Origin of the sequence: Streptomyces sparsogenes (assembly GCF_001704635.1) — a bacterium.
GTDB classification, from domain to species: Bacteria; Actinomycetota; Actinomycetes; order Streptomycetales; family Streptomycetaceae; genus Streptomyces; species Streptomyces sparsogenes.
Window position 1 is genome coordinate 1 of record NZ_MAXF01000030.1, and the last position, 57,671, is coordinate 57,671.

Sequence of the window (57,671 nt, forward strand, 5' to 3'; positions counted from 1 at the left end):
AGCGCCGTGAACAGCAGGGCGAGCAGCAGTGTGAGCCGCGGGCGGGCGGTCACCGCTCTGGTCCAGCCTCCCGCCCGGCCCTCCTGCGGCCGGTTGACAACGGTCATAGCGCGGTGTCCCCTTCACCTGTGGCCATGCGCCCGCGGCCGCGCCCGGTCGGCGTTTAGGCAGGCAGCATGGGTCGCTGATTGCCCAAGGAGCGGCAAACACGAGCGACCGCTCGCGTTTCTCCAGAATGCGAGCGAGCACTCGTGTTTGTCAATGGATCACGAGAGCTGGGGATTGACGCGTGACCGAGACCAAGGCAGACCAGCCCGCCGGCGAGGCGAAGCCGCGCCGCAGGCAGGCGCGCGGGGAGCGCCGCATCCAGCAGCTGCTCGACGCGGCGGCCAGCGTGTTCTGCCGGGCGGGCTACGCGGGGGCGAGCACCAACGCGATCGCCCGCGAGGCCGGGGTCTCCCCCGGGACGCTGTACCAGTTCTTCCCGAACAAGGAGGCCATCGCCGTCGAGCTCGGGGAGCGGCTCACCCACCGGATGCGGGAGGCCCACGGCGTGCTCTTCACCCCCGAGTACGCCTCGCTCCCGCTCGACCGGATGCTGGACGCGGTCGTCGATCCGATGGTCGAGTTCAACTGCCAGAACCCCGTCTTCCTCACTCTCATCCATTCGGGTGACATCCCCGGCCTGATGACCGAGGACCACGACGCGCTGCACGTCGCCCTGCAGGCCCGGCTCGAGGAGCTGATCGGGTTCATCCAGCCCGCACTGCCCCCCGAGCGCCGCACCCGCACCGCGACGATGGTGTTCTCCCTGTTCAAAGCGGGCCTCGAACTCGTACTCGCCCACGAGGGCGGGGAGCGGGCCGCGTACATCGAGGAGCTGAAGGCGTCCCTCCACGGCTATCTCGCCCCGATCATCGGCGCCGAGACCCCGTCCCGGACCCCCTGATACCCCCTAGGGGTATTATGCTTGTCATCATCAGGGGGCACCGGGGAACCCGCGCCCCCTGGGCACCCGAGGACTCAGCCGTGTCCGCCCGCTCACCCGAGGAGAAGCCATGAGCTCAGAGGCCACCACCGCGTCCGGCGTCACCACCGTCTACCAGGTCACCGGCATGACCTGCGGCCACTGCGAAGGCGCCGTCTCCCAGGAGATCTCCGCCCTCGACGGCGTCAGCTCCGTCCAGGCCGTCGCCGCCACCGGCCAGGTCACCGTCGTCTCGGCCGCCCCGCTGGACGACGAGGCGGTGCGCGCCGCCGTGGACGAGGCCGGTTACGAGCTGACCGGCCGGGCCTGACGCCACCCCCGCCGGGCCGCGCGGCCCCGCCCACCCGGCCCGGCCCTCCTCCCAGGAGCCCCAGGAGCCCGAGATGACCAGCACGGCCCCACGCGCCGCGAAGGAGAAGACACCCACAGCGGAGCAGACCTCGCCGGCGACCCCGGCCTCCCAGGTGGAGCTCACCATCGGCGGCATGACCTGCGCCTCCTGCGCGGCGCGCGTCGAGAAGAAGCTCAACCGCATGGACGGCGTCACCGCCACGGTCAACTACGCCACCGAAAAGGCGAAGGTGACCTACGAGGGCGGCGTCGAGATCGCCGACCTGATCGACACCGTCGTCAGGACCGGCTACACCGCCGAGCCGCCGCGGCCCCCGGCACCCGAGCCGGAGTCCGAGCCCGCGGCCCCGTCCCCGTCCACACCCACGGACGCCTCCACGAGCGGGTCCACGGGCGGGCCCACGGGCGCGTCCACGGGCGCGTCCACGGACGCCGGACGCGCCGGCGGGAAGCCCGCGGCGGGTGAGCCCGGTGATGCCCGTACGGACGCGCTGCGCCGCCGGCTCCTGATCTCACTGGCCCTGTCCACGCCCGTGGTCCTCCTGGCGATGGTGCCGTCGCTGCAGTTCACGTACTGGCAGTGGCTGTCCCTCGCCCTCGCCGCGCCCGTCGTCGTCTGGGGCGGCCTGCCCTTCCACAAGGCCGCCTGGACGAACGCCCGGCACGGCGCGGCCACCATGGACACCCTGGTCTCCCTCGGCACCCTCGCCGCCTTCGGCTGGTCCCTGTGGGCCCTGTTCCTCGGCGACGCGGGCATGCCCGGCATGCGGCACGGCTTCGACCTCACCGTCGCCCGCGGCGGCGGCTCCTCCTCGATCTACCTGGAGGCCGCGGCCGGGGTGACCACCTTCATCCTCCTCGGCCGCTACCTGGAGGCCCGCTCCAAGCGCCGGGCGGGCGCGGCGCTGCGCGCGCTGATGGACCTGGGCGCCAAGGACGTGGCCGTGCTGCGCGAGGGCCGTGAGGTCCGGATCCCGGTCTCCCGGCTGGCCGTCGGCGACCGCTTCGTGGTGCGCCCCGGCGAGAAGATCGCCACCGACGGCACGGTCGTCGAGGGCGCCTCGGCCGTGGACGCCTCCATGCTGACCGGCGAGTCCGTGCCCGTGGACGTCGCCGTGGGCGACACCGTGGCGGGCGCGACCGTCAACGCGGCGGGCCGCCTGGTCGTCGAGGCCACCCGCGTGGGCGCCGACACCCAGCTGTCCCGCATGGCCGCCCTGGTCGAGGAGGCGCAGCACGGCAAGGCGGAGGTGCAGCGGCTCGCGGACCGGCTCTCCGGGGTCTTCGTGCCCGTCGTCGTCCTCATCGCCGTCGGCACCCTGCTGGGCTGGCTGCTGCTGACCGGCGACGCGACCGCCGCGTTCACCGCCGCCGTGGCCGTACTGATCATCGCCTGCCCGTGTGCGCTGGGCCTGGCCACCCCGACCGCCCTCATGGTCGGCACCGGCCGCGGCGCCCAGCTCGGCATCCTCATCAAGGGCCCGGAGGTCCTGGAGAACACCCGCCGGGTGGACACCGTCGTCCTCGACAAGACCGGCACGGTGACGACGGGCCGGATGCGGCTGCACGGCGCCCACACCGCTCCCGGGGTCACCGAGGACCGGCTCCTGCGGCTGGCCGGCGCCCTCGAGCACGCCTCGGAGCACCCGGTGGCCCGCGCCGTGGCCGACGCGGCGGCCTCCCGGGCCGGCGCCCTCCCGGCGGTCCAGGGCTTCGAGTCCGTGCCCGGACTGGGCGTCCAGGGCGTCGTGGAGGGACACACGGTCCTCGTCGGCCGCGAGAAGCTGCTCGCGGCCCACGGGGCCGGGCTGACCGAGGAGCTGGCGGCCGCGAAGGCGGCGGCCGAGGCGGAAGGGCGCACGGCGGTGGCCGTCGCCTGGGACGGGCGCGCCCGCGGCGTGCTCGTGGTCGCCGACGCGGTCAAGGACACCAGCGCCGAGGCCGTGGCCCGGCTGCGCGGGCTCGGTCTGACCCCGGTGCTGCTGACGGGTGACAACCGGCTGGTCGCCGAGTCGGTGGCCCGCCAGGTGGGCATCGACGAGGTCATCGCCGAAGTGCTGCCGCAGGACAAGGTGGACGTGGTGCGGCGGCTGCGGGCGGAGGGCCGTACGGTCGCGATGGTGGGCGACGGCGTCAACGACGCGGCCGCCCTGGCCACCGCCGACCTGGGCCTGGCGATGGGCACCGGGACGGACGCCGCCATCGAGGCGGGGGACCTGACGCTGGTGCGGGGCGATCTGCGGGTGGCCGCGGACGCGATCCGGCTGGCGCGCCGGACCCTGGCCGTCATCAAGGGCAATCTCTTCTGGGCCTTCGGCTACAACGTCGCCGCGCTGCCGCTCGCCGCGGCGGGGATGCTCAACCCGATGATCGCGGGCGCCGCGATGGCGTTCTCCTCGGTTTTCGTGGTCACCAACAGCCTGCGACTGCGGACCTTCACCGAATCTCCATAGATTCACCAAGTCCCCATAAGCCGCACAACACCCATACACGAGAGCCTCGATCTTCAAATCGAGGCTCTTGCCCTTTTACGCCCCCATATGGCAAGAGACGCAGATCACAGGCGACCGAACGTAACCATCGCGGGGGGTGGGGAGTCTAATGGGGCGGTGAGGGTTCGTCTTGGGGGACGGATCCCGCTACGCGTGGCCGGGGCGACGTACTCGGGGAGCTTTGAGCGGCCCTCCCGTTGCGTACGCGTCCCGGCAGATCGCGTACAGGTGAGGGCTTCTGCGGCCAGCAGACCCCCGGCCGGATCCCGTGGGGGGAATCCGTAACCGGGAATGGAAGCGCCCCGCTCCGACCCGTGGGGGGATCGGCAGCGGGGCGCTTCTGCCTCTTCTATGGCGTGGCTCGCCTGACACTCAGTGTCAGCGCTGCTCCACCGGGACGAAGTCGCGCTCGACGATACCCGTGTAGATCTGGCGCGGACGGCCGATGCGGGAGCCCGGCTCCTTGATCATCTCGTGCCACTGGGCGATCCAGCCCGGCAGCCGGCCGAGGGCGAACAGCACCGTGAACATCTCGGTCGGGAAGCCCATCGCCCGGTAGATCAGACCCGTGTAGAAGTCCACGTTCGGGTAGAGCTTGCGCTCGACGAAGTAGTCGTCGGCGAGCGCGTGCTCCTCGAGCTTGAGGGCGATGTCGAGCAGCTCGTCGGACTTGCCGAGGGCCGAGAGGACATCGTGCGCCGCCGACTTGATGATCTTCGCCCGGGGGTCGAAGTTCTTGTAGACGCGGTGCCCGAAGCCCATGAGCTTCACGCCGTCTTCCTTGTTCTTCACCTTGCGGATGAAGGAGTCGACGTCGCCGCCGGAGGCCTGGATGCCCTCCAGCATCTCCAGCACCGACTGGTTGGCACCGCCGTGCAGGGGACCCCACAGCGCGTTGATGCCCGCCGAGATGGACGCGAACATGTTGGCCTGCGAGGAGCCGACCAGCCGCACCGTGGAGGTCGAACAGTTCTGCTCGTGGTCGGCGTGCAGGATCAGCAGCTTGTCCAGGGCGCTGACCACGATCGGGTCGAGCTGGTACTCCTGCGCCGGGACCGAGAAGGTCATCCGCAGGAAGTTCTCGACGTAGCCCAGGTCGTTACGCGGGTAGACGAACGGGTGGCCGACGGACTTCTTGTACGCGTACGCCGCGATCGTGGGGAGCTTGGCCAGCAGCCGGATCGTGGAGAGGTGACGCTGCTTCTCGTCGAACGGGTTGTGGCTGTCCTGGTAGAACGTCGACAGCGCGCTGACCACGGAGGACAGCATCGCCATCGGGTGGGCGTCGCGCGGGAAGCCGTCGTAGAACCGCTTGACGTCCTCGTGCAGCAGCGTGTGCGTCGTGATCTGGTCGCGGAAGTCGGCCAGCTCGTCGACGGTGGGCAGCTCCCCGTTGATCAGCAGGAAGGCCGTCTCGAGGAACGAGGCGCGCTCGGCCAGCTGTTCGATGGGGTAGCCGCGGTAGCGCAGGATCCCCTGCTCACCGTCGAGATAGGTGATCGCGGATTTGTAGGCGGCGGTGTTGCCGTAACCGGAGTCCAGGGTCACCAGACCGGTCTGGGCGCGAAGCTTGCCGATATCAAAGCCCTTGTCGCCGACGGTGCTGTCGACCACCGGGTAGGTGTATTCGCCGTCCCCGTACCGCAGTACTACAGAGTTGTCACTCACGTCATCCCTCACCGACGTCTGCTTCTCTTCTTCGAGGTGCCCTGACTCCCCCCACCTTCCCCCATCCGGACGATGAACGTGCACTCGGGGTCGGCCGAAGGGCCATTTGGCGGCACTGAGTGCCGTATCCACGCCCATCCTGCCCCGTTCGTGACGGTCCGGAAACCCTCCCGACACGTTCACCTTTGAACGAGCCGATGGTCCAGCGCGGTGCAGCGCCGACCCGCCGAGACCGTACGCACCGCCTGCCCGAGGGCCCGGCGCGAGCCGACGAGCACCACCAGGCGCTTGGCGCGGGTCACCGCCGTGTACAGCAGATTGCGCTGGAGCATCATCCAGGCGCCGGTGGTCACGGGGATGACCACGGCCGGGTACTCGCTGCCCTGGGAGCGGTGGATGGTCACCGCGTAGGCGTGGGCCAGCTCGTCCAGCTCGTCGAAGTCGTACGCCACCTCCTCGTCCTCGTCGGTCAGCACGGTCAGGCGCTGCTCGTCCTGGTCGAGGGAGGTGACAACGCCCACTGTGCCGTTGAAGACCCCGTTGGCCCCCTTCTCATAATTGTTGCGGATCTGGGTGACCTTGTCGCCGACGCGGAAGATCCGGCCACCGAAGCGCCGCTCGGGCAGATCCGGCCGGGCGGGGGTGATGGCCTGCTGAAGCAGGCCGTTGAGCGTCCCCGCGCCGGCCGGGCCGCGGTGCATGGGGGCCAGGACCTGCACGTCCCGGCGCGGGTCAAGGCCGAATTTGGCCGGGATCCGACGGGACGCCACGTCCACCGTGAGCTTTCCGGCGGCCTCGGTGTCCTCCTCCGCGAACAGGAAGAAGTCGGGCATTCCGTGGGTGATCGGCGGGACGCCGGAGTTGATGCGGTGGGCGTTGGTGACCACCCCGGACTGCTGGGCCTGCCGGAAGATCCGGGTCAGCCGCACCGCCGGGACCGGGCTGCCCTCGGACAGCAGATCGCGCAGCACCTCGCCGGCGCCGACGCTCGGCAGCTGGTCCACATCCCCGACGAAGAGCAGATGGGCGCCCGGCGGGACCGCCTTGACCAGCTTGTTGGCCAGCAGCAGATCGAGCATGGACGCCTCGTCCACCACCACCAGGTCGGCGTCCAGCGGCCGGTCCCGGTCGTAGGCCGCGTCCCCGCCGGGCCTGAGCTCCAGCAGCCGGTGGACCGTGGACGCCTCGGCGCCGGTCAGCTCGGCCAGCCGCTTGGCGGCCCGGCCCGTGGGGGCGGCCAGCACCACCTTAGCCTTCTTGGCGCGCGCCAGCTCCACCACGGACCGCACGGTGAAGGACTTGCCGCAGCCCGGGCCGCCGGTCAGCACCGCGACCTTCTCGGTCAGCGCGAGCCTGACGGCCTGGCTCTGCTCGGGGGCCAGATCGGCGCCGGTGCGCCGGGCGAGCCAGGCCAGCGCCTTGTCCCAGTCCACGTCCCGGAAGGCGGGCATCCGGTCCTCCCCGCCGCGCAGCAGCCGCAGCACCTGGCCGGCCAGGGAGATCTCGGCGCGGTGGAAGGGCACCAGATACACGGCGGTGACCGGCTCGCCGCCGTCCGGCCCGGGCACGGTCTCGCGCACCACGCCCTCCTCGTCCGCCAGCTCGGCGAGACACTCGATGACCAGGCCCGTGTCGACCTGGAGCAACTTCACCGAGTCCGCGATCAGTTGCTCCTCGGGGAGGAAGCAGTGGCCGCTGTCCGTCGACTGGGACAGCGCGTACTGCAGGCCGGCCTTCACCCGCTCGGGGCTGTCGTGCGGGATGCCGACGGACTGGGCGATCTTGTCGGCGGTCAGGAAGCCGATGCCCCACACATCGGCGGCCAGGCGGTACGGCTCGTTCTTCACGACGGAGATCGAGGCGTCCCCGTACTTCTTGTAGATCCGCACCGCGATCGAGGTGGAGACCCCGACGCCCTGGAGGAAGACCATGACCTCCTTGATGGCCTTCTGCTCCTCCCAGGCCGCCCCGATCATCTTGGTGCGCTTGGGGCCGAGGCCGGGCACCTCGATCAGCCGCTCGGGCCGGTGCTCGATGACCTCCAGGGTGTCCACGCCGAAGTGCTCGGTGATCCGGTCGGCGATCCGCGGGCCGATGCCCTTGATCAGGCCGGAGCCCAGATAGCGCCGGATGCCCTGGACGGTGGCGGGCAGCACGGTGGTGTAGTTCTCGACGGTGAACTGCTTGCCGTACTGCGGGTGGGAGCCCCAGCGGCCCTCCATGCGCAGCGACTCGCCGGGCTGGGCGCCCAGCAGGGAGCCCACGACGGTGAGCAGATCGCCCGAGCCGCGGCCGGTGTCGACCCGGGCGACCGTGTAGCCGTTCTCCTCATTGGCGTAGGTGATCCGCTCCAGGACCCCTTCGACCACCGCGAGTTTGAGCATGACCCGACGGTACCGCCGGGCGCCGACACGCCCGGGGGGCCTGTGCACAACCCTCACGGCGACCGCGCGAACGCCCCCTGAGGGGCGGGGCGCGAGTCGGACGCAATCCGGACACGCCCGCCGGAGTATTACGATCCGGTTTCGGCCGCCCGGAGGCCCTTGCCCAGCTCCCGTGTAATCGATTCCAATCCTCCGTGTAATCGATTCCACGAGGAGGTGGAATGGCGAGCATCAAGGACGTGGCGCACCACGCCGGAGTGTCCGTGGCGACGGTCTCCCGCGTGCTCAACGACCATCCGTCCGTTCGCGCGGACACCCGCGACCGGGTGCTCTCCGCCGTCGCCGAGCTCGGCTACCGCCCCAACGCCGTGGCCCGCTCGCTGCGCACCGACCAGACCCGCACCCTCGGGCTGGTGATCAGCGACGTGCTCAACCCGTTCTTCACCGAGCTGGCCCGCTCGGTCGAGGACGAGGCCCGCGCACTGGGCTACAGCGTGATCATCGGGAACGCCGACGAACGCCCCGACCTCCAGGACCACCATGTGCGCTCCCTGATGGACCGTCGCATCGACGGCCTGCTGGTCAGCCCCACCGACGGCGGCTCCCCGCTGATGCTGGACGCGGCCCGGTCCGGCACCCCGATGGTCTTCGTGGACCGCTGGATCGGAGGTGTGGACGTGCCCGTGGTGCGCACGGACGGCCGGGGCGCGGTGCGCGACCTGGTGGCGCATCTGCACGCGCTCGGCCACCGCCGGCTCGCCATCATCTCGGGCCCCGCCGCCACCACCACCGGACGCGAGCGCGTGCAGGCCTTCCGGTCCGCGCTGGCCGAGTTCGGCCTGGCCCTGCCGGCCGACCACATAGGGCAGGGCGACTTCCAGGCGGACAGCGGACGGCGGGTGACCGCCCGCTTCCTCGACCTGCCCGAGCCCCCCGACGTCATCTTCGCCACGGACAACCTCATGGTGCTCGGCGCGATGGACGAGATCCGCGCGCGCGGCCTGCGGGTGCCCGACGACGTGGCGCTCGCCGCGTTCGACGACGTCCCCTGGTTCGTCCACACCGATCCCCCGATCACCGCCATCGCCCAGCCGACGGGCGAACTCGGCCGCGCCGCCGTGCGCGCGCTGATCGACCTCGTCGAGGGGCGGACCGCCGAGTCGGTGATCCTGTCCGCCCGCCTGGTCACCCGCCGCTCGTGCGGCGAGCCCGAAGGGAGCAAGCCATGAGCACGCAGAGCGCGACGAAGCCGCTGAGCGTGAAGAGCGCGAGCGAACTGCTGCGCATGGAAGGGGTCCGCAAGACCTTCCCCGGAGTGGTCGCGCTCGACGGCGTCGACTTCGACCTGCGCCGCGGCGAGGTGCACGTCCTGCTGGGCGAGAACGGCGCGGGCAAGAGCACGCTGATCAAGATGCTCTCCGGCGCCCACCGCCCGGACGGCGGCCGGATCCTCGTCGACGGCTCCCCGGTGCGCATCCACGGCGCCCAGGACGCCGAGCGGCTCGGGATCGCCACCATCTACCAGGAGTTCAACCTGGTCCCCGACCTCAGCGTCGCCGAGAACATCTTCCTGGGCCGCCAGCCGCGCCGCCTGGGGCTGATCGACCGGAAGACGATGAACGCGCGGGCCGCCGAGCTGCTGGCCCGCGTCGGGGTGGACGTCTCCCCCACCGACCGGGTCCGCGAGCTGGGCATCGCCCGGCTCCAGATGGTGGAGATCGCCAAGGCGCTGTCCCTGGACGCCCGCGTGCTGATCATGGACGAGCCGACCGCGGTGCTCACCACCGAGGAGGTCGACAAGCTCTTCCGGATCGTGCGCGCCCTGCGCGCGGACGGCGTCGGCATCGTCTTCATCACCCACCACCTGGAGGAGATAGCCGCCCTGGGCGACCGCGTCACCGTCCTGCGCGACGGCCGCAGCGTCACCCAGGTCCCGGCCGCCACCGAGCAGGACGAGCTGGTCCGGCTGATGGTGGGCCGCTCCATCGAGCAGCAGTACCCGCGCGAGCGCACCGCCCCCGCGGCCGGCACCGCGGCGGCGGTGCCGCTGCTGAAGGTCGAGGGGCTCACCCGCCGCGGCAGCTTCCAGGACATCAGCTTCGAGGTGCGGGCCGGTGAGGTCGTGGGCCTGGCGGGGCTGGTCGGCGCCGGCCGCACCGAGGTGGTCCGCGCGGTCTTCGGCGCCGACCCCTACGACTCCGGGACCGTACGGGTGCTCGGCAAGCGGCTGCCCGGCCGGGACGTCAACGCGGCGATGGACGCCGGAATCGGCCTCGTGCCGGAGGACCGCAAGGGCCAGGGGCTGGTGCTCGACGCGTCGGTGCACGAGAACCTGGGCCTGGTGACGCTGCGGCGCGCCACTCGCGCCGGGCTCGTGGACCGGGCCGGGCAGCGCCGCGCGGCGGCCCGGATCTCCGAGCAGCTCGCGGTCCGCATGGCCGGCCTCGACCAGCGCGTCCGCACCCTCTCGGGCGGCAACCAGCAGAAGGTCGTCATCGGCAAGTGGCTGCTCGCCGACAGCAAGGTGCTCATCCTCGACGAGCCCACCCGGGGCATCGACGTGGGCGCGAAGGTCGAGATCTACCAGCTCATCAACGAACTCACCGCCTCCGGACACGCGGTGCTGATGATCTCCAGCGACCTCCCCGAGGTGCTGGGCATGAGCGACCGGGTCCTGGTCATGGCCCAGGGCCGGATCGCCGGCGAGCTCGGCGCACAGGAAGCGACCCAGGACGCCGTGATGGCCCTGGCCGTGAAGGACATCAAGGGCGTCACGGAAGACGTCAAGGAAATGGAGGGCTCCCGTGGCCACTGACACGCTCAAGACCAGTAACGCCCATCAGAGTCCCAAGGCCCCGGGCGGCTCCGCGGTGCTGCGTCGTGTGCTGCTCGACAACGGCGCGCTCAGTGCCCTGGTGGTCCTCGTCGGGGTCATGTCGCTGATGTCCGGCGACTTCCTCACCACCCAGAACCTGCTGAACGTCGGCGTCCAGGCGGCGGTCACCGCGATCCTCGCCTTCGGCGTCACCTTCGTGATCGTCTCCGCCGGGATCGACCTCTCGGTCGGTTCGGTGGCCGCCCTGTCGGCCACCGTGCTGGCCTGGTCGGCGACCTCACAGGGGCTGCCGGTATGGCTGGCCGTCATCCTCGCCGTCGGCACCGGCATCCTGTGCGGGCTGGTCAGCGGGGCGCTGATCTCCTTCGGCAAGCTGCCTCCGTTCATCGCCACCCTGGCGATGCTCTCGATCGGCCGCGGGCTGGCCCTGGTCATCTCCCAGGGCAGCCCCATCGAGATCCCCGAGTCGGTGGCCCGGCTCGGCGACACCCTCGGCGGCTGGCTGCCGGTCCCGGTGATCGTGATGATCGCCATGGGCCTGATCACCGGCGCCGTGCTGGCCCGTACGTACTCGGGCCGTGCCATGTACGCGATCGGCGGCAACGAGGAGGCCGCCCGGCTCTCCGGGATCCGCGTCAAGCGCCAGAAGCTCGTCATCTACGCGCTCTCCGGCGGCTTCGCGGCCATCGCGGGCATCGTGCTCGCCTCCCGCCTGGCCTCCGCCCAGCCCCAGGCCGCCGTCGGCTACGAGCTGGACGCCATCGCCGCGGTCGTCATCGGTGGCGCGAGCCTGTCCGGCGGCGTCGGCAAGGCCTCGGGCACGCTCATCGGCGCCCTGATCCTCGCCGTCCTGCGCAACGGCCTCAACCTGCTGTCGGTCTCCGCCTTCTGGCAGCAGGTCGTCATCGGCGTCGTCATCGCCCTGGCGGTCCTCGTGGACAGTCTCCGCCGCCGCGCGTGACCCGCTACTCCTCCTCATCCACCCGCACCCCGTCCCTCGGGCAAACCTGAAGGAAACCACCATGAACCCGAAGAAGATCGTCGCCGCCGCGGCCGTGGTCGCCTCCCTCGCCCTGACCACCACCGCCTGCAACAGCTCGTCCGGCTCCTCCGACATCAAGGTGGGCCTGTCCGTCTCCACCCTCAACAACCCCTTCTTCGTGCAGATGAAGGAGGGTGCCCAGGCCGAGGCCAAGGCCGCCGGTGTCGACCTGACCGTCACCGACGCCCAGAACGACGCCTCCCAGCAGGCCAACCAGATGCAGAACTTCCTCAGCCAGAACGTGAAGTCGATCATCATCAACCCGGTCGACTCGGACGCCGCGAGCCCGTCGGTCAAGAGCGCCAACAAGGCCGACGTCCCGGTCGTCGCCGCCGACCGCGGTGTCACCAGGGGCGACATAGCCACCACCGTGGCCTCGGACAACGTCGCGGGCGGCAAGCTCGCCGCCAAGACCCTGGCCCAGCAGCTCGGCGGCAAGGGCACCATCCTGGTGCTCCAGGGCACGGCGGGCACCTCCGCCTCGCGCGAGCGCGGCCAGGGCTTCGCCGAGGGCCTGAAGGCGTACCCGGACATCAAGGTCGTCGCCAAGCAGCCCGCGGACTTCGACCGCGCCAAGGGCCTGGACGTGACCACCAACCTGCTCCAGGCCCACTCCAAGATCACCGGGATCTTCGCCGAGAACGACGAGATGGCGCTCGGCGCGATCAAGGCCCTCGGCTCCAAGGCCGGCAAGTCGGTCAAGGTCGTCGGCTTCGACGGCACGCCGGACGGCCTCAAGGCGGTCGAGGCCGGCACCCTCGCCGCGACCGTCGCCCAGCAGCCGAAGGAGTTGGGCAAGCTGGCCGTCAAGAACGCGGTGGCCCTGGCCAAGGGCAAGAAGGTCGACCCGATGGTCAAGGTGCCGGTGAAGGTCGTCACCGGGAAGTGACCGCCGCGCGGGCGGGATCGTCACTCCCGCCCGCCCCTTCCCGCGACCGGGGCCCTGGGGCGGAGGCCCGGGCCGGGGAGGGGCGGGCGAGAAGATCCCGCCGCGGGCGCGTCCGGTAACCCAGCCAGTCTGAAGGGACGTACACGCATGCACGACCACGACCTCCTGGTCGTAGGGTCGGCCAACGCCGATCTGGTGATCGGAGTCGAACGCCGCCCGGCCGCCGGGGAGACCGTCCTCGGCTCCGACCTCGCCGTCCACCCCGGCGGCAAGGGCGCCAACCAGGCCGTCGCCGCCGCCCGGCTGGGCGCCCGTACGGCCCTGCTGGCCCGCGTCGGTGACGACGCGCACGGCCGCCTGCTGCTGGAGTCGCAGCGGGCGGCGGGCGTGGACACCGCGGGCGTCCTGGTCGGCGGCGCGCCCACCGGCGTCGCGCTGATCACCGTCGACCCGTCCGGGGACAACAGCATCGTGGTGTCCCTCGGCGCCAACGCCCGGCTGAGCCCCGACGACGTACGGGCCGCCGCGGACCTGCTGGCCTCGGCCCGCGTGGTCTCGGTCCAGCTGGAGATCCCGCTGGAGACCGTCGCGGCGGTCGCCGAGGCGGTCGGCACGGCGGGCGGGGAGGCGGGCCCGCGCCTGGTCCTCAACCCCTCGCCGCCCGCCGCCCTCCCCGCCGAGGTGCTGGCCGCCTGCGATCCGCTGGTGCTCAACGAGCACGAGGCGCGCTTCCTGCTGGGCGAGGACCCGGCGGGCCGGGAGGAGGCCCCCGAGGCCTGGGCGGCCGCCCTGCTGGCGCGCGGCCCGCGCTCGGTGGTGGTGACCCTGGGCGCCGGCGGCGCGCTCGTCGCCGACCGCGACCGTACGGTCCTGGTCCCCAGCCTCCCGGTCGAGGCCGTGGACACCACCGGCGCCGGGGACGCCTTCACCGGCGCGCTCGGCTGGCGCCTGGGCGTCGGCGACGACCTGGAGACGGCCGTGCGGTTCGCCGTACGGGTCGGCGCGGCGGCGGTCACCCGCGCCGGCGCGCAGGAGTCCTTCCCCACGGCCGAGGAGGTCGCGGCGCGATGAAGCGGTCAGGGATCTTCAACCGCCGGCTGAGCGGGGCCCTCGCCGAGCTGGGCCACACCGACACGGTGATGGTCTGCGACGCCGGGCTCCCCATCCCCGCCGGGCCCGCCGGGCCGCCGGTGGTCGATCTCGCCTTCGTGGCGGGGGTGCCGTCCTTCGAGCAGGTGCTCAGGGGGCTGCTCGACGAGCTGGTGATCGAGGGCGCCACGGCGGCCCTCGAGGTGCGGGAGCACAACCCGTCGGCGACCGCGCTGCTCGACGGCCTCTTCCCCGGGGCGGGGCTGGAGCTGGTGCCGCACGAGGCGCTCAAGGGGCGGACGGCGGCGGCGCGGCTGGTGGTGCGCACCGGTGAGGTGCGGCCGTACGCCAACGTGCTGCTGCGCTGCGGCGTGCCGTTCTGAATCACTGGTCAGGGCGACGTTCCGAAGCAGGGCGACGTTCTGAGCAGGGCGACAGCGAGATATTTCGAGGGGCCCGGTCCATCGGCCGGGCCCCTCGCTTCCCCCTCCGCGAGGCTTCCTCTTCTCCCCCGGATTCCCTCGAAATCCCCCCGGATTTCTCCCCCGGAATCCTCCCCCAGGAAGCCTGGTGCCCGGTACGACCCACGGCGGGCCGGAAGGGTTGCACGCTTGTCGCGAGTTATCGATCCGTGATCCGGCGGCGGTTCCACGCCATACCGCTTGATCGGCGCGCCGCGCCGCATAGGGTCGGGGCAGTGGTGATCACCCCGAGAGGCGGGAGCGGCGGATGCGGGTGATGACGTGGAACGTGTGGTGGCGGTTCGGCCCGTGGGAGCGGCGCCGGGAGGCGATCCTCGCGGTCCTGCGCGCGGTGCGGCCCGATGTGGTCGGTCTGCAGGAGGTGTGGGCGGACGGCGAGGAGAACCTGGCGGGCTGGCTCGCGGAACGGCTCGACATGCACTGGACCTGGGCCGCCTCCGACTCCCCCCAGAAGTGGCAGCGCCGCATCGGGGACCCGACCATCGACTTCGGCAACGCCGTGCTCAGCCGCTGGCCCATCGCCGAGCGGTCCGTGGCCCGGCTGCCCGCCGGGGGCGGCGCGGACGACGGGCGGCTGGCGCTGTACGCCCTGGTGGACGCCCCCGGACACCGGGTGCCGTTCTTCACCACCCACCTCAACGCCGACCCTCACGAGTCGGCGGTGCGCTGCGCGCAGGTCGCCGCCCTGGCCCGCTTCATCGCGGACCACCGCGGCGGCACCCCCTTCCCTCCGGTGGCCACCGGCGACTACAACGCCTGGCCCGACTCCGACGAGATACGGCTGCTCGGCGGCTACCGCACGGCCCCCGCCGTCCCCGGGCAGGTCCTCTACGACGCCTGGGAGTACGCCGACCCGGCCGCGCCCTGGGCCACCTGGGACACCGCGAACCCGCACGTCGCCAAGACCTTCGAGCCGAGCACCCGCATCGACTACATCCACGTCGGCCCGCCCGGCCCCGACGGCCTCGGCCATGTCCGTTCCGTACGCCGCGCGGGCGACGGCCCCGTGGACGGCGTCTGGCCCTCCGACCACGCGGCGGTGGTCGCCGAGCTGGCGACGGGCACCTGGTAGACCGCCCCTCGCCGTCCGGGCCCGCGCGGCGGTGTCCCCCGGCGTCCGGGTCCGCGTCCGCGTTCGCGCGGCGGGTGTCCCCCGGCGTCCGGGACACCCGCCGCGCACCCCTGTGACCAGGCCGGACAGCGCCGGCCGGACCCGGACGGCGGCGGACTGTCCGGGACGCCGCGGATCCATTGTTACCCCCGGCCCGCCTTGGTAGGCATTTTGTTGTCGGCAATCGCCCGACATCACCGCCTGCCCTGCTCGGTCTCGACGAGCCGGAAAACGGGGAGAACAAAAATGTCGGCCACAAAAACAGCCATGAAAATCGAGTGGGCAGCGGAACCGCGTCTGCTCTTCAGGGTGCTCGGCCCCATGGAAGTCCTCGGCGGAACCGAACCGGCCTCGCCGCTGCGGCGAGCGATTCTCACCGCCCTCCTGCTCCGCGCCGGGCAGGCCATCACCGTCGCGGAATTCACCGAATTGCTGTGGGACGATCCGCCCGCCTCCGCCGCGGCGAACATCCGCAGCCACCTCACGGCGCTGCGGCGTGACCTCGACGGCATCGAGCCGGGTCTGAGCCGGCGGGTGCGGACCTGCCGCGGCAGCCGGAGCGGCTACGCGCTGGAGGTCGCCCCCGAGGAGTTCGACGTGCCGATGTTCATGGTGTCCGCGCGGCACGGGCGGAGCCTGCTGCTGCGCGGTGACGCGGACCGGGCGGTCGCGGCACTGGAGAAGACGGTGGCGCTGTGGCGCGGCCCGTTCGGCCCGAGCCTGCCGCCCACCCGGTGGTTCGCCGCCCATGCCGCCGGGCTCAACAGCGCGCGCTTCGACGCGTACCAGGACCTGTTCACCGCCGCCGTCCTGGCCGACCGCACCGAGACGCTCGCCTACCGGATCGAGAGCGCCATCGCCGAGGCGCCCTACCGGCAGCGCTTTTGGGAGCTGCTGTCCGCGGTGCACTGCATCAACGGCGACGCGGCCGGCGCCCTGGACGTCATCGGGCGCTGCCGGCGGCTGTTCGCCGACGACCTGGGGCTCGACCTGCCGCCGAACGTCGCGGCGATGCGGGCCGCGGCGCTGAACTGGGACCGCCAGGAGGCCCGCCGCCTCGTCGCGGCGCAGGCGCCGGCGCCGGCGCCCGCGTCCACGTCCACGTCCGCGTCCGCCGCCTGAGCCCTGACGCCCGAGACCGGCCGCCTGAGCCCTGACGCCGGCGGGCCGACGCCGGATGTGCGGGCCGTATGCACGGCCTGTGCGCGAACCCCGCTCTTCGCGGTGCGGCCGGCCAACAACGGTTTCCCAGAATGAATTCACGGGACGCCGGAACAACGGGGCTGTCGGCACCCGCATGCAACCGAACCAAGGAGAGAAGATGAACTCGGAATTCGAGGGAGACCTTTCCCTCGTGGAAGAACTCGCGGAGCAGGACTTCCACGACGTCGCGCAGCACGGCGGCACGATCGACCTCGCTCACCGCATCAGCCAGTACTTCGGGGGTGGGGGGTACGGAATTTTCTGCACCCTCACCAAGGAATGCCAGCCGAACTGCAACTGATGTATTACCAGGGAAAGGGATAGTCATGCAGAAGGACACGGACGTTCTCGGCGCGTGGGACGAGGCCGAGCTCGTCGAACTGAGCGAGGCGGACGTCCACGGCGGCACCGGACCCGTCTGCGCCGCGATCGGCCTCACCGCCGCCGTCACCAGCATCGCCGTCGGGGTCTCCGCGGCGGTCTGCCCGACCACCAAGTGCACCAGCAGGTGCTGAGCGCCGGGCGGCGGGTCCGGTGAGCGCGTAGCGCGGCGCGGTGGAACGGGGGCCCTCGTACGGGCCCCCGGTTCCGCCCCGCCCACCGGACTCCGCCGCGTCCCCATGGAGATGGAGTAACACGAGTCGTGAAGACCTCAGCCCCGTACTATCCGGAACTGAGCGCAGCTCAGATCGCGGACCTCATCGCGCCGCTGGCGCGATTCGACGCCCAGACCCTCGGAGTGTTCCGAGGCCGGAAGGGCCCCCGGGCCGCCGTATCCGCCGACGCTGCCGGGTCCACCGGCGCCACCACCCACGCCACGGTGGCTCAGTGGTGCGCGGCCCCCGAGCACTATCCGTTCCAGAAGATCATCAGGAACGCCGCCGCGACGCTCGCCGACCCCGACCCGGTCGCGCCGTTCGCGCCGCTGTTCGCCGATCCCCGGGCCGCGCTGTGGCAATTACTGGCACGTGCCGAGGCCCGACTGCGCGAGGTGTACACCAGGCCGCTGGTCGCCGCGGTCAACCACGCCCGCCGCCAGGGCCGGCTCGTGGGCGCGGACCCGGCCGAGCGGTACCGGTATTTCGTCGACCAGTCGTTCCGTCATTCCTTCGAGGCACTGAGCGGGCTGTCGTTCCCCGTGCTGCGTGATGTCACGCGCGTCGTACTGGCCTACGAGGCCCACAACTTCCGGGAGCTGTGCCTGCGGCTCTCGGCCGACCGGGAGGCGATCGCCGCCGCCTTCGGCATCGGCCCGGCGGACCCGGTCGTCTCCTGCGGGTTCGCCGACGGCGACGCCCACCACCAGGGCCGCAGCGTGTCCGTCCTGGAGTTCGGGTCCGGTAGGAAGCTGGCCTACAAGCCGCGGGACGTGTCCTGCGAGGCCGCGTACGCCGTCATCGCCCGCGAGGCCAACGACTGGCTGGGCACCTCGCTCGTCGCCGCCGAGGTCCTGGAGCGGCCCGGCTACGGATATGTGGAGTACGTGGCGGCGGAGGACGTCGCCGACATCTCCGCGCGGTTCATGGCGGCCAGCGGCGAGCTCGCCGCCGTGCTGTACCTGCTCAACGCGCAGGACATGCACTTCGAGAACGTCGTGGCCACGCGCCGCGGCCCGGTGCCGATCGACCTGGAGACGATCCTCCAGCCCGCCCGGCTCCACCCCGGCGCCCCCGAGGAGACGCCGGACAACGCCCATCACAGGCTCACACAGTCGGTCTACGGCATCGGGATCCTGCCCCTCCTCATGGCCGGCCGGGACGAGGACTCCGGCTATGTGGACCTCGGCTTCCTCGGCGAGCAGGGCGGCGGCGAGTCGCCGTTCACGTCCGTGCGGTTCGAGGCTCCGTTCACCGACGAGGTGCGTCTGACGCTGGGCAGGCAGGCGGCGGAGGAGCGGCGGACGGTCGTGGGGACGCTGAGCCAGGACGAGGTCCACGCGCTGGGCGAGCGGATGGCGTCCGGATTCGTCCGGGTGTGCCGCGCGGTGATGTCGGACAGGGAGCGCTGGACGGCGCTGGTGCGCGGGGCGGCGGCCGGCGCGTGCGTGCGCTACCTCCACAACCCGACGGCGGTGTACGCGCAGACGCTGCGCACGGCCTCGAGCGCCCGGGCCATGAACGACCGCGCGTCCTATCTGGCGGCGCTGAAGCGGGTGGCCATGGCCAGCCGGCCCGCCGCGCGCGCGATCGTCCGTTCCGAGCTGCGGCAGCTCGCGGGGCGGGACGTCCCCTACTTCACCGTCGGCGCGTCGGACGTGGCCCTCATGGACGGCGAGGGGACCGAGGTCGGGGCCGTGCTGCCGGTCTCCCCGATCGACGCGGCCGCGGCGAAGGTCGCCGCCCTGACCGAGTTCGAGCTGGGCGAGCAGCTCAGGCTCATCCACTCCGCCTTCTCCTGCCGCTTCCCCGACGACCACCTGGCCTCGGCGGACGGCATCGGCCTCCCGCTGTCCGGCGGCGCGGCGAGCGGGCGGCGTACGAGCGGGCGGCGTAGCGGGGCGGCGGGCGACACGCTCGCCGGGGTGGTGACCCGGCTGTGCGACACCATGGTCGCCTCGGCCCTGCCCGACCGGTACGCCCACCTCCCCCACACCTGGATCGGTCCGCTGGCCTCCGCGCAGGCCAACCGGCCGTGGCCGCCCGCGGTGCTCGGATACGACCTGTACACCGGGAGGGTCGGCCCGGCGCTGGCCCTGGCGGCGGCCGGCCGCGTCCTGGACCACCCCGCCTACCGTGACCTGGCCGGACAGATCTTCTCGGCCATCGCGGAGGGCCTGTCCGAGCCCCCGTCCGAGCCGCCGTCCGCGTCCCTGTCCGAGTCCCCGTCCGGTCCCCTGTCCGGCACCGCGGACACGCGGCGGGCGGCGCCCTTCTCCGCGTACTCCGGATCGGCCGGCACGCTGTTCGCTCTGGCGACGGCGGGCAGGCTGCTCGGACAGCCCGGTTGGGTCCGCGCCGCCCAGCAGGCGATACCCGACGTGCTCGACCCCGTGAACGGCCGACCGGCGGCCGACCTGCCCCTGGACGTCATCAGCGGGCTCGCGGGCGTCCTGTCCTGTGTGACGGCGATCGGCGGCCCGTACGCCGACGAGTCGGCCGCCGCGCTGACGGACATGCTCACGGACGCCCTGCGGCCGGGCGCCCACCACCCCGTACTCGACCAGTCCGGCTTCGGACACGGGGTCAGCGGCGTCATCCACGCGCTGAGCCGGGTCCACCCGCGCCTGTCCGGGCGTCCGCGAAGGGCCGTCGAGGCCGCGCTGTCCCGCCTGATCGGCCGGTTGCGGGACTTCTACGACCCCGCCGAGGGCGACTGGTACTCCAACGTGGCCACCCCCTGGTCCTTCCCCACCGGCTGGTGCCACGGCTCGGCCGGCATCGCCCTCGCCCTCACGGCGTACGGCGCGGTGTCCGGAGACGAGTCGGCGGAGCCCATGCGGAAGGTGGCCGTGGGCAACATGATCCGCCGTGGCTTCGGGCGGAACCTGACCTGGTGCCACGGCGACCTCGGCAACCACGACATCCTCCGCGCCGTCGCGAGCGCCGACCACTCGCTGCGCGCCGAGGTCGAGGAGGTCGAGCGGACGTGGCTGCGCGCCGAGGTGTTCACCCGCAAGGCCGGTGACACCCGGAGCCGGTACGCGCACACCAACAGCCTCCTGGTCGGGACCGCCGGGATGGTGATCCACCTCGTCAACCGCCTGGATCCGTCCGTTCGGCTGTCCCCCGTCGCGCTGTCCCCCGTCGCGCTGTCCCCCGTAGCTCCGTACCGACCCGGTCCGACAGCGGAGGGCCGATGACATGACGTGGAACCTCATCAACCGTCGGTCCGCCCAACCCCGGCGGGTACCGACGATCACGCAGGTGGCCCAGACCGAATGCGGCCTGTGCTGCTGTGTCGCGGTCCTGCGCTACCACGGGCGCGCGGAGGAGATCTCCACCGCGCGGCAGGTCATGGAGGCCGGCCGGGACGGCCTCAGCGCCACTCAGCTCGCCCGCTTCCTGCGGGAGCGCGGCATGGAGGCGAAGCTCTTCCGCGTCAAGGACGTGGCGGCCCTCGCGAAGTTCACCTCACCGGTGATCCTCTACTGGGAGGACTACCACTTCGTGGTCCTCGAGCGGTTCGACGGCCACACCGCGGTCATCATGGACCCGGCGCTCGGGCGGCGGCGCCTCGGCAGGAAGGAGCTGGAGGCCTCCTTCAGCGGCATCGCGGTGTCCGCCGAGCCCGGCCCGGACTTCGAGCGGACGCCCCGGAAGTTCATGGCGGACTGGCGCGGCATCCCGCTCTTCGCGAAGGGCTCGCGCAGGCGCATCGCGCTGGTCGGTCTTCTGTCGCTCGGCGGATACGGGGGCACCCTCGGCATACCGATGCTGACGGAATGGGCGGTCGACCGGTACGTCCGCTGGGGCGGCCTGGACGACCTGGCCACGGTCCTTTCCGTCATCGTCGCCGTGGCCATCGGCTACTTCGCGCTGTATCTGCTCAGAGTCGCCGTCCTCTCGTCCGTGGTGGCGATGATGGGCGAGCACCTGATGATCCAGACGTTCTCCAAGCTGCTCTCCCTCCCGTACAAGTTCTTCACGACGCGACAACCCGGCGAGCTTCTGTTCCGGCTCAACAGCGTCAACGTGATCAGGGATCTGCTGTCCTCGCGTGTGGCTCAGGGCGTGCTGGACGTCGGGACGCTGTTGTGCGTGAGCGGTTATCTGCTGATCGCCGAATGGCGCCTCGGCCTGATAGCGGCGGCCCTTTCCCTGGCCAACGCCCTGTATCTGGTGAAGACCCGCATCCGGGTGCTGGAGTCCGTGGACGCGGAGATGACCCACCTGAGCAAGAGCCAGTCGGCCCAGCTGGACGCGATCGTCTCGGTGCCCACCATCAAAATGGGCGGATATGCCGCCGAGTTCCTCGCGAGCTGGAGCAAGGTGTACGCCTCGTCGCTCCAGGCGATGAAGGACCGCATGCGGCTGCAACAGGGCCGCATCACGGGCCTGACCGCCACCACCCAGATGTTCGGCCCGCTGATCCTGCTGCTGTCGAGCCTGTATCTCGTCGGCCACGGGCAGATCTCCCTGGGCCAGGCCATGGCGGTGCAGACGGTGTCCGGCACCTATTTCGCGCTGTCGACCTCGGTGTTCCAGACCTGCACCGAATTCGCGGAGGCGTCCCGCTACATGGCGCGCCTCAACGACATCGCCGAGACGCCCTCGGAGGACCGCGGCGGCGACCTCAAGCAGCTGCCCTCGACCTCCATCCGCCTGACCGACGTCGGCTTCCAGTACACCCGCCACAGCGAACCGGTCCTCAGCGACGTCTCGATCGACATTCCGGCCGGGGCCAAGGTCGCCCTCGTCGGCCCCTCGGGATCCGGCAAGTCCACCCTGGGCCGGATCATCTGCGGGCTGTACGAACCGACGCGGGGCACCATCGAGTTCGGCGGGCGGGACATGAGCGAATACGACAAGGACTCGCTGCGCCGCTCCATCGGATACATCCCCCAGGAAGTGCATCTGCACAACCGCACGATCCTCGAGAACCTGACGATGGGGCAGGACATCCCCGAGGAACAGGTGCGTGAATTCTGCGAGAGCGTGGGAATCCTCGACTTCCTCGAGGACCTTCCCATGGGGCTCAACACGCTGATCTCGGAAATGGGCGCGAACTTCTCCGGCGGTCAGCGGCAGCGGCTCGCCATCGTCCGGACCCTGCTCCAGCGGCCCTCGATCCTCGTCCTCGACGAGGCGACGGCCTCGCTGGACACCATCAACGAGCGGCGCGTCACGGACATCATCCAGGACATCGGGGCGACACAGATCATCATCGCCCACCGACTGGCGACCATCAAAGCGGCCGACCGCATTTACGTGCTCGACGGTGGACGCGTCGTCGAGCAGGGCAGTCACGAGGAATTGCTGAACGGAGGTTCGGTCTACATGAAGCTCTACGCGGACGGTGACCCCGATGCCCTGGTGGCGGGGCGGGAGAAGGCGGCCTGGGAGAACGCGATCGGCCCGGAGGGCCCGATCTGTGACCCGGACGTCGCCCTCCCCGCCTTCCTCCCGTTCTATCAGCACCTCGTGCCCAGGAGTTCCGTGGTCGCGGCGCTGCGGGAGGTGATGGCCCCGGCCACGCGCCCCGAACGCCACGAGGCGGTGGTGGACACCATCTGGGGCGAGCTGCTGACCGCCGTCGAGGGCCACTCCTTCCGGACGCTGATCGGCGAGTTCCACACCTTCCGCGAGGGCCTCGGGCTGCCCATGACGGCCGACGGCGACGAGGCGCTGCAACGGTTCCGGAGGCATCTCGGCGCGCCCGGCACCTGCCGGCGCATCGCCGACGCCTACCCGGTGCTGCGGCAGCGGCTGTCCACCCTGCTGGACAACTCGCTCGACGCGTACACCGACATGTTCTGCGCGTACACGGCGGACCAGGAGGCGCTGCGCGCCGCCGGTCTGACGCCGCGCACGGCGGCGGCCGGGGAGCTGATCGAGGACGTCTTCCTCACCGGCTCCGACCCGCACAACGACAACCGCCAGGTGGTCGGGGTGCGGCTGACCAGCGGCACCAAGCTGGTCTTCAAGCCGCGGGCCCTGGCGACGGACGGTTTCGTACGGGACCTGTACGCGGCCGCCGACCCGTACCTCAGCTTCTCGCTGCGCGAGTGCCTGCCCGTCTCGGTGACCTCGGGGTCCCACGGCTGGCAGCAGTTCGTCCCGTCGGAGCCGATGACCTCGCCGGACCAGCCGGCCCGGTACTTCTACCGGTTCGGCGCGCTGTGCGCGATCCTCTCCGCCATCGGGGCCTCCGACCTCCACGACGAGAACCTGCTGGCCCGCGGCGAGAATCCGTGCGTCATCGACACCGAGACCATCCTGCGGCCGGACGCGGGCGTGGAGAACGACACGCTTCCGCACCTGCTGATCAATCACACCAAGCTGTCGGTCGTCTCCACGATGCTCGTCCCCTCGATGAGCCCGGCCTCCCCCGTCGACTTCCTCATGGCGGGGGTGGGCGTGGCCGGCGACCAGCCCTCCAAGATGACCAAGACGGTGGTGCGCGACCCCGGCACCGACGGCATGTCCGTCGGACGGGATCCCATCACCTACCGGCAGGACGCCAACCTGCCGCGTCTCGGGGACGCGCCGCTGTCCGCGACCGACTATTTCTCGGATGTGCTGGCCGGCTACACCGACGCCCTCGAGTTCGTGCGCGGCGGCGCGATCCCGGCGCTGCTCGACACCCACCGGGACATGCCCGTCCGGTATGTGCTGCGGGCGACGCTGGTCTACAGCCGCTTCATGGACGCCTCGACGCACCCCTCCTACCTCGCCCGGCCCGAGGAGGCCGAGCGGCTGTTCGGGCTGCTCGGGAACTCGGGCCAGTTCACCGCCGAGCTGGCCCAGCGGATCGCCGCCGAGGAGCGCGCCGGCATGCACACGGGGAACGTGCCCTACTTCAGTTCACGGGCGGACTCCACCGACCTGGCCACCTCGCGGGCGCGCTTCCCCGAGGCGTTCACGACCTCGTCGCTGGACCACGCCCGGCGCGGCGTCGCCCTGAACGCCGCCCGGCCCGACCACTACCACCACTTCCTCCTCGAGGAGTGCTTCAGCGAGGTGTTCGGCGAGGACAGCCCCGCCGGCCTGTCCCGGCACAGCGTGTTCGCCGGGCCGCTGCGGCACGCCCGCGCGGGGGCGTGGTGGCCGGAGATCGCGCGGCGGATCGCCGACCTCGGCGTGACCCTCCACACCCCGGACGGTCCGCGGACCGGCTGGCTGGGCGGCATCGGCCCCGGGCGGGACGCGGCGACCATCACCCCGGGCAACTTCGTCTCGTTCCACGACATGGGCGGCATCACGGCCTTCCTCAACCGGGCCAACCGCCTCGACGACGGCTTCCGGACCGTCCACCACCGCGCCGACCGGGGGCTCGACGATCTGCTGGCGGAGTACGGCGAGGGCCTGCGGCAGACCCCGGAGTCCGTGTTCTCCGGCGCCGCCTCCCTGCTGCTCACCCGGCCGCAGGCGACGCCGACCGACTGGCTCGGGCCCGTCCTCGACGAGGTCGACACGCGGGCCGCGGCGGGCCACCTGGAGACCGACCTGAGCAACGGCCCGGCCGGCCTGCTGATGGTCCTCCTGTCCCGCCTGGAGGCCGGGGACGACCCCGCCGCCCTGTGCGGCGAACCCCGGCTCGCCCGGCTGCGCGATCTGGCCCTGGGCCATCTCCGGGCCCCCAGGACCGCGCCGTGGTTCGACCTGGCCCACGGCGAACTCGGGCTCCAGTGGGCCCGCGCCCGCGTCGGCCGGGTCCTCGGCGACGAGGCGCTGGCCCGGGCGTCCGCGGACTGGCTGACCGTACGGGCCGGCTCCGGCACGGGAGGCTCGTTCGCCGGGTGGTGCAACGGCGCCGCCGGCCTGCTGCTGGCCTCCGCCGAGATCCTGTTCTCCGCCGGCCGCCCGGACGAGCTGTCCGGACGGCGGCTGACGACCCTCGTCGAGGCCGCGACCCGGCTGCGCCCCGGCCGCCCGGTGGACCTGTCGGTCTGCCACGGCAGCAGCGGCGTGATCCAGTCGCTGATCGCCACGGCCCGCGTCCTCGGCGACGACTCGCTGCTCACTCGGGCCCACGAGTACCAGGAACTCGTCCTGACCAGGGCCCGCGAGAACGGCTTCTTCACGGGCTCCCCCGGCCGGACCTCCCTGCTGGGCTACATGCTCGGCTGGGCCGGCATCGGCGACACCGACGCCCTGCTGCACGCCACGGAGCAGAGCCACGACGACGGCTTCTTCCGCGTCCCGGTCGCGATGACCTCGGGCTTCGCCCGGCTGGCCCAGCCGGTGGGGTGACCCGGGCCCGGGCCCCGGCCGCCGCCGGCGGCCGGGGCCGGGGATCCGCGGTGAGTATGGGACACCGACACGCCGTGGCGTCGGCGTGTCGGTGTCCCATACTCACCACAAAGGCAGTTCCTCACCACAAAGGCCGCTTCCTCACCGCAAAGGCAGCGCGGGGAGGTTCAGCCCTTCGCCGCCAGGCCACCCGAGGCCGTATCGATCACCTCGTCCAGGACCGCGCGCGAGCGCTGGAGGTCCTCGATCATGCGGTCGATGCGGTCCCGCTCCGCCGTGAGGTCCGTGACCAGGCGCTCGTCGGCGATCTCGGACGGGCCGCCGTCGGCGTCCCTCATGCACGGGAGCAACTGCCCGATCCGGGAGCTGGACAGCCCCGCGGCGTACAACTCCTGGATCCGCAGCACCCGGTCGACGGCGCCCTCCCCGTACTCCCGGTGGCCGCCGGGAGTACGGCGCGCCACCAGCAGCCCCTGCTGCTCGTAGTAGCGCAGCGACCTCTCGCTCACGCCCGTACGCCGGGCCAACTCACCGATCCGCATGACGCACCTCACACCGGGCGGGCTTGAATCTGACATCAATGGCAAGTTCTACGGTACCCGCATGACGAACACAGCCACCACATCCCGCCTCTTCACCCCCACCCGCCTCGGCCCCCTCGACCTCCCGAACCGCCTGGTCATGGCCCCGCTGACGCGCAACCGGGCCGCCGCCGACGGCAGCCCCACACCGCTGATGGCCGAGTACTACGCCCAGCGCGCCTCCGCGGGGCTGATCATCGCCGAGGCGTCCACCCCCAACGCGGTCGGCCAGACCTACCCCAACATCACCGCCATCCACACCGACGCCCATGTGGCCGGCTGGCGGCAGGTCACCGAGGCGGTGGCCGCCGCGGGAGGCGGCCCGATGTTCCTCCAGATCCAGCACGGCGGCCGGAACGGCCACCCCGACACCAGCGGCCTCGTCCCCGTCGCCCCGTCCCCGATCCCGCTGCCGGAGACGATCCACACCCCGACCGGCCGCCAGGAGGCGGTTACCCCCCGCGAGATGACGCTCGACGACATCCGTACCACCATCGGCGACTTCGCCACCGCGGCCCGGCGCGCGCTCGACGCGGGCTTCGCCGGAGTCGAGGTGCACAGCGCCAACGGCCACCTCCTCCACCAGTTCCTCTCCCCCGTCACCAACCGGCGCGCCGACGCGTACGGCGGCAGCGTGGACAACCGCGTCCGGTTCGTGGTCGAGGTCGTCGAGGCCGTCGCCGAGGCGGTCGGCCCCGAGCGGGTCGGCCTGCGCATCTCGCCGGGCACCGTGACCTTCAACGGCATCGCCGACCCCGACGCCGACGTGCTCTACCCGGCGCTCCTCGCCCGGGTGGCGGACAAGAACCTGGCCTATCTCCACATCGCCTTCGCCCACCCCGACAACGCCCTCTTCCAGCGCCTCCGTGCGGACTGGCCCGGCACCCTGATGGGCAACCCGGTCCTGCCCCAGGAGCAGATCCCCGCCGACGGCGGACGAGAGGCGGCCGAACGGATGCTGGCCGCGGGAGCCGACCTGATCGCCCTCGGCCGGCCCTTCCTCGCCAACCCCGACCTGGTCGAGCGGCTGCGCACCGGAGCACCCGTCAACCCGGTCCGTGACCGGTACCTGATGTACGTGGGCGGCCCCACCGGCTACACCGACTACCCCACCCTCGACAAGGTCGTAGCCTGAGGGGATGTCGGCCAGTTACGAAGGCGAAGGCAGCACCGGCGAGGACCCGGGGGCGGCCGCGGCCCGCCTCACCGGGCGCCGGGTGAGCGGTCAGCGCCCGCCCTCGGGCGGGCCCGCCCACGTCGTGCTCGACGGCGGGCAGGTGGTGATGGTCAAGCGCGGCTCCGACCCCGGCGCCACGCGCGCCGAGGCGGCGGGACTGCTCTGGCTGGCCGAGGCCGACGCGGTCCGGGTCCCTGCCGTGCTCGGCCACGACGCGCACTGGCTGGTGACCGAACAGGTCCCCACCGGCGCCCCGAGCGCCCGCGCCGCGGCCCGCTTCGGCCGCGACCTGGCCGCCCTCCACGCCGCCGGCGCCCCCGCCTTCGGCGCGCCCCCACCCGGCGGCCCCGAGGACGCGTACATCGGCCTCGCCCCGATGCGCAACACCCCCGGCCCCGACTGGCCCCACTGGTACGCCGAGCACCGCGTGCTCCCGTATCTGCGCCGCGCGGTCGACGAGGGCACGCTGCACCCCACCGAGGCCCCCCTCATCGAACACGTCTGCGAACTCCTCCCCGCCCTGTCCGGCCCCGCCGAGCCGCCCGCCCGGCTCCACGGCGACCTGTGGAACGGCAATGTGCTGTGGGGCGCCGACGGCCAGGCCTGGCTCATCGACCCCGCCGCCCACGGCGGCCACCGCGAGACCGACCTGGCCATGCTCCACCTCTTCGGCTGCCCCCACCTCCACGACATCCTCGACGCCTACCACCGGACCACCCCCCTCGCCGACGGCTGGCCCGACCGCATCGCCCTCCACCAGCTCTTCCCCCTCCTGGTCCACGCGGTCCTCTTCGGCCGCCCCTACGCCGACCAGGCCCTGGCGGCGGCCCGGACGGCCCTGGCGGCGTGACTCGCGGGAGGCCCCGCCCCGGGGTGCGTTCGGCGGCACCGCCGAACACTCCCCGCGCGGTCGTCACAGCACCAGCGTCCGGTACCGGTCGACGACCTCCGCCAGCACCTCCGCGCCGTCCCGCGCCCACAGGGCCGGGTTGAAGATCTCCACCTCGATCGGCCCGGTGAAGCCCGTCGCGTCGACCCGCTCCCGGAACCAGCGGAAATCGACCGAGCCGTCGCCGAGTTGGCCGCGGCCGAGGAGGACGCCCTCGGGGAGGGGGGTGATCCAGTCGGCGAGTTGGAAGGAGGCGAGGCGGCCGCCGGCGCCGGCGCGGGTGATCTGGGTGGAGACGGTGTCGTCCCACCAGAGGTGGTAGGTGTCGACGACGACGCCCACCTGCTCGGCGGGGAAGCGCTCGGCCAGGTCGAGGGCCTGGGCGAGGGTGGAGACGACGCAGCGGTCGGAGGCGTACATGGGGTGCAGCGGCTCGATGGCGAGGCGGACGCCTCGGTCGGCGGCGTAGGGGGCGAGTTCGGCGAGGGCGTCGGCGATGCGCTCGCGGGCGGCGAAGAGGTCGCGGCTGCCGGGTGGGAGGCCGCCGGAGACGAGGATGAGGGTGTCGGTGCCGAGGGTGGCGGCCTCGTCGATGGCGGCGCGGTTGTCGGCGAGGGCGGCGGCCCGTTCGGCCGGGTCGATGGCGGTGAAGAAGCCGCCCCGGCACAGGGAGGTGACCGTCAGGCCCGCGTCGCGGATCAGCCGGGCGGCCGCCTCCACGCCGTACTCCTGGACGGGGGCGCGCCACAGGCCCACGCCGGGGACGCCGGCCTTGACGCAGCCCTCGGCCAGCTCGGGCAGCGACCACTGCTTGATCGTTTCCTGGTTGAGGCTCAGTCGGGTGAGGTCCCCGTGCACACCGGTCATCGCGCCACTCCGTACACCGTCAGCAGGGTCTTCATCCTCGACTCGGCCAGCGCCGGGTCGGGGAAGAGGCCGAGCCCGTCGGCCAGTTCGTACGCCCGCGCCAGGTGCGGCAGGGAGCGGGCGGACTGGAGGCCGCCGACCATCGTGAAGTGGGACTGGTGGCCGGCCAGCCAGGCCAGGAAGACGACGCCGGTCTTGTAGAAGCGGGTCGGGGCCTGGAAGAGGTGGCGGGACAGCTCGACGGTGGGGTCGAGCAGCGCGCGGAAGGCGGCCGTGTCGCCGGTGTCCAGCCTGCGCACCGCCTCGGCGGCCAGCGGGCCCAGGGGGTCGAAGATGCCGAGGAGGGCGTGGCTGAAGCCGCGGTCGTCGCCCGCGATCAGCTCGGGGTAGTTGAAGTCGTCGCCGGTGTAGCAGCGCACGCCGTCCGGGAGGAGGCGGCGCAGCTCGACCTCGCGCCGGGCGTCGAGGAGGGAGACCTTGATGCCGTCGACCTTGTCGGGGTGGGCGGCGATCACGTCGAGGAAGGTGCGGGTGGCGGCGTCCAGGTCGGTGGAGCCCCAGTAGCCCTCCAGGGCCGGGTCGAACATCGGCCCGAGCCAGTGCAGGATGACGGGCTCGGCCGTCTGGCGCAGCAGGTGGCCGTAGACCTCCAGGTAGTCCTCGGGGCCCTTGGCCACGGCGGTCAGGGCCCGGGAGGCCATGAGGATGGCCTGGGCGCCCGCCGTCTCGACGACCGCGAGCTGCTCCTCGTACGCGGCCCTGACCTGGCCGAGGCCGTACGGATAGCCGATCCCGGTGGCGGCCAGCTGGTCGGTGCCGACGCCGCAGGCGATGCGGCCGCCGACCGCCTTGGCCTCGGCCGCCGAGCGGCGGATCAGCTCGGCGGCTCCGGCCCAGTCCAGGCCCATGCCGCGCTGGGCGGTGTCCATGGCCTCGGCGACGCCGAGCCCGTGGGACCACAGGTGGCGGCGGAAGGCGAGGGTGGCGTCCCAGTCGACGGCGGCGGGGCTGTCGGGGGTGACGTCGGCGTACGGGTCGGCGACGACGTGGGCGGCGGAGAAGACCGTGCGGGAGGCGAGCGGCGCGCCGCCGGGGGCGAAGGCCGCGGGTTCGGTGCGGGGCTCGTACGGGCGGGTGGAGCCGTCGGCGGCGGGCAGGTGGAGGGTCACAGGCTCAGCTCCGGCACGTCCAGGCGGCGGCCCTCGGCCGACGACCTGAGGCCCAGCTCGGCGAGTTGCACTCCGCGCGCGCCGGCGAGCAGGTCCCAGTGCCAGGGCTCGTCGAGGACGACATGGCGCAGGAACAGCTCCCACTGCGCCTTGAAGCCGTTGTCGAACTCCTCGTTGTCGGGGACCTCCTGCCACTGGTCGCGGAAGGACTCGGTCAGCGGGAGGTCGGGGTTCCAGACGGGCTTGGGGGTGGCGGAGCGGTGCTGGGCGCGGCAGCGGCGCAGCCCCGCGACGGCCGAGCCCTCGGTGCCGTCGACCTGGAACTCGACCAGCTCGTCGCGGTTGACGCGGACCGCCCAGGAGGAGTTGATCTGGGCGACGGCGCCGCCTTCGAGCTGGAAGATGCCGTAGGCCGCGTCGTCGGCGGTGGCGTCGTACGGCTTGCCCTGCTCGTCCCAGCGGTGCGGGATGTGGGTGGCGGCGTGCGCCTGGACGGTCCGTACGGGGCCGAACAGCTCGTGCAGCACGTACTCCCAGTGGGGGAACATGTCGACGACGATGCCGCCGCCGTCCTCGGCGCGGTAGTTCCACGAGGGGCGCTGGGCGCTCTGCCAGTCGCCCTCGAAGACCCAGTAGCCGAACTCGCCGCGCACGGACAGGATCCGGCCGAAGAAGCCCCCGTCGATGAGCCGCTTCAGCTTGAGCAGGCCGGGGAGGAAGATCTTGTCCTGGACCACGCCGTGCTTCACGCCGGCCGCCTCGGCGAGCCGGGCCAGCTCCAGCGCGCCCTCCAGGCCGGTGGCGGTGGGCTTCTCGGTGTAGATGTGCTTGCCGGCCGCGACGGCCTTCTTGATGGCCTCCTCGCGGGCGGCGGTGACCTGGGCGTCGAAGTAGATGTCGATCGAGTCGTCGGCCAGGACGGCGTCCAGGTCGGTGGACCAGTGCTCCAGGCCGTGGCGCTCGGCCAGGGCCTTCAGGGCGTGCTCCCGGCGGCCGACCAGGACCGGTTCGGGCCACAGCACGCCGCCGTCGCCGAGGTCGAGGCCGCCTTGTTCGCGGATGGCGAGGAGGGAGCGGACGAGGTGCTGGCGGTAGCCCATGCGGCCCGTCACGCCGTTCATAGCGATCCGCACTGTCTTGCGTGTCACGGTTTTCTTCTCCTCACCGAGGTCCTCATCAGACGTCGCCAGAGTCATAGCAAGCGCTTTCTACACCTCACACGCTAGCCGCCCCGGGCCGCCCATGTACAGAGGAGTGAGGGGCCAGAGGAGTGAGGGGCCAGAGGAGTGAGGGGTCGGAGAGCGGACGCGGGGCGGTCGGCGCTTCAGCGCAGGGTCAGGCGGTAATTGAACGGCGCCGTGCACCGAGGCCAGCAGGCGCAGGCTGCGGCGGCCCGGGCCTTGCCCTGGTCTCTCAGCTCGGCGATGGCGGCGGCGCGGCCGGCCAAAACCTCGGCCACCCGGCCGTCCGCCGCCTTGGTGAGGACGACCAGGAAGTCCTTGTCCGGCTCCTTGGGCAGGCCGTGCCCGGGCCGGGTGGCGGATGCCGGTGCCGCGACGGACTCGGGCGCGGCGGCGAGCAGCCCGCCGACGGCGGCGGTCCCGGCGAGGAAGTGGCGGCGGTGCAGGGGCATCAGGGGTGCTCCGTGGTGGTTCGGGAGTACGCAGAGGCGGCGGGGACGGCCGGGGTGGTGGCAGAGGTGGCCGCGGTGGCGGGGACGGCCAGGGCAGCCGGGGCGGCGTCGTCGGCCGGGACGGCCGGGGCGGCCGCGGCGGCCGGGGCCGTGGTCCCCGCGTGGTCTACGGCCCGCGCGGCCAGGGCCAGCGGGCCGGGGACGAGGAGGGCCAGCGGCGGGTAGGCCCAGGCGCAGACCGCGGCGGTGGCCACGGCCAGCAGCAGGACCGCGCTGCCGCGCGGCGCGCGCACCGTCTCGTACGCCGCCGCGCGCGCCGCCTCGCGCCAGCCGGTGGCCGACTCCGGGCGGGCGCAGGCGCGCAGCAGGACGACGGCCAGCAGGGCGCCGGCGACCAGCAGGGCGGGGCGGAAGACCGCCGCGCCCGGCAGGCCGGCCCCGGCCACCAGCGCGTTGAACAGCAGCAGCGCGCCGCCCGCGACGACGGCGGCCCCGGCCGCCAGGTCGCCGGTGCGCAGCCGGGCGCGCAGGGCCCGGAAGTAGCCCCCGACGGTGATCGTCCGGTCGTGGCGGACCCGCCGGTCCAGCACGGCGCAGGCGGTGGACATCGCGGCGGGCGCGGTGAGCACCGGCAGGCAGGCGACGGTGGTGGCGAGGCCCAGCAGCAGCACGTCGGAGAAGAGGGCGAAGCGGGGGCCGACGAGTTCCCCCGGCTCCCGGGTGGTGGCCTGCGGCACGGCGGGTCAGCCCTTCAGTCCGGAGTTGGCCATGCCCTCCACCAGGAACCGCTGGAAGGCGAGGAAGAACAGCACGATCGGCAGCAGCGCGAAGACCGACATGGCGAACATCGGGCCGAAGGCCGACTGGCTGGAGGCGTCCACGAAGGACCGCAGGGCCAGGGTGAGGGTGAACTTCTCCGGCTCGAAGAGATAGATGAGCTGCGTGAAGAAGTCGTTCCAGGTCCAGATGAAGGTGAAGATCGCCGTGGTGATCAGGGCGGGCCTGGTCAGCGGCAGGATGACGCTGAAGAAGGAGCGGAAGGGGCCGCAGCCGTCGATCCGCGCCGCCTCCTCCAGCTCGCGCGGCAGCGAGCGCATGAACTGCACGATGAGGAAGACGAAGAAGGCGTCGGTGGCCAGGAACTTCGGCAGGATCATCGGCCAGTACGTGTTCACCATGCCGAGCTGGTTGAAGACGATGTACTGCGGGATCAGCACCGCGTGGTGCGGCAGCATGATCGTCGCGATCATGAAGGCGAACAGCGGGCCGCGCATCCGGAACCGCAGCCGCGCGAAGGCGTACGCGGCGAGTGAGCAGCTGATGACGTTGCCGAGCACCGCGCCGCCCGCGATGAGCAGCGAGTTCCACAGCAGCCGGCCGACGCTGACCTCGTTCACGCCGTCCAGCGCGGTGGAGTAGTTGCTCCACTCGAGGTGGCTGGGCAGCAGCTTGAGGCTGGCGATCACCTCGTCGGCCGGCTTGAAGGAGGTCGCGATCAGCCAGGCCAGCGGGTAGAGCATCACCAGCAGCACGGCGATCAGGACGGCGTGCAGGGCGATCCGGGCGGGGCGCGGGCGTCGACCGCCCGCCGCGCGGCCGGTCGCCACCGCGCGGGTGGTGTCCACGGTGGTCATCGGGCCCCCTCGTTGTCGTCGTTGGCGTAGAAGACCCAGGAGCGGGAGGTGCGGAAGAGCACCGCGGTGACGATGCCGATGGCCACCAGCAGCACCCAGGCCATGGCCGAGGCGTAGCCCATGTGGGAGGCGGTGAAGCCGCGGTCGTAGAGGTAGAGGGTGTAGAAGAGGGTGGAGTCCGCGGGTCCGCCCTTGCCCCCGCTGACCGCGAAGGCCGGGGTGAAGACCTGGAACGCCTGGATGGTCTGCAGCACCAGGTTGAAGAAGAGCACCGGGGACAGCATCGGCAGGGTGATGGAGCGGAACTGCCGCCACCACCCGGCCCCGTCCATGGCCGCCGCCTCGTACAGCTCGCCGGGTATCTGCTGCAGCCCGGCCAGGAAGATCACCATGGGGGCGCCGAACTGCCACACCGTGAGCAGCGCGACCGCCACCAGCGCCCAGCCGGGCTTGTTGACCCAGCCGCCGATGTCCAGGCCGAACCAGGACAGCAGATTGTCCACGGTGCCGCCGTCGTTGAAGATCGCCCGCCAGACCAGGGCGACGCTCATGGACGCGCCGAGCAGCGAGGGGGCGTAGAACGCGGAGCGGTAGAAGCCCTTGCCGCGCTTGACGGACTTCAGCGCGATCGCGACCGCGAGGGCCAGCGCGAGCTGGAGCGGGACCGCGATCACGACGTAGGTGAGGGTCGAGGTGACCGACCGCCAGAAGCGGGGGTCCTCGGTGAACATCTGGACGTAGTTGCGGAAGCCGACCCAGCTGGGGTCGTTGAACATGTCGTAGTTGGTGAACGACAGGTACAGCGAGACGGCCATGGGCAGCAGCGTCAGCACGCAGGCGCCGAGCACCCACGGGGACAGGAACACCCAGGCGGCGCCCTCGCGCTCGCGCTTCGGGGGGCGCTTGCCGGTCCGGCCGGCGCTCGCGGGGGCCGGCTGGGGGCGGGTCGCGGTCGCGGTCATTGCCTCAGCTCCGCCTTCGCCTCGGTGACGTAGTTCTCGGCCGCCTCACGCGGCGACATCCGCTCGAAGGACACCTGGTCGTAGTCGCGGCTGAAGGTGGTCTGCAGGGACGCGTCGCCCTTCGGCGGCGCGGGCGGCGGGTCCTTGAGCTTGCCCTCGAACTGCTTCTGGTAGGTGGACACCACCACGTCGAACCCCTCCAGCTTGGGGGTGACGGCCTTGCGGATGGAGTCGTTGGCGGGGATGCCGCGGGTGTTGCCGAGGATGGCTCCCGCCTCCGGGTCGTTCAGCAGGAAGTCGATGAACCGGGCGGCCTCCTTGGGGTGGCCGGTCTTCGCGGACGCCCCGAAGAACATCGACGGCTTGTAGTACTGGCCGGGTGTGCCGTCCTCGCCGGCCGGCATCGGCGCGAGCTTGACGCCCTCCCCGACGATGGCCGGGAAGCCGCTGGCGGGGGCGTCCCAGTTGAAGTCGGAGACGGCCTTCAGCCGGCCGAGCGGGGTGTTCTCCACCGAGCCGTCCATCTGGGTGGTCTGCTCGGCGGGGCTGACCGCGCCCTCCTTGCGGAGCCCGGAGCACCACTCCCAGTAGCGCGCCAGGTCGTCCGCCGTGAAGCCGAGCCGGTAGTCGTCGGTGTAGAGGACCTTGCCCTGGCCGCGCAGCCAGATCTCGAAGACGTCCTCGCTCTGGCCCGGGTCGGTGCCGCCCACCCGCCCGGCGTCCTCGACGGCCTTGGACCGGGACAGCTTGCGCATGGCGTCCGCCCAGTCGTCCCAGGTCCAGCCGAGCTTCGGCTCGGGCACGCCCGCCTTGCGCCACAGGACGGAGTCGTACACCACGGTCTCCGAGCCACGCGCCACCGGGATCGCGTACTGCCTGTCGTTCACCACGCCGGTGGCCAGCAGCCCCTTGTCCATCTCGGAGGTGCGCAGCTCCTTGTGCCGGCCCAGGTCGAGCAGCACCCCGCCGTCCGCGTACTGGTTGATCATCCGGTAGTCGAGCTGCATCACATCGGGCGCGTCGCCGCCCGCCGCCTGGGTGGCGAGCTTCTGCTTGTACGCGTCGAAGCCGGCGAAGGAGGTGCTGATGCGGATGGCCGGGTTCTTCTTCTCGAAGAGCTTGATGGCCGCTTCCGTGCGGGCCGCCCGGTCCGGGTTGCCCCACCAGGTGAAGCGCAGGGTGACCTTGCCGCCCGAGCCGCCTCCTTCACCTCCGCCGCACCCGGTGAGGGCCGCGCAGAGGGTGAAGGTGAGGGCCAGGGCGCAGGACACCCTCGTCCTGTTTCGAAGCATGCTGTGGCCAGCCTCCCTTCTGGTCTTTCCGAAATGTGGTGGCCGGCGGTTCGGTCACGCGCCTGTTCGCCGTGGTGGGGATGTCGGGGGTGGTCGCGGTGGTGGTGGCGTCGGTAGTGGGGGCGTCATTCGCCGTAGTAGGGCACGGTGACGCCGGGGAGTTCGTACTCCTCGCGGCGGCCGCACATGCCGAAGCCGCCGTGCCGGGTGGGCCCGGCGGCGCGGACGCGGGCCCGGGCCAGATGGGCCGGGTCGCCGGCCGCGAGGGCCGCCAGGTGCTCACCGGTGCGCTCGGCCGCGGCGAGCGCACCGGCCCGCCAGCGCGGCTCCCACGCGGCGACCTTGGGCCCGACCAGCCGCACCGCGGCCTCGTGGAAGGCGCGCAGCGGGCCGTCGTCGCCCCGCTCCAGGGCCGCGCGCAGCTCCAGATAGCCGGTGACCGCCAGGTCCCGGCGGCGCCGCGCGGCGGCCTCGGCCTCGGGCCCCTCCCTGGCGGGCAGGGCGGCGGCCGCGGCGTACGCCTCGGGGTCGGCCAGCACCTGAGCGGGGAAGGTGAACACGGCGTCGCCCGCCTCGGGCAGCCCGCTGTTCTGCATCAGCACGGTCACCTTCAGCCCGCCGCCCTGCACCATGCGGTGCACCGTGCCGGGCGAGAACCACACCACCGCGCCCGGCTCCAGCGGCGTTTCGGCGTAGCCGTCCTCGACGGTCAGGGTCTGCACGGCGCCGCGCCCGCCCGTGACCACGTACGCCTCGGTGCAGGCCAGGTGGAGGTGGGGGCTGCCGCCGCACACGCCGTCGGCGGCCTCCCACTCGTACGCGCTGATGTGGGACAGCCCCACCCCGCCCGGCAGCGGGTCGGTGATGCCGCTCATCGCCCGCTCACCACCCGTGGGACTTGAGGTAGGTCTCGGCGCGGTCCCGGTCCCAGGCGCCGTCCGCGACCACCACGCGGTAGCGGTACGCGAAGCTCTCGCCCGGGGGCAGCGCGAACTCCTCGAAGAACGCCCAGGAGAACGCGACCGAGGGGATGGGCTCGGAGCGCACGAACCAGTGGGAGGCGTGCACCGCGTCGGTGTTCTCCGGGGCGTGGGCGAACAGCAGGGTCGAGTGGCCGTCCACGTCGTCGTGCTCGGCGGTGAAGGCGATCCAGGGCGCCTCGGCGGCCGGGGTGCCCATCAGGTCGGAGGCGCCCGCCTCGCCCCGGCCGCCGCGCCCGCCCGGGCCGAACACGTCGCCGCCGGTGAAGTCGCGGGGGCCGCGCCAGTTCAGCCCCGTGTAGCCGGCCATCTCGCGGCCCGCGGTGGTCGGGGAGCCGAAGCGCAGCTCCTCGCCGCGGATGTTGGTGAGGCGGATGGACCAGTCGAGGGCCCAGGTGCCCTCGGCGGGCTCCACGGAGTGCACCTCGACGGTGCGCAGCTCCCGCGCCCACTCCTGGCAACTGCTGTGTTGTTCGGAGGGATGCGGGACCCAGGTCAGCTTCTCGGTGAAGCGCAGCCGGTCGGCGGTGACCGTGAACTCCTCGAAGCCGTCGTGGCGCATCGAGCCGACCCGCTCCTCGACCCGCTGGTAGCCCTGCTCGAGGCCGAGGTAGCTGTTGCCGCCCCAGAAGTTCTGCCCGGACAGATGGCTCGCGGTCATCTGGAGGCCCTTGTGCCAGCGGTGGTCGTTGGGGCGGTAGCCGGAGACCTGGTTGCCGGCCAGGGTGCGCAGCGGGTGGGTGTAGGGCTTGAGCGACTCGAACGGGTCGGCGTCCGGCTGGTAGACGTAAGCCAGCAGCTCGACTCCGCCGGAGGCGACCGTGACGCGCTCGCCGTGGGTATGGGTGACGGTGATCGGCTCAGTCATTCTCACTGCTCCTTGGCGGACGTGGCGGCGGTGGCAGTAGCGGGGGTGGCGGCGGTGACGGTGGCGGGCGCCCAGTCGGGGTGGCCGCCGTGCATGGCCTCGTAGTACGGGTCGCCGGGCGCTATCTCGCCCGCGTGGACGGGCCGCCCGGTGAAGGCCGACTTGTACAGCGCGGCGATGAACTCGAGGGTGCGGCGGGCGTCCGGCCCGCTGCCCGGGGGGCGTGCGCCGTCCCGCATCGCGTCGAGGAGCACGCTCAGCTGGGCCGCGTGCGAGCTGGGCAGGTCGGCGGCGGGGGTGCGCCAGTGGGCGACGCGGTCGGCGGCCTCGCGGGTGTGCGGGGCGGGGGTGTAGACCCAGTCGTCATTGGTGTGCCCGTACAGATGGGTCAGTTCGACGGTGGCGTCGGCGCAGTCGACGCGGATCCGGCTGACCTCGTCCGGGGACAGCACGCTGTTGACGACGGTGGCCATGGCGCCGTTCGCGAAGCGGACGAGCGCGGTGGAGACGTCCTCGCTCTCCACGTCGTGGACCAGCCGCCCGGCCATGCCCCGGATCTCGGTCCAGTCACCGAGGAGGTGGAGCAGCAGGTCCATCTGGTGGATGCCGTGGCCCATGGAGGGGCCGCCGCCCTCGCTGGCCCAGCGGCCGCGCCAGGGCACCGCGTAGTAGGCGGTGTCGCGGTACCAGGTGGTCTGGCAGTGGGCGACCAGGGGCGCGCCCAGCGCTCCGCCGGTCAGCAGGTCGCGGGCGTGGACGGCGCCCGAGCCGTAGCGGTGCTGGAAGACGACGGACGCGTACGGGCCGCCGTCGGGGTTCTCGGCCGCCGCGATCTCGTCGTACTCGGCGAGCGTGAGGCACAGCGGCTTCTCGCAGAGCACCCAGGCGCCGGCGCGCAGGGCCGCCACGGTCTGGTCCCGGTGGAGGGAGGGCGGGGTGCCGATGAGGACCAGGTCGGGGCGCTCGGCGTCGAGCATGGCCGCCAGGTCGGTGTAGCCGGACACGGTGAATCCGGGGCCCGTCTCGTCCGGCTCGGCGGCCAGGGCGCGGAAGGCCGCCAGGCGCTCCTCGTCCACGTCGACCGCCGCGACCAGCTCCACGCGGTCGGACGACGCGCGCAGCGCGGGCAGATGGCTGCCGGAGACGATGGCACCGGTGCCGACGACTGCGGCACGGAAACGGGTGGGGGCTGCGGCCATGGGCGGGGCTCCTCGCCGACGGAAAGCGCTTGCTGACCAGGACCCTAGACATGGTCCTGATGACCGGACAAGACCTGGGAGAGCACAATCGCATCCGTCTCCCGCACCGTCTCCGGCACCCTCTCCGACCAGTGAGAGCATGGGCGTGGACCGAACGGCGCACGCGGCGCAGCACCAGGTGACCATCCGACGGAGGAAACATGGCAGTGACCCTGGCCGATGTGGCGGCACGGGCACGGGTCTCGGCGGCCACGGTGTCGCGCGTCCTGAGCGGCAACTACCCGGTCGCGGAGTCGACCCGGGCCCGGGTGCTGCGCGCGGTGGACGAGCTGGAGTACGTGGTCAACGGCCCGGCGAGCGCGCTCGCCGCCGCCACCTCCGATCTGGTCGGCGTCCTCGTCAACGACATCGCCGACCCGTTCTTCGGGATCATCGCCGGTGCCGTGCAGTCCGAGATGGGGGCGCCGGCCGCCGGCGCGGAGCCCGGGCGGGGCGGCGAGAAGCTCGCCGTCATCTGCAACACCGGCGGCTCCCCGGAGCGCGAGCTCACCTACCTCACCCTGCTGCAGCGGCAGCGCGCCGCCGCGGTCGTGCTCACCGGCGGCGCGGTCGAACACCCCGACCACATGGCCGCCGTGGCCGCCAAGGCGTCCCGCCTGGCCGCGTCGGGCACCCGTGTCGTGCTGTGCGGCCGGCCCCCGATCGAGGACGCGGTCACCCTCACCTTCGACAACCGCGGCGGCGCCCGGCGGCTGACCGAGCACCTGCTGACCCTCGGCCACCGCCGGATCGGCTATGTGGCGGGCCCCGCGGAGCGCACCACGACCCGCGACCGGCTGGACGGCCACCGCGCGGCCCTGTCCGCGGCGGGCCTCGGGGAGGGGGCGGACCGGCTGACCGTCCACGGGCTGTACGACCGCTCCTCCGGCTACGACGCCACGCTGGAACTGCTGCGCCGCGACGACTCCCTGACGGCGGTCGTGGCCGCCAACGACACCATCGCGCTCGGCGTCTGCGCGGCGCTGCGCGACCAGGGGCTGCGGATCCCCGAGGACGTCTCGGTCGCGGGCTTCGACGACCTGCCGTTCAGCGCGGACGCGGTCCCGGCGCTCACCACGGTCCGGCTGCCCCTCCACGAGGCCGGTGCCCGCGCCGGGCGCCTGGCCCTCGGACGCGAGCCGCAGCCGCCGGGCGGGGTGGCGATGGTGCGGTCCGAGCTGATGGCCCGGGCGTCCACCGCCCCGCCGCGCACCGGGGCCCCGGGGTAAGCGGCTCCGCACCATCGGGCGACGGTGCCAGGTGCGCGGGGGCCGGGGCGCGACGGGATCCGGACGTTCTCCGGGCCGGGGCGCCCCACCTCTTTCGCCATCGCTTGATCTGGAGCAAGTATTGGGTCAAGCGATCTCAGGAGGCCCCATGGCTGACGACCTCGACTCCACCGTGGACGAAGTGCGCGCCTTCAACCGGCTGTACACCCGCCTCATCGGCGTCCTGGACTACCCGGGCCAGCTGCGCACCCCGTACACGCTCAGCGAGGCCCGGATCCTGTACGAACTCGCCCACCGCGAGCGAGCCCACGTGTCCGCGCTGCGCGAGGATCTGGGGCTGACCGCGGCCCATGTGAGCCGCACGCTCACCCGCTTCGAGGAGCAGGGGCTGATCACACGGGAGCGCGACGCCCGGGACGCGCGGTACCAGCAGGTGGCGCTCACCGCCGAGGGCCGGGCCGCGGCGGCCGAGCTGGACCGGAAGTCGCGGGAGTCGGTCGGGCGGCTGCTGGCCAGGCTGGGGCGGCCCGAGCTGCGGCGGCTGCGCGAGGCGCTGGCGACGGCCCGCGGCGTGTTCTCCGGGGAGCCGGACCGGGTGCGGGTGCGCGGCCCGGAGCCCGGCGACCTGGGCTGGATCGTGCAGCGGCACGGCGCCGTGTACGGCCGGGAGTACGGGTTCAACGCCGAGTTCGAGGCCCTGGTGGCGCGGATCGTCGGCGACTTCGGCGTGGCCGGCCCCGCGCACGAGCGGACGTGGATCGCGGAGCTGGGCGGCCGCCCGGTCGGTTCGGTGATGTGCGTACGGGACGAGGCGCCGGAGACGGCCCGGCTGCGGCTGCTGCTGGTCGAGCCGGAGGCCCGGGGACTGGGGATCGGCGACCGGCTGGTGCGGGCGTGCGTGGACTTCGCACGCGAGGCGGGCTACCGGCAGCTGGTGCTGTGGACCAACGACATCCTGGCCGCCGCCCGCCGTATCTACCAGCGGGCGGGGTTCGAGCTGGTCGCCGAGAAGCGGCACCACAGCTACGGGGTGGATCTGGTCGGCCAGGACTGGCGGCTCACCCTCCGGGAAACATGACGTCGCCGGGGTGGGGCGTCATCCGGCCGAAAACCGCTCGCGCCGAGGGCCTTGAGAGGGTAGTGATCGACAGCCGGAACCGACACAGAGCACGAGGTACCCCTCCTGAGTACGCATCAGGTCATCGCCTGGACCGAAGCCGGGCGGGAGCACGAGGCCCGCTGGCGCTCCGAGAGCGGGGCGCCCGCGCCCCGGCGGGTGGCCACCGCCGACGACCGCATGAGCGCCGACGCCGCCTACCGCCTCGCGTGCGAGGGCACCGCGCTGCTGTGGCGCGGCGACTACCAGGGCGCCCGCCAGCTGCTGGGCGCGATGGCCCGCCGCGCCGACCGGGGCCCGCGCCGGCCGCGCGGGCGGCGCCCGCCCGCCGCCTCCCCCGCCGAGGCCTTCCACCAGCACCGCCAGGCCCAGAACCGGCGCGCCCGGGTGCTGGGCATGCTGCTCGTCCCGCTGGACGCCGACTACCGCGTGCCGCTGCGCCGCGCGCCCGACGTACGGCAGGCCTGCGAGGAGGCGTACGGGCCGGCCGAGGGGCCCTCGGTGACCTCCCTGCGGGAGCTGCTCGGCCTGATCGGCGCGCACGAGTGGCGCAGGAAGGGCGTCGCGGTACCGGCCCTGGGCGGCGACCGGATCCATCCGCACTACGGCGTCTTCTCGCCGGTGCGCGGCGAGTACGTCGACCTGGTCGCCCGGGCGCCGCTGCCCGACGACCGGGGCACGGCGTACGACATCGGCACCGGGACCGGCGTGCTGGCGGCCGTGCTCGCCCGCCGGGGCGTGGGGCGCGTCATGGCCACGGACCAGGACCCGCGCGCGCTGGCGTGCGCGCGGGAGAACGTGGCCCGGCTGGGCCTGGCCGGGCGGGTGGAGGTCGTCGAGGCGGACCTCTTCCCGCCGGGCCGCGCCCCGCTGGTGGTCTGCAACCCGCCCTGGGTGCCCGCCCGCCCCACCTCGCCGGTGGAGTACGCGGTGTACGACCCGGGCGGCCGGATGCTGCGCGGCTTCCTCGACGGCCTGGCCGGCCATCTCGCCCCGGGCGGCGAGGGCTGGCTGATCCTCTCCGACCTCGCCGAACACCTCGGGCTGCGGCCGCGCGAGGAGTTGCTCGGCGCGTTCGACGCGGCGGGTCTGCGGGTGGTGGACCGGCTGGACACCCGGCCCGTCCACCCGCGCGCCACCGATCCGGACGACCCGCTGCACACGGCCCGCGCGGCCGAGGTGACCTCGCTGTGGCGGCTGGCCGCCGGGTAACGTCCACGTGGCAAGGTGGAATGACTCGTCCCTGCCCCGACGGACTCACGGAGCACGCATGCAGCTCGCCTTCTCGACCCTCGGCGTTCCCGGCCTGCCGATCCCTGACGTGGTGCGGCTCGCCGCCGAGACCGGCTACCACGGCGTCGAGCTGCGGGCGCACCAGGAGGAACCGGTGCACCCGGGGATCGGCGCCGACGAACGGGCCCGGGTGGTGGCCGAGTTCAAGGCCGCCGGGGTGGAGGTGCTGACGGTCGCCGGATACGTACGGTCCGCCGCCGCCGGGCCGGACGAGCCCGCGCTGCACGACCTGCGGGAACTGCTGCGGCTCGCCCATGACCTGGGGGCGGCCAACGTCCGGGTGTTCCCCGGCGGCGGGGACCTCGCCGCCGCCGAGGCCGACGCGATCGCCGCCCGCCGGCTGGGGGCCGCCGCGCCGTACGCCACCGACCTGGGCGTACGGCTGCTCCTGGAGACCCATGACTCGCACCGCACCGGGGCCGATGTGGCCCGGGTCGTCGGGCCGGTCGGCCACATCGGCGTGGGCGCCATCTGGGATGTGATGCACCCGTGGCTGGGCGGCGAGGACCCGTCCGCCACCTATGCCGCGCTCGCCCCGTACCTGGGCTATGTGCAGGTCAAGGACATCGCCTCGGCCGAGGACACCACCCCGCTGCCGCTGGGCGAGGGCGTGCTGCCGCTGGCCGAGTGCGTGGAGCTGCTCAGCCGCGAGGGCTGGGACGGCTGGCTGTGCTGGGAGTACGAGAAGCGGTGGTACCCGCGGGCGGCGGAACTCCCGGGGCTGCTCGCCCCGGGCCGGGACCATCTGCTGCGGCTGCTCTCCGAGGCCGCCTGACGGAGAGGGAGGTCAGGGCCGCGCCGGCCGGCGCGGCGGGCCGATGCCCCGTCCGGGCCGCGCCCGGACGGCGGACGGCGCACCCGCCACTCGGCGCAACCCCGGCGTGCCCACCGCCGCGCGCGCCGCCACCGGTGCCACGATGGCCGCATGCGCCCTGCCACTCACCGCTTCGGTACGGCCGCGCCCCTGGCGGAATCTCCCCGGGGCGCGGGCCGTCCAAGGGGGTGTCTTGTGGATCAGGCTGGATCAGCGAGCGGCGTCTGGTGCGTCCAGCCGCAAGGCGGAGGAGGAGAGCGCAGCGGCGCTGCGTGCGACGACGACAACGCAGTGGATGGGCGTGCCAGGCGTCGGGAGCCCAGCATGGTCCACAAGACACCCCCTGGCGGCGTGGTGCCGGTGGGGCTCCGCAGGGCGGTGTCGGTCTCGCTGCTGGCCGCGTCGCTGGTCACCCTCTCCGCTGCCTGCGGCCGGCAGCATCCCGCCGCCGGCGCGTCGCCCTCCCACCGCGCCGACGGCGGGGTCCCCAGCTCCCCGGCCGGCACCCCGTACCGTCAGGCCCGTGTGGACGACAGGCTCGTGTTCTTCACGAGCGGGACGGGCGCGGTCCGCCAGGTGCGGGCGGTGCTGCGCGGGCCGGACGAGCTGAGCGCCTTCGCCCGGCTGTTCCGCGGGCAGGCACCGGAGATCATGGCCAGGGCCGAGGACACCGACTTCACCCGGAGCGCCCTGGTGGGCTGGTCCACGACCACCGGCTGCGCGAAGTGGCCGTCCGCGAGCCTCCACCGCACCGATGACACGCTGAGCCTGGTGGCGGGCCCGCATCCGAAGGCGCCGCCGGAGTGCTTCGCGCCCTTCCATGTGATCTCCGTCTTCGAGGTGTCCAAGGAGCGGCTGCCCGAGCGGCCGCGGTTCGCCGACTGACCGTCCCCCGTCACGACACGGCACCTGACGGACATCATCCGAGCGGACCCGTACGCCGGTTGACCGATGCGGCCTCCCTTGTTGACCGTGAGGCATACGAATTGACCTGGCATCGGTTTTTCCCTACCGTCCGCATATTCCTTTCACACGGCAGCCACCCCCTCTCCAACCGGAAGGAGCGCGGGTGCACGACCCTGCATTCCCTCAGACGGCCTCCCGCCGCGCCCTGCTGGCCGCCGCCCTGGCGGCCACGGCCACCGCCTGCACCTCGCAGCGGCCGCCCGCCACCGCCGGGGAGGTCGCGCCGACCCGCCGCGCCGCCGCCCCGGCCCCCGCGCGCGGCGGCTCCGACCTGCGCGCCCGCGACCGGCGGCGGATCGAGGCGCTCCTGGGCGGGATGACGCTCGACGAGAAGATCGGGCAGCTCTTCGTGGCCCGCGTCTACGGCCATTCGGCCACCGCCCCCGACCCCGCGGACGCCGCGCGCAACCGCGCGGAGACCGGCGTCGCCACCGCCGCCGAGCTGATCGCGAAGTACCACGTGGGCGGCATCATGTACGCGGGGTGGGCGAACAACATCCGCGATCCGCACCAGGTCGCCGCGCTCTCCAACGGCATCCAGAAGGCCGCCCTCGCGGGCGACACACCCGTCCCCGTGCTGCTGTCCACGGACCAGGAGCACGGCATCGTCGCGCGGATCGGCGCGCCCGCCACCCCGCTGCCGGGCGCGATGGCGCTCGGCGCCGGCGGCAGCGCGGCGGACGCCCGCGACGCCGCCCGGATCGCCGGGGCCGAGCTGGCCGCGCTCGGCATCCGGCAGAACTACGCGCCCGTCGCGGACGTCAACGTCAACCCGGCCAACCCGGTCATCGGCGTACGCTCCTTCGGCGCCGACCCGGACGCCGTGGCCCATCTGGTCACGGCGCAGATCGGGGGCTACCAGAGCGCCGGGGTCGCGGCCACCGTCAAGCACTTCCCCGGGCACGGCGACACGGACGTGGACAGCCATGTCGGCCTCCCCGTCATCACCCACTCCCGCGCGGAGTGGAAGCGGCTGGACGCGCCGCCGTTCCGGGCCGCCATCTCGGCCGGGGTCGACGCGATCATGACCGCGCATCTGCTGTTCCCCGCGCTCGACCCCGTCGACGACCCCGCCACGCTCTCCCGCGCCATCATCACCGGGGTGCTGCGCCATGAGCTCGGCTTCGACGGGGTGGTGGTGACGGACTCGCTCGGCATGGCGGGGGTGCGGAAGAAGTACGGCGACGACCGGGTGCCGGTGCTGGCCCTCAAGGCGGGCGCGGACCAGCTGCTGAACCCGCCCGACCTGCCGACCGCCCGGGACGGTGTCCGCCGGGCCGTACGGGACGGCGAGCTGACCGAGGCCCGCCTCGACCAGTCCGTCCGGCGCGTCCTGGAACTCAAGGCGCGTCGGGGGCTGTTGGACGACCCGTACACGAGCGACCGCGCCGTGAACCGCGCGGTCGGCGCGCGCGAGCACCGCGAGACCGCGGACCGGATCGCCGAGCGCACCACCACCCTGCTCGTCAACGACGGCCACCTGCTGCCGCTGTCCCCCCACAGCCACCGCGAGCTGCTGGTCGTGGGCCCGGACCCGGCCGCCCCGTCCGGCACCGGCGGCCCGCCGACGGCCGTCCTCGCCCGCGCCCTGACCGCCCTGGGCTTCACCGCGGAGGCCCTGTCCACGGGCGCCGGCTTCGGCGCCGAGACCGCGCCCGACCCGACGCCGGAGCGGATCGCGGCGGCGGTGGCGGCGGCCCGGGGGCAGGACGCGGTGATCGTGGCGACGTACAACGTCGGCCGGGACTCCCGCCAGCGCACCCTGGTCTCCGCGCTCGCCGCCACGGGCGTGCCGCTGGTCCATGTGGCCCTCCGCAACCCGTACGACATCGCGCGGCTGACCGGCCCCTCCGGCAAGGCCCCCGCGGCCTCGCTGGCCACCTACTCGTGGACCGACGTCGAGCTGCGGGCCGCCGCGCGGGTCATCGCGGGGCGGGCCGACCCGCGCGGCAGGCTGCCCGTCCCGGTGCGCCGCGCGGACGCGCCGCGCCGGGTGCTGTACCCGATGGGCCACGGCTTGTCGTACTGAGCCCGGCCACCGGGGCCCGGTGCGGGTCAGGACAGCAGCAAGGGCATGTCCCAGCCGGACGGGGTGGCTCCCGTCGCGTAGGAGTCGAGGGCCAGGGCGACGCCCGCGGCACCGTCCAGGTAGCCCGAGACGTCGGAGCCGTAGCGCACCGCCGTCATGGTGAAGCGGTGGCCGAACGGCAGGTCCGGGTCGAAGGCGCTGGTCAGCTCGGTGGCCAGCCGGTCCCGGAGCGCCTCGATCCGCGGGTCCCCGAAGTGTTCGTTGAGGCGGCCGAGTTGGTGCAGGGCGCCTGCCCAGCCGTGGCACAGGGCGTGGTCGTGGATGCCCCAGTCGGGCAGGGGCAGGGTCAGCAGCCGCTCCACCGAGGCCCGCGACAGGTCCGTCCAGTCCTGGCGGCCCAGTGCCAGTCCGGCCAGTTGGAGGGCGCGCGAGACGCCGGGGGCGCCGTAGCACCACGACGGCCATCCGGCGGGTTCGCCGTACTCCTCCGGGCCGGCCAGCCACTGGGCGAGGGTGAGGTGAGGGGGCCAGAAGACGCCGTGCCCGTCCTTGACCGACCACCGGAGCAGCAGGTCCGCCATGGACTCGATGGCCTCCCGCTGATCCGGGAGCCTCACGCCCTGCCGCCAGGCGAGCGACATCAGCGCGAGGGGGCCCGCGACACCGTGGGAGATGCCGAGGTTGAGGTGGCCGCCGGGAAACGCGGCCTCCGAGCCGATGCGTGGCGCGTCCAGGGCCCACCACCGGGGCACGCGGTGCCCACGGTGCCCGACGGTCCCGCGCGCCAGGCGTATCAGGTGGCCGAGGACGCTTTCGAGCGCCTCACCGCAGCTCTCGACGCGGGCGAGCAGGTAGCGGCCGACTCCGGTGAGACCGCGGACCACCTCGTAGTGGCCGATGGTGGCAAGGGGGGCGTCGTCCACGGCGGGTGGCAGTACGGTGCGCACCAGGTCGCGCTGGTAGGCGTCGAGACGCTGGAGCGCGGTGAGGTAGCCGCCGGTGGCGCGGTGGGCGATCAGCACCGCGAAGGCCAGTGCTCCCGGCCCCTTGAAGATGCCGCTGGGCGCGACGGTCCCGGAGGCCACCGCCCGGGTCGCCACGCCGAGATAGGCGTGCGCCCGGGGCACCTGCTCGGCCGCCCGGTGGTTGACCCCGCTGAACGCGATGGACAGGCCGGGGCTTCCGCTGCCGAGGGTCAGTTCGGCCCAGACGCCCTCCGGGACACCGTCGTCGGCGGCCTCGGCGGGGATGCGGGTGGCGGCCATGGTGGCGGCGGGGTCGGCCAGCCGGTCGAGGATCTGGGCGGAGACGGCCAGCGCGCGTTCCCGCACGGCGCCGGGTTCCCGTACGGCGTCCCGTTCAGGCACGGCGCCACGTTCAGGCACGGTGCGCCGTTCAGGCACGGCGCCGGGTGCGCGGGCGGTGGCCGGCGTGCCGGGGGCTGTGCCGCTCATCCGGCCCTCCCGGGGGTGGGCTCGAAGGGGGCGGGGCGGGTCGCGTGCGCCCTCCGTCCGAGGTGGGCGCGGGCCACGCCGCGCAGTACGGCGTATCCGCGGGCCTCCGCCGCCCGGCCGATGCCGAAGAGGCGGTTGTGCCGCATGTGGAGCAGGGAGAGCACCGCCTCGTCGCGGTCCTCGGGCGGCGTGGCCAGGATCAGGCGCCCGTAGGCGCCCGGCTCCGGTGTCTCGGTCCACAGTCGCGCCAGCTCCGGGGACGACAGCTCCCTGGCGGCCAGGCGGGCGGTCTCGCCCCTCTCGCCGGGGCGGATCAGGCGGTGGGCCGGTGTCCGATGCCGTTGGTAGGCCTCGTGTTCCGGTCCTTTGAGGAACATCCGGTCCACCCAGACGCACCAGTCCCAGTCCCCCAGGGAGTCCAGCAGGACGGCGTGTCCCAGGGCGGCCAGCACGTCGTCGGGCAGCGCTGACGCCCCCGCCCCGCGCGCACGCAACTGGAGCAGCGCGGAGAGGCTGTCGGTCCGGAAGAAGCGCTCGGCCGCCTCCTGGAGCAAGTCGCCGCCGTAGCGGTCGGTCTCGGGCCGGTACACATCCAGGGCCATCGTGCGCAGGGCGCCGGAACCGACCGCGTCGCGGATGTGGCGGCTGAGGGCGGGCAGGACACGGCCGTTCAACGCGCCCGGGTCTCCGTGGAAACGCACCCGCAGATGCGGCTCGGGATCCCGGTAGCGCAGGAAGAACCACCGGTCGACGTCCTGCTCGATGTCGGACAGCCAGCCCGGCAGGTGTTCGGTCAACAGGGCGTCGTGGGCGGCCGGTTCGGCGTAGAGCTTGACGAACAGCCAGTCCTCGCCGGGGAGGTGGATCCGGGTCGGTGAGCGCCGGAGCGGCGCGGAGGTGCGGGGGGCCTCGGAGGCGCGCACCAGGGGCACCACGATCTCCGTGCTGTGCCCCGCGTTCCAGCCCAGGTGGGCGCCGTCGGCGGTGATGTCCTCGTAGAGGACGAAGCGGGGCTGCGCCGCGCTCAGTTCGGAGCGCAGCAGGTCCTGGTCCCAGGGGTCGCGCAGGTCGATGGGGTACATCTGATCGTTCCTGGCGATCTGCACGCGGTCGGGCACCACGAGGCGCCGCCGCCACTCGCGCAGCCCCTGCTGCCACGCGGATCGGTCCCGCGCGCGGGCGGCGTCGCGAAGCCGCCGGCCCGGCAGCCAGCGGCGCGGGGCCAGCAGGACCCGGCCGTAGCGCACCCGGGGCAGGTAGGGAAGGACGTCCAGGCCGGCCCAGTCCCAGCCGGACCACACGCGGGGGCGGGCCGCGGCCAGGTCCGACAGGAAGCGGGCCACCGGGGGCGCCTGGGCGTCGAGCGCCAGCATGTGCGGGAACACCGGCACGACCTGGCGGCCGGTGGGTTCGTGCAGCAGTCTCAGTCCGTCCGCGCCGGCCGCCACCAGCAGCGTGCGCCAGTCCAGGCAGTGGGGGTCGCCGCGGTCGTCGGCGACGCCGATGGGGATGCGGTACGGCAGCAGGCGCGGCACCTGGACGATGTTGAGGGAGCGGGGGTCGCGGGGCGCGACGTCCACCTGCGCCAACAGGCTGTCCGGCCCGGCGGGGTGCGAGACGAGCCGGGCGAGTTCCCCGGTGAGGCCGGTGGTGGCGGCGAACCGGCCCGCGGTGGCGCCGGCCGTCCAGGAGCCGATGTGCGGGCTGCCGAGGAGCTGGAAGTCTCCGCGGTCCAGGGCGTCCAGGCTGTCCGCGAGGATCTGGAAGCACAGTTCGAGGGTGCACGGCGGCCTGGCGTCGGGGTCGTGTCCCACGGCGGTGGCCAGCCGCTCCACGTCCTCGTCGGTCAGCTCGATGTCGGTTCCGGCGAGGACGGCCTGCTGGACGAGTTCCGCGATCACACCACGGCGCGGGCGGTCGGCGTCGTCGCCCGGTCCCGTGCGCGGATGGACGGGCGGCTCCGCGTACTCGGGCGGCAGCCCGAGACCGCGGTGCGGGTCGACGAGATCGCCGAGGGGCACGGCCGACGCGGTTCCGTACCGCTCGATGAAGCGGTCCCGGTAGTCCCGCATGTACTCGAGCGTCGTCCACTCGGGCGTCATCGCCCAGATCGCGGCGGCGTAGCGGCGTACTTCCTCACCGACGGTGTGCGGGACGACGAAGTCGGCGGGCATCCGCAGGTCGACGTGGACCGGTGGCCGCTCGTGCCCCTCACCGCTCTCCCCGGGGGCGTCGAGCCGGCGGACCCGGTCGACAAGCACCTGCCAGGAGGCGAGTCCCCCGCCGGGAGGGTCCTGTTCATGGGCGGCGGCCGCCGAGCGGATCGAGCGCAGTCCCGCGGCCGCGTCGGGAAGGGTGTCCTGGAGGGCGGCCTCTATCCGGTCGAGGAACTCGTCGTCGATGCGGTGCGGGGTCAGCGAGGTGAGCAGGAGGCCGTGCTGGACGAGACCGCCGAGCTGGGCGTCGAGGCGCTCCGTGGCGAGTGCGGGGAAGCGGCGGGACAGCTCGTCGATCAGGGCGGCGTAGGGGATCGGGGTGGCGGTGAGTTCGCGCACGGCGGCGACCAGCGCGTTGTCGCGGACGGAGGTCTGCCGCTCGCCGGTGCGCAGGGTCAGCCGGCCGTCCCGGAGGACACACAGGTCGTTGAGGACGACATCCACCCGGCGGCGCACCCGGGGGTCGGCCAGCCAGGCCGTCACGCGGCGGTGCAGCCAGGCACCGTCGAGACGGACCGACACCTCGCCAGGGCCCTCGATGCCCGCCTTGGCGGCGGTGCCGAAGCGGGCCCTGCCCACTCCCGCGAAGAGCCCGAAGGGGGTGGGGCGGCCACCGGACCGCCGCGCGTAGCGGGTGAGGGTCCGTGCGGCGCTCAGGGTGCGCTTGCGGCCGTGAGCCGCAGCCCCCTCGTCGTCGCCCAGGCGCCGAAGGCTGAGGGCCAGACTGCCGCTGGCGACGTGGACGGCCTGCTGGAGCAGGGGGTCGGCGGCCAGGCCGCGGATGCCGGGCACCGGGTCATCGGCGTCGATCACGGCCTCGGCGCGGCCCCGGGGCCTGCTCGCGATCCGCACCAGCACCGGTTCACGTACCTCGAAGAGTTCGGGCTCCGGTCGCACGTTCCTGTCTCCTCGCCTCGCCTGGATACGGAACAGCGGGGCAGGCACCGCCTGCCCCGCTCGATCGTCCGGCCCCTGCTAGCAGCAGATGGGACAGCGGGTACCGATCGCGTAGCTGCTCGGCGAGGTGTACGTGCCCTGCCCGAACTGCTCCGTCCCCTCCGCGAGGTCGGAGACGCGCAGGTCGAGGTCGAGGTCGAGGTCGTCGTCCTGAAGATCAATCTTCGTGTGCATGCTTCTCCCTGGTAAGTCAAAGTGCACGGACTGAAACTCGCCGAAGCACTTGTTCTCCTCGGCAGCCACTACTGTCACCCCCTCATCACCAGCCAGGGAGCCGAATTTCAGCCATGATCTGCGGTGGTTCACGGCCGCAGGGCGGGCTCACGCTCGACGTCCCGCCGGTCCAGCCGCGCGTCGTACGGGGCGAGCGGGCGCGCCGCGGGCTCCACGCCCGCCCAGCGCTGCACCGCGGCCGTGGCCTTCGCCTTCTCATCCGCCGCAAGTTGGCCGATATTCGACCCGTGATTTCCGCCCGCGACGGTGTAGACGTAAGCATCCTGCGCGCCCTTGCCGAGCCGGAACGGCTCCGCGCCCCACGGGTCGTTCTGCCCGTACACGAACAGCATCCGCCGCGCGTCGTGCCGCACCCAGCTGTCGATGTCCCGCATCGCCGCCGGCCGGAACCGCATCGGGATGTCGCGGGGCACATAGCTGCGCGGCACGTACGTGCCCGGGTAGCGCAGCAGCCCGTCCAGGTGCGGGGTGTCGAACTCGGGCGCGCCCAGCTCGGTGCCCGCCTGGTAGTAGTACGGCGTGTAGGGCTCGAGGCCCTGGTCGGTGTAGGCGGAGAAGCCCGAGATGTCGTCGATGAAGGTGTACAGCTCGTCGGTGGAGGCGGTCGGCGCGGGCACATCGGCGCACTCGGTCACCAGGTGGTACTGCCAGAACGCCCACACCAGGTCGTGGACGACGTTCTCGTACGCCTTGTCCGCGCTGCCGATGACCTCGAAGGTCTGGCCCTCCTCCTGAGCCCACTTCTGGTAGCGGGCCACGATCTCCTCACGCCGCACCAGCGCCTCGCGCTGCACCGCGTTCAGCCGGGAGCGGCACTCGGGCGTGCCGACGGACGCGAAGAAGCGGCTGTACGCCGAGTCCTCCTTGTCCACCACGTCGTTGGGCGCCACATACGCGACGGTGCCGTCCATGTCGTGCGGGTAGAAGCGGCGGTAGTAGGTGGCCGTCATGCCGCCCTTGCTGCCGCCGGTGGCCAGCCACCGCTTGCCGTAGATCCCCTTCAGGGCCCGGAAGAGGCGGTGCTGGTCGCTGGCCGCCTGCCAGATGTCCAGCTTGGACCAGTCGGCGGGGTTCGGCCGGGACGGGGTGAAGAAGCGGTACTCCAGCGAGACCTGGTTGCCGTCCACGAGCTGGGTCGGCTCGCTGCGCCGCGGGCTGGTGTTGACGTCGTAGCCGGAGGTGAAGAACACCGTCGGCCGGTCGGTGGACCGGTGCAGCAGGGTGAACCGCTGCTCGAACGTCCCCTTGGACGGGTGCCGGTGGTCGACCGGCTGGGTGTAGGTCAGCACGAGGAAGCGGTAGCCCGCGTAGGGCTTCTCCTCCACGAACCTCATCCCGGGTATCGCGAGTATTCGGTCCTTGATGTCCGGCTCGGCGGTGGCCCGCTCGCCGGTGGTCCGCTCGCCGGCGGCCGGTGCCGCGGACGCGCCGCCGGCGCCCGCGCCGACCGCCCCCACCAGCATCACGAGCGCCACCAGCCATCTGAGCGCCTTGCCCATGCGTCCTCCCCATGAGTTCCCACAGATCGCCGAGAACCTATCGGGGCACAGGTGAGGCCGCCAGACCCGCCAACTGGGGCCCGAGTACGGAGAGTTATGGGCTCCGCCCTCTTTTGTAGCGGGCTGTGATGGCTCATGCTGCCTACATGGACCGAGACGAACGGCACGACCGGAGCGAACGGGCCGAGCGGCTGACGCAGTATCTGACCGAATTGCAGGAACGAATCGATCCGCGCTCGCTGGAGCTGCTGATGCGGCTGCTGCGCGAGCTGAGCACCTCACCGGCCGTCCGCGGGGGGACGTACGAACTCGGCATGGGGCCGGAGGAGAAGGAGCTGTTCACCCCCGCTCTGCAGGCGGAACTGCTGGTGTTGTTCGGCCTGCTCACCTCCCAGGACGAGCGGGTGGTCGTCGACCTCGGCGACAGCCCGCACGCCAAGGGCATGAAGGTCCTGGTCCCCCAGGACCGGGCGGACGACCCCGACTTCCTGCTCCGCCACAAGCAGCGGGTCGCGGCCGAGGCGGAGCAGCGGGAGCGGGACCGGCGCGAGGTGGAGGGGATAGCCAGGGCCAGCGGCATGGAACCATGATGTAACGGTGGGTAACACTGCCTGAATGCCCAGAGTCACCACGGGGGCCAGGCCGACAATCGCCAGGCAACGACCGTCAGGCGACAGCCGTGGGGCAACGACCGTCAGGCGACAACCGGTCGGCCGACAGCCGTCACGCGACGACCGTCGGCGCCGTCTCCCCCGTGAAGGTGCGCCACAGCTCGGCGTACCGGCCCCCGCGGGCCACCAGTTCCTCGTGCGTACCGTCCTCGACGACCCGCCCGTGGTCCAGGACCACCACCCGGTCCGCACGGGCCGCGGTCGTCAGCCGGTGCGCGACGACCAGCGTGGTGCGCCTGCCGGCCAGGCGGTCCGTGGCCTGGTTGACCAGCGCCTCGGTGGCCAGGTCAAGCGCGGCCGTGGCCTCGTCGAGCAGCAGGATGTCCGGGTCGACCAGCTCCGCGCGCGCCAGCGCGATCAGCTGACGCTGCCCGGCGGACAGATTGCGCCCGCGCTCGGTCACCTCGTGCAGATAGCCGCCGTCGAGCGAGGCCACCATGGCGTGGGCGCCGACCGCGCGGGCCGCCGCCTCAACCTCCGCGTCGCTCGCGTCCGGGCGGCCGTACGCGATGGCGTCGCGCACCGTCCCGGGGAACAGGTACGGCTCCTGCGGGACGACCCCCAGGCGGTTGCGGTACGCGGTGAGGTCCAGCTCCCGCAGATCCGTGCCGTCCACCCGCACGGCCCCCGAGGTGGGGTCGTAGAACCGCGCCACCAGCTTGACGAGCGTGGACTTGCCCGCGCCCGTCTCGCCGACGAAGGCCACGGTCTGCCCGGCGGGGATCCTCAGGTCGATGCCCGCCAGCGCCTCCTCGCCCTCGTCCCCGTAGCCGAAGCGCACCCCGTCGAAGGCGATCTCGCCGCGCAGCTCCCGCACCTCGCGCGGCGCCTTGGCGAGCGGCGTCTTCGTCGGCTCGCGCAGCAGCTCCTGGATGCGGCGCAGCGAGACGGTGGCCTGCTGGTAGCCGTCGAAGACCTGCGACAGCTGCTGCACGGGCGCGAAGAACAGGTCGATGTAGAGCAGATAGGCGACCAGCGCGCCCGCCGTCAGCGTGCCCTCGCCGACCCGCCCGGCGCCGACGATCAGCACCAGCGCGGCCGCGACGGACGACAGCAGCTGGACGAAGGGGAAGTACACCGAGATCAGCCACTGGCCGCGCACCCGCGCCTGCCGGTACGCGTCGCTGCGCCCCGCGAACCGCTCCCGGCCCGCCCGCTCGCGCCGGAACGCCTGCACGATGCGCAGCCCGGCCACGCTCTCCTGGAGGTCGGCGTTGACCACGCTGACCCGCTCCCGCGCCAGCTCGTACGCCTTGACGCTCCTGCGCCGGAAGAAGACCGTGCCGACGACGAGCAGCGGCAGCGCCGCGAAGACCACCAGGGCCAGCTGGACGTCGATGACCAGCAGCGCGACCAGGATGCCGAAGAAGGTCAGCAGGCTGACGACGGCGGTGACCAGGCCCGTCTGGAGGAACGAGGACAGCGCGTCCACGTCGGTGGTCATCCGGGTCATGATCTTGCCGGTCAGCTCGCGCTCGTAGTAGTCGAGCCCCAGCCGCTGGAGCTGCGCGAAGATCTTCACGCGCAGCGCGTACAGGACGCGCTCGCCGGTCCGCCCGGTCATCCGCGTCTCGCCGATCTGCGCCGCCCACTGTGCGAGGACGACGACGAGCGCGAGCGCGGAGGCGGCCCACACCGCCCCGAGCGCCATCCGCTGCACGCCCTGGTCGATGCCGTGCCGGATGAGCACCGGCAGCAGCAGCCCGGCGAGCGCGTCGATCGCGACCAGCAGCAGGCTGACCGCGAGCGGCGCCCCGAACCCGCGCAGCAGTTGCCGCAGCCCGTACTCCCGCTCGGGCCGCGCGGCCCGCTCCTCGTCCACGTCCGGCGTGTCGGTCGCGGGCGGCAGCGCCGCGACCTTGGCCAGCAGCCCGGGCGTGGCGGGCATCCCCGCCAGCGCCCCGGCCATCCCGGGGCCGGCCGCGACGGCCGGGGCGCCCGCGCCCCCGGCCCCCGCGTCGGCCCCTGATCCGGCGGCCTCGCGCCGCACCCACAGCTCGGGCGTCACACCGCCCGAGTGGTGGGTCGCGTGGCGGTCGGGCCGGGCCTCGCCGTCGCCGTCGGGCAGGGCGTGGTCGGCGGCGCCGGTGCGGCCTTCCCTGCGCGCGAGGCTGCTGCTGATGACCGCGCGGGCCACGGCACGGTCCGCCCGCGCGGCCCAGCCCTCGGCCGTGGCCGCGCGGTCGCCGTCCGGGCGCGGCGCGCCGGGAGTGTCGTCAAGCGCGGGCGCGACGAGCCCGGCGGCCGCCGCCTCCCCGCCGAAGGCCCCGGCGAACGCGCCCGCGCCGGAGCCCGCCTGCTCGTCGGGGGCCGCGGCGCCCGCCGGGTCGCGGGTGATGCCGCTCAGTTCCTCGGGGTCGGTCAGCAGCCGGCGGTAGAGGGCGCTGCGCTCGCGCAGCTCCTCGTCCGTACCGACGTCGGCGAGGCGGCCCCGGTCGAGTACGGCGATCCGGTCGGCGAGGGCGAGGGTGGAGAGGCGGTGGGCGATGAGCAGGGTCGTGCGCCCGGCCATGACGCCCCGCAGGGCCTCGTGGATCTCGTGCTCGACGCGCGCGTCCACCGCCGAGGTGGCGTCGTCGAGGACCAGCAGGCGCGGGTCGGTGAGGATGGCGCGGGCCAGGGCGACACGCTGGCGCTGGCCGCCGGAGAGGGTCAGGCCCTGCTCGCCGACCTGCGTGTCGTAGCCGTCCGGCAGCGCGGAGATGAAGCCGTCGGCCTGGGCGGCGCGGGCGGCCGCGCGGATCTGCTCGTTGGTCGCGTCCGGCGCGCCGTACGCGATGTTGGCGCGCACCGTGTCGGAGAACAGGAAGCTGTCCTCGGGCACCAGCCCGATCGCGGCGCGCAGCGACTCGTACGTCAGCTCGCGCACGTCGTGGCCGCCGACCCGGACCGCCCCCGCCGACACGTCGTAGAAGCGCGGCAGGAGCAGCGAGAGCGTGGACTTGCCGCTGCCGGAGGCGCCGACGACCGCGACCGTCTCGCCCGGCTCGATCCGCAGGGACAGGTCGTCGAGGACGGGGCGCTCGGGGGCGTAGCCGAAGGTGACGTGGTCGAACTCGACCGTCGCGGGCGCGTCGGCGGGCAGCTCCCGCGCGTCGGGGCGCTCCTCGATGGCCGGCTCGGTGTCGATCAGCTCGAAGACCCGCTCGACGCCGGCCCGGGCCTGCTGCCCGACCGTGAGGACCATCGTGAGCATCCGGACCGGCCCGACGAGCTGTGCGAGGTAGGTGGAGAAGGCGACGAAGGTGCCGAGCGTGACCTGGCCGCGGGTGGCCATCCAGCCGCCGAGGGCCAGCATGGCGACCTGGCCGAGGGCGGGCACGGCCTGGAGGGCGGGGGTGTAGCGGGAGTTGAGCCGTACGGTCCGCAGCCGGGCGGCGAACAGCCGGCGGCCGACCTCGCGGAGCTTCCCGGTCTCCTGCTCCTCCTGCCCGAAGCCCTTGACGACGCGGACGCCGGTGACCGCCCCGTCCACGACCCCGGCGACGGCCGCCGCCTGCCCCTGGGCGTACCAGGTGGCGGGGAACAGCCGGGTGCGGCTGCGCGAGGCGAGGATCCACAGGGCGGGGGCGACGGCGAGCGCGACCACGGTGAGCAGCGGGGAGAGCACCGCCATCACGACCAGGGAGATCACGAAGAGCAGGACGTTGCCGATCATCATCGGCGCCATGAACAGCAGGCCCTGGATGAGCTGGAGGTCGCTGGTGGCCCGGCCGACGACCTGGCCGGTGTTCAGCTCGTCCTGCCGCCTGCCGTCGAACCGGGAGATCGACGCGAACATCTCGGTGCGCAGGTCGTGCTGGACGTCCAGCGCGAGCCGGCCGCCGTAGTAGCGCCTGAGGAAGGTGAGCCCGTAGACGAGGACCGCGGCGACGATCAGCAGGGTGGCCCAGGGGGCGAGGGAGCGCTCGTGCCGGACGATCACATCGTCGATGATCAGCTTGGTGACGAGCGGCACCAGCGCCGTCACCGCCATCCCGCCGAGCGAGGCGCCGAGGGCCAGCAGCACATCGCGGCGGTACCGCCAGCAGTAGCGGATCAGCCGCCGTGCCCAGCCGTCCTGCCGGGCGTCTTCCTGCCCGGCCGGGGCGCCGTCCTGCCGCGTGCCGCCCTGCCGTGTGTCCGCGTCGTCCGCCCGCGCGTCCGCCACCCGTGACCTCCCGATCCGCCTGTGCTACCGGAAGGCACCAACGCACTGGAGTGCGGATTTCATCCTGCCGCAACAAAACCCGCGGGCAGACGGCCGCCGGACAGATGACCGGCCGGCGGGCGGACGGCCGGCGGCCTGCTACGCGGCGGCCTCGCTCTCCTCCGGTACGACCGCGACGGCCGCGCAGCGCCGCGCGACCTCGTCGAGCGGGAGCCCGAGGGCCCCGGCCAGCGCGGCGACGGTGAAGAACGCGGGGGTCGGGGCCCGGCCGGTCTCGATCTTGCGGAGGGTCTCGGCGGAGATCCCGGCCGCGGCGGCGATCTCGGCCATGCTGCGTTCGCCGCGCGCCTGGCGGAGAAGCAGGC

At 73.0% G+C, this 57,671-nt stretch carries 42 protein-coding genes and 2 pseudogenes (1 of these 44 running past the window's edge); 24 read left to right on the top strand and 20 right to left on the bottom strand.

Translation table 11 applies throughout. The features are described 5' to 3' along the window. Nucleotides 1–289: 289 nt before the first annotated feature. The 3 genes from BBH68_RS06120 (at nucleotide 290) to BBH68_RS06130 (ending at nucleotide 3,792) form a co-directional block, all read left to right on the top strand. Nucleotides 290–949, top strand: coding sequence for a TetR/AcrR family transcriptional regulator (locus tag BBH68_RS06120; protein WP_065959487.1), 660 nt, complete (start codon nucleotides 290–292; stop codon nucleotides 947–949). A 109-nt stretch (nucleotides 950–1,058) separates the two neighbouring features. Continuing rightward, nucleotides 1,059–1,298: a heavy-metal-associated domain-containing protein gene (locus BBH68_RS06125; protein ID WP_065959488.1), complete on the top strand. Its 240-nt coding sequence runs from the start codon at nucleotides 1,059–1,061 to the stop codon at nucleotides 1,296–1,298. 73 nt (nucleotides 1,299–1,371) lie between these two features. Then, entirely contained in the window at nucleotides 1,372–3,792 is a 2,421-nt protein-coding gene (locus BBH68_RS06130) for a heavy metal translocating P-type ATPase (protein WP_065959489.1), read from the top strand. Between the two features lie 417 nt (nucleotides 3,793–4,209). Here BBH68_RS06130 and BBH68_RS06135 read toward each other — a convergent pair whose 3' ends face one another. Next, nucleotides 4,210–5,499 (bottom strand): citrate synthase, encoded by a 1,290-nt coding sequence (locus BBH68_RS06135; protein WP_065959490.1) that lies wholly within the window; start codon nucleotides 5,497–5,499, stop codon nucleotides 4,210–4,212. 179 nt (nucleotides 5,500–5,678) lie between these two features. Continuing rightward, nucleotides 5,679–7,883: an SF1B family DNA helicase RecD2 gene (gene recD2 / locus BBH68_RS06140; RefSeq protein WP_104531231.1), complete on the bottom strand. Its 2,205-nt coding sequence runs from the start codon at nucleotides 7,881–7,883 to the stop codon at nucleotides 5,679–5,681. Between the two features lie 221 nt (nucleotides 7,884–8,104). On the opposite strand from recD2, the gene BBH68_RS06145 reads away from it, so the two are divergent. From BBH68_RS06145 to lanM, 12 genes and pseudogenes are all read left to right on the top strand, one after another. Next, complete coding sequence (locus tag BBH68_RS06145) at nucleotides 8,105–9,112, top strand: LacI family DNA-binding transcriptional regulator (protein ID WP_065959506.1); 1,008 nt, start codon at nucleotides 8,105–8,107, stop codon at nucleotides 9,110–9,112. After that, entirely contained in the window at nucleotides 9,109–10,698 is a 1,590-nt protein-coding gene (locus BBH68_RS06150) for a sugar ABC transporter ATP-binding protein (protein ID WP_065959507.1), read from the top strand. The genes BBH68_RS06145 and BBH68_RS06150 overlap by 4 nt, the downstream gene beginning before the upstream one ends. Beyond that, nucleotides 10,688–11,677, top strand: a pseudogene (locus tag BBH68_RS44435) (ABC transporter permease); the annotation flags it as partial. The gene BBH68_RS06150 and the pseudogene BBH68_RS44435, both read left to right, overlap by 11 nt. Before the next feature lie 157 nt (nucleotides 11,678–11,834). Then, a pseudogene (locus BBH68_RS44440) lies at nucleotides 11,835–12,650 on the top strand (D-ribose ABC transporter substrate-binding protein); the annotation flags it as partial. Nucleotides 12,651–12,797: 147 nt separating this feature from the next. Beyond that, nucleotides 12,798–13,721, top strand: a complete 924-nt coding sequence (gene rbsK / locus BBH68_RS06160) for a ribokinase (protein WP_065959509.1) — start codon at nucleotides 12,798–12,800, stop codon at nucleotides 13,719–13,721. Continuing rightward, complete coding sequence (gene rbsD / locus BBH68_RS06165) at nucleotides 13,718–14,122, top strand: D-ribose pyranase (RefSeq protein WP_065959511.1); 405 nt, start codon at nucleotides 13,718–13,720, stop codon at nucleotides 14,120–14,122. The genes rbsK and rbsD overlap by 4 nt, the downstream gene beginning before the upstream one ends. Nucleotides 14,123–14,468: 346 nt before the next feature. Next, entirely contained in the window at nucleotides 14,469–15,293 is an 825-nt protein-coding gene (locus BBH68_RS06170) for an endonuclease/exonuclease/phosphatase family protein (protein ID WP_065959513.1), read from the top strand. Nucleotides 15,294–15,599: 306 nt separating this feature from the next. Next, on the top strand, nucleotides 15,600–16,454 hold the full coding sequence (locus tag BBH68_RS06175; protein WP_245737916.1) for an AfsR/SARP family transcriptional regulator: 855 nt from the start codon (nucleotides 15,600–15,602) through the stop codon (nucleotides 16,452–16,454). A 199-nt stretch (nucleotides 16,455–16,653) separates the two neighbouring features. Then, on the top strand, nucleotides 16,654–16,836 hold the full coding sequence (locus BBH68_RS06180; RefSeq protein WP_065959517.1) for a plantaricin C family lantibiotic: 183 nt from the start codon (nucleotides 16,654–16,656) through the stop codon (nucleotides 16,834–16,836). A 25-nt stretch (nucleotides 16,837–16,861) separates the two neighbouring features. Beyond that, complete coding sequence (locus BBH68_RS06185; protein WP_065959519.1) at nucleotides 16,862–17,050, top strand: class II lanthipeptide, LchA2/BrtA2 family; 189 nt, start codon at nucleotides 16,862–16,864, stop codon at nucleotides 17,048–17,050. Nucleotides 17,051–17,178: 128 nt separating this feature from the next. Further along, nucleotides 17,179–20,334 carry a type 2 lanthipeptide synthetase LanM family protein gene (locus tag BBH68_RS06190; RefSeq protein ID WP_065959520.1) on the top strand — a complete coding sequence of 1,052 codons (3,156 nt, stop codon included), beginning with the start codon at nucleotides 17,179–17,181 and terminating at the stop codon, nucleotides 20,332–20,334. A 1-nt stretch (nucleotide 20,335) separates the two neighbouring features. Then, nucleotides 20,336–25,387 carry a type 2 lanthipeptide synthetase LanM gene (gene lanM, locus BBH68_RS41815; protein WP_158080403.1) on the top strand — a complete coding sequence of 1,684 codons (5,052 nt, stop codon included), beginning with the start codon at nucleotides 20,336–20,338 and terminating at the stop codon, nucleotides 25,385–25,387. Nucleotides 25,388–25,554: 167 nt separating this feature from the next. On the opposite strand, the gene BBH68_RS06200 is transcribed toward lanM, so the two are convergent. After that, on the bottom strand, nucleotides 25,555–25,929 hold the full coding sequence (locus BBH68_RS06200) for a MerR family transcriptional regulator (RefSeq protein ID WP_065959521.1): 375 nt from the start codon (nucleotides 25,927–25,929) through the stop codon (nucleotides 25,555–25,557). Between the two features lie 61 nt (nucleotides 25,930–25,990). On the opposite strand from BBH68_RS06200, the gene BBH68_RS06205 reads away from it, so the two are divergent. After that, nucleotides 25,991–27,103, top strand: a complete 1,113-nt coding sequence (locus tag BBH68_RS06205) for an alkene reductase (RefSeq protein ID WP_065959523.1) — start codon at nucleotides 25,991–25,993, stop codon at nucleotides 27,101–27,103. 4 nt (nucleotides 27,104–27,107) lie between these two features. Beyond that, on the top strand, nucleotides 27,108–27,995 hold the full coding sequence (locus BBH68_RS06210) for a fructosamine kinase family protein (RefSeq protein WP_065959524.1): 888 nt from the start codon (nucleotides 27,108–27,110) through the stop codon (nucleotides 27,993–27,995). Between the two features lie 63 nt (nucleotides 27,996–28,058). On the opposite strand, the gene BBH68_RS06215 is transcribed toward BBH68_RS06210, so the two are convergent. From BBH68_RS06215 to BBH68_RS06265, 11 genes are all read right to left on the bottom strand, one after another. After that, nucleotides 28,059–28,901, bottom strand: coding sequence for a sugar phosphate isomerase/epimerase family protein (locus tag BBH68_RS06215; RefSeq protein WP_065959525.1), 843 nt, complete (start codon nucleotides 28,899–28,901; stop codon nucleotides 28,059–28,061). Beyond that, nucleotides 28,898–30,070, bottom strand: coding sequence for a dihydrodipicolinate synthase family protein (locus tag BBH68_RS06220; protein ID WP_065959526.1), 1,173 nt, complete (start codon nucleotides 30,068–30,070; stop codon nucleotides 28,898–28,900). Before BBH68_RS06220 ends, BBH68_RS06215 begins: the two co-directional genes overlap by 4 nt. Beyond that, a complete protein-coding gene (locus tag BBH68_RS06225; RefSeq protein WP_065959527.1) occupies nucleotides 30,067–31,218 on the bottom strand; it encodes a Gfo/Idh/MocA family protein in 1,152 nt (383 codons plus the stop codon). Before BBH68_RS06225 ends, BBH68_RS06220 begins: the two co-directional genes overlap by 4 nt. A 176-nt stretch (nucleotides 31,219–31,394) precedes the next feature. After that, entirely contained in the window at nucleotides 31,395–31,703 is a 309-nt protein-coding gene (locus BBH68_RS06230; RefSeq protein ID WP_065959528.1) for a twin-arginine translocation signal domain-containing protein, read from the bottom strand. Continuing rightward, nucleotides 31,703–32,440 (bottom strand): hypothetical protein, encoded by a 738-nt coding sequence (locus BBH68_RS06235; RefSeq protein ID WP_342673117.1) that lies wholly within the window; start codon nucleotides 32,438–32,440, stop codon nucleotides 31,703–31,705. The genes BBH68_RS06230 and BBH68_RS06235 overlap by 1 nt, the downstream gene beginning before the upstream one ends. Before the next feature lie 6 nt (nucleotides 32,441–32,446). Then, the gene (locus tag BBH68_RS06240; protein ID WP_425428779.1) at nucleotides 32,447–33,337 is read right to left on the bottom strand and encodes a carbohydrate ABC transporter permease; all 891 of its coding nucleotides are present in this window, start codon (nucleotides 33,335–33,337) and stop codon (nucleotides 32,447–32,449) included. Beyond that, entirely contained in the window at nucleotides 33,334–34,299 is a 966-nt protein-coding gene (locus BBH68_RS06245) for a carbohydrate ABC transporter permease (RefSeq protein WP_065959530.1), read from the bottom strand. Before BBH68_RS06245 ends, BBH68_RS06240 begins: the two co-directional genes overlap by 4 nt. Next, entirely contained in the window at nucleotides 34,296–35,591 is a 1,296-nt protein-coding gene (locus tag BBH68_RS06250; RefSeq protein ID WP_065959531.1) for an ABC transporter substrate-binding protein, read from the bottom strand. Before BBH68_RS06250 ends, BBH68_RS06245 begins: the two co-directional genes overlap by 4 nt. A gap of 125 nt (nucleotides 35,592–35,716) precedes the next feature. Then, a complete protein-coding gene (locus BBH68_RS06255; protein ID WP_065959533.1) occupies nucleotides 35,717–36,466 on the bottom strand; it encodes a cupin domain-containing protein in 750 nt (249 codons plus the stop codon). A 7-nt stretch (nucleotides 36,467–36,473) separates the two neighbouring features. Beyond that, nucleotides 36,474–37,439: a DUF6807 domain-containing protein gene (locus tag BBH68_RS06260; protein ID WP_065959535.1), complete on the bottom strand. Its 966-nt coding sequence runs from the start codon at nucleotides 37,437–37,439 to the stop codon at nucleotides 36,474–36,476. Nucleotides 37,440–37,441: 2 nt separating this feature from the next. After that, nucleotides 37,442–38,638, bottom strand: a complete 1,197-nt coding sequence (locus BBH68_RS06265) for a Gfo/Idh/MocA family protein (protein WP_065959538.1) — start codon at nucleotides 38,636–38,638, stop codon at nucleotides 37,442–37,444. Between the two features lie 200 nt (nucleotides 38,639–38,838). Here BBH68_RS06265 and BBH68_RS06270 point away from each other — a divergent pair, with 200 nt between their 5' ends. The 6 genes from BBH68_RS06270 to BBH68_RS06295 all read left to right on the top strand — a co-directional run bounded on the left by BBH68_RS06270 (nucleotide 38,839) and on the right by BBH68_RS06295 (nucleotide 46,125). Continuing rightward, entirely contained in the window at nucleotides 38,839–39,906 is a 1,068-nt protein-coding gene (locus tag BBH68_RS06270; RefSeq protein ID WP_065959539.1) for a LacI family DNA-binding transcriptional regulator, read from the top strand. A gap of 148 nt (nucleotides 39,907–40,054) precedes the next feature. Then, nucleotides 40,055–40,984, top strand: a complete 930-nt coding sequence (locus BBH68_RS06275; protein WP_065959540.1) for a bifunctional helix-turn-helix transcriptional regulator/GNAT family N-acetyltransferase — start codon at nucleotides 40,055–40,057, stop codon at nucleotides 40,982–40,984. Nucleotides 40,985–41,089: 105 nt separating this feature from the next. Continuing rightward, nucleotides 41,090–42,235: a methyltransferase gene (locus tag BBH68_RS06280; protein ID WP_065959544.1), complete on the top strand. Its 1,146-nt coding sequence runs from the start codon at nucleotides 41,090–41,092 to the stop codon at nucleotides 42,233–42,235. A 58-nt stretch (nucleotides 42,236–42,293) separates the two neighbouring features. After that, nucleotides 42,294–43,091, top strand: coding sequence for a sugar phosphate isomerase/epimerase family protein (locus BBH68_RS06285; protein WP_065959546.1), 798 nt, complete (start codon nucleotides 42,294–42,296; stop codon nucleotides 43,089–43,091). A 363-nt stretch (nucleotides 43,092–43,454) separates the two neighbouring features. Continuing rightward, nucleotides 43,455–44,015, top strand: coding sequence for a hypothetical protein (locus BBH68_RS06290; protein WP_076972128.1), 561 nt, complete (start codon nucleotides 43,455–43,457; stop codon nucleotides 44,013–44,015). Between the two features lie 184 nt (nucleotides 44,016–44,199). Continuing rightward, on the top strand, nucleotides 44,200–46,125 hold the full coding sequence (locus BBH68_RS06295) for a glycoside hydrolase family 3 protein (protein WP_065959550.1): 1,926 nt from the start codon (nucleotides 44,200–44,202) through the stop codon (nucleotides 46,123–46,125). Nucleotides 46,126–46,151: 26 nt separating this feature from the next. Here the strand turns inward: BBH68_RS06295 and BBH68_RS06300 are convergent, their stop codons facing one another. The 4 genes from BBH68_RS06300 to BBH68_RS06315 all read right to left on the bottom strand — a co-directional run bounded on the left by BBH68_RS06300 (nucleotide 46,152) and on the right by BBH68_RS06315 (nucleotide 52,485). Continuing rightward, nucleotides 46,152–47,579, bottom strand: a complete 1,428-nt coding sequence (locus BBH68_RS06300) for a lanthionine synthetase C family protein (RefSeq protein WP_104531233.1) — start codon at nucleotides 47,577–47,579, stop codon at nucleotides 46,152–46,154. Further along, entirely contained in the window at nucleotides 47,576–50,692 is a 3,117-nt protein-coding gene (locus tag BBH68_RS06305; RefSeq protein ID WP_065959552.1) for a lantibiotic dehydratase, read from the bottom strand. Before BBH68_RS06305 ends, BBH68_RS06300 begins: the two co-directional genes overlap by 4 nt. Nucleotides 50,693–50,770: 78 nt before the next feature. After that, entirely contained in the window at nucleotides 50,771–50,926 is a 156-nt protein-coding gene (lanA, locus tag BBH68_RS06310) for an SCO0268 family class II lanthipeptide (RefSeq protein WP_065959587.1), read from the bottom strand. A 128-nt stretch (nucleotides 50,927–51,054) separates the two neighbouring features. Continuing rightward, nucleotides 51,055–52,485 (bottom strand): S28 family serine protease, encoded by a 1,431-nt coding sequence (locus BBH68_RS06315; protein WP_065959554.1) that lies wholly within the window; start codon nucleotides 52,483–52,485, stop codon nucleotides 51,055–51,057. A 146-nt stretch (nucleotides 52,486–52,631) separates the two neighbouring features. On the opposite strand from BBH68_RS06315, the gene BBH68_RS06320 reads away from it, so the two are divergent. Then, nucleotides 52,632–53,075, top strand: a complete 444-nt coding sequence (locus tag BBH68_RS06320; protein ID WP_065959555.1) for a hypothetical protein — start codon at nucleotides 52,632–52,634, stop codon at nucleotides 53,073–53,075. A gap of 133 nt (nucleotides 53,076–53,208) precedes the next feature. Here BBH68_RS06320 and BBH68_RS06325 read toward each other — a convergent pair whose 3' ends face one another. Together BBH68_RS06325 and BBH68_RS06330 are read right to left on the bottom strand one after the other, a co-directional pair. Next, nucleotides 53,209–57,198 (bottom strand): ABC transporter ATP-binding protein, encoded by a 3,990-nt coding sequence (locus BBH68_RS06325; protein WP_065959589.1) that lies wholly within the window; start codon nucleotides 57,196–57,198, stop codon nucleotides 53,209–53,211. A gap of 246 nt (nucleotides 57,199–57,444) precedes the next feature. Continuing rightward, nucleotides 57,445–57,671, bottom strand: the 3' portion of a protein-coding gene (locus tag BBH68_RS06330) for a helix-turn-helix domain-containing protein (protein WP_065959557.1). The gene runs 52 nt beyond the window's last position; the window shows 227 of its 279 coding nt (coding positions 53–279); its start codon lies beyond the right edge, outside the window; its stop codon occupies nucleotides 57,445–57,447.

Coding starts and splice junctions, on each gene's coding strand:
- BBH68_RS06175 (WP_245737916.1), top strand. CDS start 15,600: ATGAAAATCGAGTGGGCAGCGGAACCGCGTCTGCTCTTCAGGGTGCTC.
- recD2 (WP_104531231.1), bottom strand. CDS start 7,883: ATGCTCAAACTCGCGGTGGTCGAAGGGGTCCTGGAGCGGATCACCTAC.
- rbsD (WP_065959511.1), top strand. CDS start 13,718: ATGAAGCGGTCAGGGATCTTCAACCGCCGGCTGAGCGGGGCCCTCGCC.
- BBH68_RS06290 (WP_076972128.1), top strand. CDS start 43,455: ATGGTCCACAAGACACCCCCTGGCGGCGTGGTGCCGGTGGGGCTCCGC.
- BBH68_RS06260 (WP_065959535.1), bottom strand. CDS start 37,439: ATGACTGAGCCGATCACCGTCACCCATACCCACGGCGAGCGCGTCACG.
- BBH68_RS06315 (WP_065959554.1), bottom strand. CDS start 52,485: ATGGGCAAGGCGCTCAGATGGCTGGTGGCGCTCGTGATGCTGGTGGGG.
- BBH68_RS06240 (WP_425428779.1), bottom strand. CDS start 33,337: ATGACCACCGTGGACACCACCCGCGCGGTGGCGACCGGCCGCGCGGCG.
- BBH68_RS06150 (WP_065959507.1), top strand. CDS start 9,109: ATGAGCACGCAGAGCGCGACGAAGCCGCTGAGCGTGAAGAGCGCGAGC.
- BBH68_RS06125 (WP_065959488.1), top strand. CDS start 1,059: ATGAGCTCAGAGGCCACCACCGCGTCCGGCGTCACCACCGTCTACCAG.
- BBH68_RS06145 (WP_065959506.1), top strand. CDS start 8,105: ATGGCGAGCATCAAGGACGTGGCGCACCACGCCGGAGTGTCCGTGGCG.
- BBH68_RS06185 (WP_065959519.1), top strand. CDS start 16,862: ATGCAGAAGGACACGGACGTTCTCGGCGCGTGGGACGAGGCCGAGCTC.
- lanA (WP_065959587.1), bottom strand. CDS start 50,926: ATGCACACGAAGATTGATCTTCAGGACGACGACCTCGACCTCGACCTC.
- BBH68_RS06270 (WP_065959539.1), top strand. CDS start 38,839: ATGGCAGTGACCCTGGCCGATGTGGCGGCACGGGCACGGGTCTCGGCG.
- BBH68_RS06275 (WP_065959540.1), top strand. CDS start 40,055: ATGGCTGACGACCTCGACTCCACCGTGGACGAAGTGCGCGCCTTCAAC.
- BBH68_RS06285 (WP_065959546.1), top strand. CDS start 42,294: ATGCAGCTCGCCTTCTCGACCCTCGGCGTTCCCGGCCTGCCGATCCCT.
- BBH68_RS06250 (WP_065959531.1), bottom strand. CDS start 35,591: ATGCTTCGAAACAGGACGAGGGTGTCCTGCGCCCTGGCCCTCACCTTC.
- BBH68_RS06170 (WP_065959513.1), top strand. CDS start 14,469: ATGCGGGTGATGACGTGGAACGTGTGGTGGCGGTTCGGCCCGTGGGAG.
- BBH68_RS06245 (WP_065959530.1), bottom strand. CDS start 34,299: ATGACCGCGACCGCGACCCGCCCCCAGCCGGCCCCCGCGAGCGCCGGC.
- lanM (WP_158080403.1), top strand. CDS start 20,336: ATGACGTGGAACCTCATCAACCGTCGGTCCGCCCAACCCCGGCGGGTA.
- BBH68_RS06230 (WP_065959528.1), bottom strand. CDS start 31,703: ATGCCCCTGCACCGCCGCCACTTCCTCGCCGGGACCGCCGCCGTCGGC.
- BBH68_RS06200 (WP_065959521.1), bottom strand. CDS start 25,929: ATGCGGATCGGTGAGTTGGCCCGGCGTACGGGCGTGAGCGAGAGGTCG.
- BBH68_RS06205 (WP_065959523.1), top strand. CDS start 25,991: ATGACGAACACAGCCACCACATCCCGCCTCTTCACCCCCACCCGCCTC.
- BBH68_RS06180 (WP_065959517.1), top strand. CDS start 16,654: ATGAACTCGGAATTCGAGGGAGACCTTTCCCTCGTGGAAGAACTCGCG.
- BBH68_RS06255 (WP_065959533.1), bottom strand. CDS start 36,466: ATGAGCGGCATCACCGACCCGCTGCCGGGCGGGGTGGGGCTGTCCCAC.
- BBH68_RS06130 (WP_065959489.1), top strand. CDS start 1,372: ATGACCAGCACGGCCCCACGCGCCGCGAAGGAGAAGACACCCACAGCG.
- BBH68_RS06300 (WP_104531233.1), bottom strand. CDS start 47,579: ATGAGCGGCACAGCCCCCGGCACGCCGGCCACCGCCCGCGCACCCGGC.
- BBH68_RS06215 (WP_065959525.1), bottom strand. CDS start 28,901: ATGACCGGTGTGCACGGGGACCTCACCCGACTGAGCCTCAACCAGGAA.
- BBH68_RS06210 (WP_065959524.1), top strand. CDS start 27,108: ATGTCGGCCAGTTACGAAGGCGAAGGCAGCACCGGCGAGGACCCGGGG.
- rbsK (WP_065959509.1), top strand. CDS start 12,798: ATGCACGACCACGACCTCCTGGTCGTAGGGTCGGCCAACGCCGATCTG.
- BBH68_RS06320 (WP_065959555.1), top strand. CDS start 52,632: ATGGACCGAGACGAACGGCACGACCGGAGCGAACGGGCCGAGCGGCTG.
- BBH68_RS06265 (WP_065959538.1), bottom strand. CDS start 38,638: ATGGCCGCAGCCCCCACCCGTTTCCGTGCCGCAGTCGTCGGCACCGGT.